This window comes from Candidatus Brocadiia bacterium (assembly GCA_041658285.1).
In the GTDB taxonomy this organism is placed as follows: Bacteria; Planctomycetota; MHYJ01; order JACQXL01; family JACQXL01; genus JBBAAP01.
In genome coordinates, this window is record JBBAAP010000007.1 from 1 (window position 1) to 57,671 (window position 57,671).

Sequence of the window (57,671 nt, forward strand, 5' to 3'; positions counted from 1 at the left end):
TATTCAAGCGGTTTCCAAGGCGCTCTTTTCGCAAACCGAGGCTTTCCCTGCAGAAATTATTAAATATAATATGCTTTTAGCCGGATTAGTCAATTTATTTGGGCGATGGCAAGCCTGGATTCCAATCCTAATGAGTGCGATTTAAGAAAAACTGCACCCTGGGAGGAGCTAAATTACTGCGTTACCGGGGATGGGATGTGTCCCTCCTGTCCCTAAATATTATTTAGGCGTTTGTTCCTTAGGCTTGTCCTTAGTATTCTCGACGGGTTTGTCCGGCTCCTTCGGCCAGGGATGCATCTTGCGGTATTCGTTAATCGGATCCGTGCTGTCATTTTTATTATTAGCTTTAATTATAATTAACAGCAACCTATTTTCTTTACTGATAGGGTCTGTGAATACTTTACTGAAAGCCTGTTCCTCGCCATTTTTCACAGTACCTTCCCACGAGAATTCTACAATAAAATTCTCTTTGGTGTAAGATAATGCTCCTTTTAGATTTAATGTGATTACGTCGTTAATTATTGATTTAACCTCAGATGTGATTGGGAAGCTAAAGTCTTTGGCCGGAAATTCGTCCTGAATTTCTACAAGGTTTTTTTCCCCAGATATAAAATATAACCGGCCTGTGTTTTTAGCGCTTATATCTGCTGGTTGTTTTTCAAGTTGATAATACAAGTCATACCATGTACATAGTATCCTGACTTGCCCATTTCCTAATGGGTAACTTTCAAGAAATCTATTGCCTAATTTTAACGATACCGGTTTATTTTTTGAACTATTGTTTACGTCTAATTTAGATGCGGAAGATAAATTACAACAAATTGAAATGCTACTAAATAATAAAACCAGACATATAAATATGCTTTTTATCATAAAATTATCCTCTCACATAATATTCTTACTTGTTTCTTCCAAACCGTTTATAATCACTAATTCTACTTGCTACCCTCAGAATTTTGAGGTCCCTCAAAATTCTCTTGAATATTATAAGACATGCTCCCATAAACAGGATATTTCACATCTTCAGGCTTTCCTTTTCTATGACAATTTACAATATAGTCCAAAATTACTTTGATAAGATATCTTCCACCGTAAGATAACGTAATAAAATTTTCATACCCCCCACTTAATAATAGCTTAGGTAAAGATGATGATTTCTCAGCAGGTCCCACCACCGTTCCAGGGATGAATGGCCGAATGGGGGGGCCAACAAAAATCGCTGTCCTCTTCCCTGAATCCTCAGGAAGAGGGGGATCTAATCGCTTATATTCCACTGTTACCTGCGCTTGAACTACTTCACAACCTGGATTACAGGTTACTCCACAGGAATAAGAAATGCTTCCTGGTTTTGTTGTTGCTACATAAATATCTAATTGGGCTGTCCAACATGGGTAAGTCACAAATTTTGATTTGAGATATCCTCCCTCATCTTGCCTTGTTATACTTAAGCGACCTTCCTCATCATCTCTATATCCAGTATAAGGACCTTCATTAATTTCCTCTCTGATTAATCCTAATGAATCCGTATATCTGATAGGATTGTTTGTTACGTAAGTATATAGATTTAATAACTCATCCGGTTTGAATGAATCCCTCTGCAGAAACCTCCCCATGGCCGGCGAGTAATACCTGGCCCGGTAGTAATACAACCCTGACTCCGCATCCCATTCCCGGCCGGTATACATAAAGCGATTTGAGATTGGTGATGTGGTATGCACGACGTCTAAAGCGTCTTTTATCGTTACTTTGCCATAAGCCGTGTAACTGTATTTCTCAACAATTATACCGGTGTTATCCGTAACCGCATAGATGCTCCCCAAGCTGTTCTCGTGGAAGTAATATGTTGCGCTGACTGCCCCATCAGTGTAATCCTTCCTTTGCAATATTTCATCTATCCCGTTGCCAAATACATATTGCCGCAGCAGGACATCCGACCCATCACGCTCCTCTATGCACCGGGCGCCGTCGTAATAGAACTTTGTAATAACCGTGACATTGACCACCGCGCCTTCGGTGCCGGTGCCTTCTGTTAAACCCTGGCCCGCGTCCTGGCTGCCGGTGCCGATGTTATCCACGGCCGTGCCGCTGCCGGTGCCGTCGGCCTGGTTGGTCAGGGCGCGCTGAATGCCCTGTTTCTGGGTGCTGGGCTGTTTGCCGGTCTGTTTGCCGGAGCCTTTGGCAGTGGTTGCGGCCGGGGTCACATTATCCAGGGCCGTCTGGGTGCCCTCGCCCTGGCCTGCTTCAGTCCCCGTGCCGATGCTCTCTGCGGCGTTGGACTGCCCGCCGGTGGCGTAAGTCCGTTTCTCTATCCGGCGTCCCAAGGCATCGTATTTGTATTCGCCCAGGGTGGTGGTCGTTGACTTGAGGGTTACCTTCAAGAGTCGGTTAGCATAATCATATGCATAGGTATTTACGCCGTCGTCAGTGAGATTGCCGTTAGCGTCGTATAAGTGGGTCACGCTGTTTATGGAGTCATACTGGTTCAGGCCGTTTGGCGCATAGCTTACAGTCGTGCCGTTGGTAACAGAGGTCCGGTTGCCCGCGCCGTCCAAGGCAAATGTCTCGGTCAGAGTCCCAGTATAATCTGTGTAATTTGTGGCTGGGGCAAGGTTCGTTACCCCGTATTTGACGCCGGTTAACCTGTATAACGCGTCATATTTATAGGCATCGCCTATGCCGGTCGTCGATTCGTGGGTGCGCTTTTCGTATTTCTTGTTGCCTTCCTTGTCATAGGCGTAGGCGAACCCGGCCTTGAGGACCGACGCCGTAACATTTGTGCCGTGCGAATAACCGGAAACCCGGCCGTTGGCGTCGTAACCGACGGTCAGCTTGATGTTATTACTGATGCCGTAAAGGCGCTCCTTGACCCGGTAGGCGCCGTCATAGTTGTAATCCACAAAGGTGGTACCGGTATCTGGTGAGCCCTCCTTAATCAGGTCTGTCCGGTTCAGGGCATCGGGCACAAAACTAATCTGCCGGGCAACGGTTGGACCCGGATAGGTCAGCGAATCCTTAAATCCGTTATCATCATAATGGCTGGTAACAGTTTTGCCGGTGGTTTCGCCGTTAAACAGCTGGGTCTGGCTCAGCAAATTGCCCATAGAGTCGTAGGCCATGCCAACCTCGCAGATAAGCGTGGAAACAGAAGAAACAGTGGTAAAGTTGCTAGCTGAGGTCATCCGGCCCAAATCGTCATAGGCGTAGGTTTCCTCGTTGGTGGCACCGTCTGGCATAGTGCCGCTGACATAGGTTATGGTCTTACGCTTGAGCCGCAGGTTGTTGTCGTACGAATCGGGCGAGGCCAGGTTCATATTGATGGTATTGCTGTTAAAGTCGGTGATGGAATCCAATACGCCGTAGGAATTATAGACATAGGTTTTGACCTGCCGTGTGGCATTGGTCGCGGCCGGCGGTAGAGTCTCGGTCTTGCGCCGGTTGACCGCATCATAGACGTAATCGGTTACCTTGCTGTTATCATCGGTCATGTTGGTCATCCGACCGTTGCCGTCGTAGCCGTATTGAACCGTGACATAAACGGGAGCATCCCCGCCGGTCTTTTGATACCGCGTCTGAATCAGGCGGTTCATCAGGTCGTAACCCTTAAAAGTGATATTATTCTCGCGGTCGGTAACCTTTTTGAGGTTGTTGCGTGAATCATAGGCGTAACCGGTGAAATTATGCGCCGGGTCTTCTGATTGGATGAGCCGGCCCAGGTTATCGCAGGTATTGAGAGTGACGTAAGAAGTAAAGAGCGCTCCGATATAATCCTTTTCGGTTATCTGGGTCGTATTAGTAGTAGCGTTTTGGGTATATACATATTCGGTAACGGTGCCGATAGTAACATTACTCGAATCCTTTGTGGTCACGCTTAGAACACGGCCCACGCCGTCGTAATCCGTGGCGGTATAGGTAAGGTTAGGCTCGGTCACCCTGATACGGCGTCCTTTTTTGTCGTACCTGTAAGTGGTTACGACATCGGTTTCCGTTCCGCCTATCGCATCAAACTTTTTCACCGTCATTTGCCACATGCGGTTGAGCTCGTCGAAGTCGTAATTGACCTGACTGAGTTTCTGGGTGATGGCATTATAGTGAATAACGCTGGTGACGTTACCGTTGGCGTCGTGGCCGGTAATGGAGTAGTTGTCTTCGCCGTCCGTAGTCTTGACCCGGCGGTCAAAACCGTCGTATCCGTAGGTGGTCCGGCCCTTGGCTCCGGTGATGTCGCTGGCCGGCCCTACCTTTGTCTTGATAAGATTGTTATTGCCGTCGTAGAAGTTGGTGGTAACCAAAGGAATAGTGACATCCGGGAGCTGAGGCAGGTATCCCTCGGTCACGCTATAGACGCGGTTGAGCGCATCGTATTCGGTGTGGTGTTTGTTGCCTACGGGCTGGGTAACGTCGGTGACGTTGTCGTTGTCGTCGCGGCCATATTGCGTGGTTGCACGGGTTACCACGCCGGCGGTATTCACCGACATATCCTCGTACTTGTATTCCATGTTATCCAGGATGTCATAAGCATAGGTCGTCTTTATCCATGCCGGGGCGCCGTCTGTGCCTGCTTCATCCTTGTTCTTGGTCCAGACTTCCCAGAGATTGTCGTTGGCATCGTAGAAGAACTTGGTCACATACCCGGTGCCGCCGGAGACCGGAGCAGGCGTGGTCGACTGGAAAACCTGGTTGAATGGGTTTACCAGGTATGCCGTGCTCTGATTGCGATGGTCGGTTATGCCGTTGATATTGCCGACCCGGTCATAGACATAGGTGGTGGTATAATTCAGATAGGTTGCCCCGGTCCCGACATCACGGGTAACGGTTTTGAGATATCCGTAACATTCCGGATGCAACGAGTCATTCGAAGCATAGTAATCGTATGCGGTAATGATGCCGGCCTGGTCCTGCGCCCAGGTAAGCTGGCCATTGGCATTATAGCGGAATAGCTGGTAAATATCCGTCTGGAGCACGGGCTGGGTTACATTGGGATATGCTATCTTAATCACATTACCGTTTTGTTGCTTGCTTTCACCGTAAAGCCCATCGCCATTCAAATCAGCCGCATCTTCTTCATAATCATAGATATAAGTAGTTACCCAAGCTGGGTTTCTGGCGTCGGTCGAGATCTTGACCTGGTTATAGCGCGGTTCGTAGGTAAAATAAGTATTAATTGGTGTAGACAGCAGGTTATAAAGTGTCTGGCGATCAGTATCCGGCGCTTGGACAGTTAAGAATATATTCCCCCGGTCCCTGGGGTCGATAGCCGTATCATCAATATTATATGATACGCTATTGCCTTCTTGTAAACTGGTGTAAGTGCGCTCGGTACCCTGGTTGTGGTTATATACAGTCGTTGATAATGTCGCGCCGGCAGCGTTCTTTTTTATCTCGCTGTTAACCGTGCCGTCGCCCCTCAAGACATATACGGTTTTATTGCCGTTTCTATCCGTTACGGTCACCTGTCCGGCAACGGTGGTATAATCAAACTCAAACGTCTGGGTGGAATCGCCGTATTGCTGGCTGGTTACCCGGCCCAAGGTATATACATTAGTTATATATTTAGTGGTAGTTAAATTACGCTTGGGGTCAATAACGCCGGTGATGTAGTGTTTACTATCTGAACTGTATTCATAAGTGGTAATTTTGCCGCTGGGATATCCAGTCTTGCCATAATCGGTCGGCGGAGTCCATACAGGCGACGTAACTGAAGTAAGTTCCCCGCTCGCATTATATGTAAAGTCTATCTTCCGGTTATTGGCCGGAGTCGCGCCACCGTAGAAATCGGTAAAATAATCTATCCGGTTATTGGCATCCCAAGTAAAAGCAATGGTTCTGAGCAGGGTATCCTGAATATTCAAAAGAACATTCGACGGCGTGCCAATCGGTTGGATATTAGAATTAGGCCCATAATTTAATGTCATCTGGTTATTGTTGCGGTCTTCGATAGAGGTCAGATTATATAGCTGATTGGTCTCGCTCCAGGTAAAAGTCATCACCTCGCCGGAACGATCTGTCAGGGTAAACTGCTGCGGGGTTGCGCCAGCCACAGGCAAAAGTTCCTTGTAAAGACCGGCCGGCGGCTCATACCGGGTACCGGTCCAGATGAACAACTCCCTGCGCCCGGCGCCGTCGTGGAACATCAGTCCAAACAACCCGGTGGCCGCTTCGGTATAGTTTTCCAGTCGGGCGTTGTAATTGAAATCCCATTTCCAGCCCAATGGGCCGTTGTAATCCGACTGGCTTCGATAAGTCCGGACAAAGCTGAAAGGAAATCCCCGGCCCGGGATGGTCAGGTCGGTTGACTGCTGGTAGAATTCGCCGGTGCTGATAAAAACGGGGTCGCCGTCTGTTATTATACCCTTAGCTGGCGGCTGTTTGTTGGCATCCGTTTTCACGGTAACCTCGGTCTGGGCCGTAGCATTTGTAGTAGTGCCGGTGCGTCGGACAGAAGCGGTTATGGCAACGTTTGTACCGGCGACCGGCGTAGCCCAGGCAGCTATCGTGCCATAGTTATTAATAATCAAATCAGCCCGCCACATGCCGCCGGTAAGCCTGGTCAGCACCACCCTTGGGTTTGTATTTATATCGGTTGTATACGTAACTCCATCGACCACAAAGGAAAATGTGTTTTCATCCAATCCCTCATCCGGGAATATAGCCGTAACATGAAGGGCGTGCTTTTCGCTCAGGACTTTAAGAGTAGTGCCCGGCGCCGGGTCGGTTATGGTAACCTGCGGTTCCGTATATTTGAAGGTCACCGGGATGGTGCCCCAGCCGTGGCCGCCATTACCGGTCAGCGCGCCGTTGTAATAAAGCGCCCGCTGGGAAATCGTAACGCTGGTATCATGCAAACCACCGGTAACGGTTATTATAAATGCCGGCTCCGTCGTGAACGGCGGCCTGGGCGGGTTAAATGCCCACATCGAATAGATGGCCTTGCCGGTGACCGGGTCATAGGGGGTGGTAAGCTTCATCGGAAACGTTTCGCGATCAACGGCAATGCTTATCTCGTCGGCCGACGTAACCGTCAGTTCCACTTCAAGTATCAGGAAACCACCCACGTATTGATTGGTGGTCGAATCCCAGTTAAAATGGGCGTTGATTGGATACGACTGACCGGCCTGGACGTTAAAGGTTTGGAGTGTATCCAGTGTCAGGTCGATATTAGTGCCCGGAAACTGGTCATAGGCGAATATGTTGGGAACGAATAATGCCTGCATAAGCAAGACCGAGAATACTAATGTAAGCAATTTTCCCGTAATTTTACCGCGGGTGTCCCTCAAATTACCCTTTCTTGTTTCCATAATAACCCCTTTCTCCGACTCCGACTGGAGCGGGACTTGATATATTATTTATAATTACGACACTGCCCTTATTATTAATGTAAGAACAAGTGCTATTAATCGATAGCTGCATATTTTAGGAGCAAGCATATCACCGAATAAGTTTATGTCAAGAATTTACATTATATTTGATGGGATTTATTTTGCTTTAACCAAGGCGGGGTGATGGATACAAACCAATGTATAAACTAACGCCTTATTAATTAGCCGCCGGTGGCGCAGGCGCGTCGGTTTTCTTGTCCGAATACTGCTTCATGGCGCGGGCGAACTTGCCGGCGGTCTCGGACAACCCCACGGCCAGGCGGCGCATCGGCGAATTGAGCAGGCCGGCTATCATTGTCAGGATTACTTCGCGCGACGGCATGGCAGCCAGAGCCTTGAGCTCACCGATAGAAACCGGACGGCCTTCGATGTAACCGCCCTTTATCTCCAGCATCTTATGCTTATCACGCCAGGTTATCAGCCGTTTGGCGAAGTTGACTACGTCGTAATGCGGGACTCCGGGATAAATGATGGCGGCCGGGCCTTCGACCATCGATTCGACCTTCTTAAGCGCGTTACTGCCTGCGGCCTCGCCGATATGCTTGACCATGGTGTTCTTGACCACGTTCATCAGAATGCCTGTTTCCCTGAGGTAGCTCCTCAGTTCCGAGGCCTGGTTGGATTTAATCCCCCGGTAATTGACGACTATGCAGTTATCCATTTCCCTGTAGCGGCTGGATAATTCCTTGACTACCAGTTGTTTAATTTTCTTTGACATATGGATTCCTTATGTCCCGCTTTAATGCGGGATAATGCGGCAGATAACGTCCTGCCGCGCCTTACGCCACGGCATTACTAACTGCCGCTAAGCGCCTTTGGCGGCCTTACCGGACGCTTCAGCGCGCACGAATAATTTCAATCCCGGCCCCATGGTCGATGTTAACGTAAGATTGCGGATAAACTCGCCCTTGGCCGATGACGGCTTCAGGCTCTTGAGGTGTTCCAGGAACGCCGTGATATTCTGCTGGATTGCCTCGGGCTTGAACGAAAGCTTGCCCACCACGCAATGGACATTGCCGTAGGCGTCATTGCGGTATTCTATCTTGCCGGCCTTGAATTCCTTGACGGCAAAACTTATCTCTTCGGTGACCGTCCCGGTCTTGGGCGAAGGCATCTTGCCCTGCGGACCGAGAACTTTACCCAGCTTGCCGACCACCCTCATCATTGACGGATGGGCGATGGCGATATCGAAATCAGACCAACCGCCCTCTATTTTCTTGACCAGTTCTTCCACGCCGACCTCATCCGCTCCGGCGTCACGCGCCTGCTTGGCTTCTTCGCCGGCGGCGAAGACTATCACTTTACGCGACTTGCCGATGCCGTGCGGCAGGGAAATCGAACCGCGCACCAGCTGGTCGCCCTTCTTGGTGTCGATTCCCAGACGGACCGCTAACTGGACGCTCTGGTCGAACTTGGTGGGTACCTGGCTCTTGAGGATGCCAATAGCTTCGGCCAGTTCAAATCCTTTGCCCTGGTTTTCCGGAGTCGTCTTGGTTTTGACCATCTCGGCTATCTTCTTCAGGCGTTTGCTTAGTTTCTTCATTCTATAACGATGCCCATATTGCGGGCCGTACCTTCTATCATTTTGACAGCTTTATCCATATTAGTTGTATTTAAATCTTTAAGCTTGATTTTGGCTATTTCCTTGACCTGGTCCTTGGTGACCTTGCCGACCTTGACCTTGTTGGGCTCGCCCGAAGCCTGGACGATACCGGCATATTTCTTAAGAAGCACCGAAGCCGGCGGGGTCTTAAGAATGAACTCAAAACTGCGGTCCTTGTAAACAGTGACGATAACCGGCGTAATCATGCCCTGTGCGCTCTTGGTCTGCGAGTTGAACCGGGATACGAATTCGCCGATATTAACGCCATGCTGGCCCAGAGCCGGACCGACCGGGGGCGCCGGGGTGGCTGAGCCGCCTGGTATCTGCAGCTTTATCTTCGCCATTATTTCTTTGGCCATATATCACCTTTTGTTCGAACAATGCCACTAACAATCGAACTATACACTGGCTTTTTTATGGCGCCCTTGGCGCCAGAATTATTGCCAGGTATAGTCGGTTGTAACGCTCCATCGTCGCTAACAACCGAACTATAAAATCAAAGACCGGCAGTATATTAAAAATGTAAACCCTGTCAAGTATTTCTTGACTATTAACGCAAAAATTATAATTACAGGGATTATGTCACCGTTAACCGAAGAAAATAAGCAGAAAATACTCGACCATCTTAAGTCGGCCGTGGACCAGGCGCACTTTGAGCGCTGGCTTAAAGGCATCGAGTTCATCGACGCCGGAAACAACGCCATCGATGTCCCCCTGCCCAACGTTTATTACCGCCAGCTCTACGAGAAGAACTACCAACCGCACATCGAGAAAGCCATCCGCGAAACTATGGGCAATGACTACAAACTGACCTTTTCGGTCAAGTCGGAATCCAAGATGCAGCTCGGCCAGGGCGTGCTGCCGCTCTGGGGGAATGACGCCCCGCCCGCCGGGAATGCCCCGTCTGAGCCGCCCAAGAAACCCGGGCTCCAGTTTACCGCAAGCAACAATAACAGCCTGACCTTGAATAATAAATATACATTTGATAAGTTCATCGTCGGCCCCTGCAACCGGATGGCCCACGTGGCATCGCTGGCTGTGGCCGAGAACCCGGGCAAATCATACAATCCGCTTTTTATCCACGGCTCGGTCGGCCTGGGCAAGACGCATTTATTGCAGGCCATCTGCCAGACCGTTATGGGCCGGTCGCCCAACACCACGATTATCTACCGTTCCTGCGAAGGATTCGTCAATGATTACATCGCCGGAATCAAGAGCGGCAAGCTCGAAGGCTTCCGCGACCGGTACCGTTCGGTGGATATCCTGGTCATCGACGACATCCATTTCCTGGGCATGGGCGAAAAGCACGCCAGCCAGGAGGAGTTCTTCCATACATTCAACGCCCTGCATAACGCCCAGAAGCAGATAATCCTGTCCAGCGACTCCCAGCCCAAGGACATCCCCACCCTGGAAGAACGGCTGGTATCGCGCTTCAAGTGGGGAATGGTGGTCCGGCTGGACCCGCCTACTTACGAAACCAAGGCCGCTATCCTTACCAGCAAAGCCGAAACAAACCAGGTGGCCATACCGGAAGATGTCATCTCGTTCCTGGCCACCAACATCAATACCAATATCCGCGACCTGGAAGGCGTCATTCATCATATCAAACTTCTGGCCGACACCAACAAGAGCAAAATAGATATGGACCTGGCCAAGAAGGCGTTCGCCGACGTAATCGGCATCGACGTCCATCAGGTGACCATATCCGATATCCAGAAAATCATCAGCACTCATTTTAACGTGACCGTCGTCGATCTCCAGAGCAAGAAGCGTACCCGGCCCATCGCCACGGCCCGGCAGGTGGGCGTCTACCTGGCCAAGACATTCAACCCACAGTATTCGCTCGAGGAAATAGGCGATGCCTTCGGCGGACGCGACCACTCGACTGTTCTCCACAGCATCGAAATAATAAAACAGCGCATCTATAAAGATAAACAGTTCAAGGCTACCATTGAACTTCTGATTGCCGACCTTAAACGGGCGCATTAGAATATGTATAAATCATCCAGACCCTACACCCGCTGGTGGTGGTTCTCCAACGAGATCAAGGAATCTGCCATAAAATACCAGCTGGACTGGCTCAAACGCAATCACTTCGGCGGCGTGGAAATAGCCTGGGTCTATCCCCTTAAGAACCAACCAACCGGACCAAAATGGCTCAGCCCGGAATGGTCCAAGCTGGTCGCCTTCACCAAACGATACGCCGACCGCATCGGGCTGGGCTGCGACTTCACCCTCGGCTCGCTCTGGCCATTCGGCGGCTCCATCGTCAAGAAGCGCGACGCCTCAATGGATTTCAAAGGGCTCTCACCCCAGCGGCTGGCCAACTCCTGGGAAAGCGCCCATATAAAAAAGCCGCTTTACGTCCTGAACCACCTTGACCGCAACGCCTTTGCCCGCTATGCCGACAAGATCGGCAAGGCGCTAAAACCGGCGCTCAAAGGCCAAACCTCCGCCCTGTTCTGCGATTCGCTGGAGATTACCACCGGCCAGCTCTGGACCAATGGATTCGGGGACAAGTTCCACCAGCGCTTCGGCTACCGGCTGGAGCCGTATATGCCCAAGATAGACCGGTTCCCGGATGTCCGTTACGACTACCGGCAGCTGCTGTCGGATTATATGCTCAACGAGTTCTATCGGCCGTTCACCGAAGCCTGCCACCGGCTGGGCGCCCTGTCCCGGGTGCAGTGCCACGGCGCGCCGACCGACCTGCTCAGGGCTTATGCGTCCGTGGATATCCCGGAATCAGAAGCCGTACTCTTTGACCCGGACTTCTCCATCATCCCGGCTTCGGCCGCGGCCCTGGCCGGCCGTCAGACCGTCACGGCCGAGACCTTCACCTGCATCTACGGCTGGAAACCACGGCCCAACCAGCCGCCATATATCAAGCGGGAACAAACAGCCGACCTAAAACTGCTGGCCGATGCCGTATTGGCCAACGGCGTCAACCATATCTTCTGGCACGGCATGCCCTTTAGTGCGGCTGTTGAGGATTGCCGATTACAGCCGACTATACCCGGCAGTCCATCGGCTGTTAACGACAAAGGAGTGTTACAGCCGAGGATACCCAGCAGTAATTCTGGCGCCGAAGGCGCCATCAAACTGCTGGAGTATAATTCGCTTCCGCTCAAACTGCCGGAGTGCAATCCCAGGGACAGGCATAACGAGTTTTACGCCACGGTGCACGTCGGCCCGGACGGCGCGCTGGCCCGTGAAACCCCGGCCTTCAACCGCTATATAGACAGAGTCAGCAATTATATGCAAAAAGGCCGGACATATTCTGATGTGGCCGCCTATATCCCTTATGAAAATATGCTCATGCTCAACCGCCTGCCCAAGAAGATGCTCAAGCCCAGCGGATTCTTCCACTGGGAGATGCACTATGTCAAGCCGCCCAAGGAACTCAAGGGCTACGCTCCGCTCTGGGTATCCGCCCCGTTCCTGAAAGACGCCTATTACGCCAAGGGCAAACTACACTGCGGTAATACCGTGTTCTCATCGCTATACATAGACTCCAAGTATATCGACCGGACGGCGCTGATAGACATCTTCCGGCTGGCCCGGGCCGAACTGCCGGTCTGCCTCAAGCAGAAACCACGGGAACCGGGCCGGACCAAGACCGTTACATATAAGCAAGTGCTCAAGGCGTTGACTGCCCTGCCCAACGTCTCTTCTGACTTCAAGAAGATAGCAATCAATCCACCGCTGGTGCAAGGCAAGGGCCTGCCTGACTATTGGTGCCGCGTGGCCGGACAGGATTATTATATATTCTTCGCCAATCCCAAGGCGCAGAACCTGACCTACCCGATGAAATACGGCCAGTCGCTCATCACCAAAACCGCAACTAAACCCGTGCGCATCTGCCATGGAGGCAAGTTTAAAAATATAACCCTGAAATTCGAGCCGTACCAATCCATATTACTAAAGGTCTCACCCGGGCCAAAAGTAAATCAAATAGACATCAGGTTTGTGCCAAAAACCCCGGTTCGGAAATAATAGCCACGGAGCCGCAGAGATCACAGAGGCCGTAACAAAATGATTAAATCTCTGCGCACTCTGCGCCTCTGTGGCAAAATGAAATATGAATTACCTCGCCTTTGACCTGGGCGCTGAGAGCGGCCGGCTCATCCTGGGTATCCTTAATAACAGCAAATTAACCATCAAAGAACTACACCGCTTCCCCAACCGGATGCGAAAGATGCAGGGACATCTGCGCTGGGATATCGATTACCTTTACCGGGAAATCATCAAAGGCCTGAAAATATATTCCAGAGCATATAAAACAAAACCCCAAAGCATCGGCATAGACACCTGGGGCGTGGATTTCGGACTGCTGGATAAAAAAGGACGGCTCATAGAAAACCCCTGTACCTACCGCGACGCCCGGACCGAAGGAATGATGGAACGATTCTTTAAATCATTTCCCAGTCAGCGGCTCTATCAACTCACCGGAATCCAGTTCCTGCCTTTCAATACCATATTCCAGTTGTACGCCATGTCCCGGCGCAACTCACCGACACTAAAGAAAGCGAAAGACCTGCTCTTCATCCCGGATATCCTGAATTATTACCTGACCGGCGCCAAGGCCACCGAGTTCACCTTCGCCACCACCTCGCAATTATACAATCCCGGTAAAGAAACCTGGGAGCCTCATATATTCAAGGCCATCAAAATACCCATAGGCCTGATGCAACCAATCACCCGTCCCGGCGCCGTCATCGGCCGCCTGAAAGATACAATATCAAAACAAGCCAAGCTGGGCAATATGCCGGTGGTGGCCGTGGGCAGCCACGACACTGCCTCGGCTGTGGCGGCCGTGCCGGCCCAGGGTAACGGCTGGGCCTATATCAGCTCCGGCACCTGGTCGCTCATGGGCATAGAGACCAAGTCTCCGGTCATCAACCGCAAATCGCTGGCCATGAACTTCACCAACGAGGGCGGCGTCGGCAACACCTACCGATTCCTGAAAAACATAACCGGCCTGTGGCTCCTGCAGCAGTGCCGCAGATGCTGGCCCAGCCAGAATGATTACGATAACCTGTTAAGGCTGGCCGGCAAAGCGCCGGCATTCCGGAGCGTAATAGACCCGGACGACCCCGAGTTCCTTAATCCGCCGAATATGGCCGCGGCCATTACTGCATATTGCCTCCGGACCGGACAACCGGCGCCCGGCTCCCCGGCCCAATTCACCCGGTGCATCCTGGAAAGCCTGGCCCTGAAATACCGTTATGTGCTGGAGCAATTGAATCAGTTCTCCAGACAGCCTATTCAAAGGATTCACATCATCGGCGGCGGCGCCCGGAACAAGATGCTCTGCCAATTCACGGCCGATGCCACCGGACTGCCCGTCATGGCCGGGCCGATCGAGGCCACCGCCATCGGCAATATCATGGTCCAATCCCTTGCGGATGGGACAGTCAAATCTCTATCTAATATCAGGCGGATTATCAGGCAGTCATTCAAGCTTAAACGGTACGAACCCAAAGATACAAAAAAGTGGCATAAACCTTATGAAAAATTAATATATCTTATAAATGAATAATATCAATCTCGCTTATAAACTGGCCAAGTCCAGATACGCTGAATACGGGGTCAATACCGAACAGGCGCTCAAGATGCTGTCCGCCATCCCGCTCTCCATCCACTGCTGGCAGGGAGACGATGTCACCGGGTTTGAACAGTCAGCAACCGCCCTGTCCGGCGGCATCCAGGTCACCGGTAATCACCCCGGCAAGGCGCGCAATGTTACAGAGCTTCGGGCTGACCTGCATAAGGTCTACGCACTGCTACCAGGTAAGCACCGCCTGAACCTGCACGCCATCTACGGCGAGTTCGGGAATAGCACCGTGGACCGCGACCAGATCACGCCGGCGCACTTCAAGGGCTGGGTGGACTGGGCCAGGGCCGAAGGCGTCAAGCTGGACTTCAACGCCACGCTGTTCTCGCATCCCAAGGCATCAACCGGTCTGACCCTGAGCAGTCCGGACAAATCCACCCGCGAGTTCTGGATAGCCCACGTCCGGCAATGCCGCCGGATTGCGGCCTATATGGGCCAGGCGCTAAAGAGTCCGTGCATCCATAACCTCTGGATACCGGACGGCGCCAAGGACAGCCCGGCTGACCGGCTGGCGCCGCGCCGACGGCTCAAGGAATCGCTTGATAAAATATACCGGGATAAGTATCCAGCCAGCCAGATTAAAGACGCGCTGGAAAGCAAACTCTTCGGCATCGGCTCGGAATCCTACGTGGTCGGCTCGCACGAGTTCTACCTGGGCTATTGCCTCAGGAACGATAAAATCCCCTGCCTGGACCTGGGACATTTCCATCCGACCGAATCCGTAGCCGACAAAATCCCGGCACTGCTGTTGTTCTCCAAGGAACTGCTCCTGCACATCAGCCGGAGCGTGCGCTGGGACTCGGACCACGTGCCGGTGCTGGATGACCAGCTCAGGGCCGTGGCCGAAGAAATAGTCCGGAGCAAACGGATAAAAGATATCCATATCGCGCTGGACTTCTTTGACGCATCCATCAACCGCATCGGCGCCTGGGCGCTCGGCGCCCGGACGGTTTTGAAAGGATTGCTGCTGGCTCTGCTCCAGCCAAAATTATCCGATGACGGCTTCAGCCGCCTGGCACTGTCGGAAGAATCACGGATGCTACCGGCCGGGCCGATCTGGGATTATTATTGCCTGAAGACGGGCGTGCCCACTGATGGCGAGCTTATCAAAGAGATAAAGGCCTACGAAAAGCGGGTCTTGGCGCAAAGAATATAAGCCACACCTGCCCGCTAATTGGCAGGCGGGAATAAACGTAAAATCTGTAACCACGAATAGACACTAATGAACACGAATAAATTAGTGTGTATTCGTGTTAATTCGTGGCTTATTTCTTGAACTCAAACTTATCCCTGTTGGCCGTCCACCACTCCTTCAACCCGGCCTTGTCCTGTTCGGTCAGTTCCTTGAGGATAGCGGTGATTTCCTCCACGATGCTCAGGTTCTGCATACCCATTAAATCTATCAAAGCATCTACGCCTGATTTATCCTTGAAGCCAAGCGCCAAAGCCCGAGCCGCGTAGTAGCGGGTGAAATCGCTTTCATACGCACCGTTCACCGGCTCAAGCGCTTTCTTTATGTAAGGTACGGCCTCAGGGAATCCCAGCCGGCCCATAACAGACACTATCTGAGCCCGGACAGGATGGGCCTTTTCGGTGTTAAAGAGGTTGATAAGGATATCCAGCGTTTTCCTGTCCTTGATATACCCCAGAGCCATCACGGCCCGGCGCCGGACCGTCCAGTCCTTGTCCTGCAGGCATTTATCTATTACCGGCAAAAGACTGACATCGCCGGTCTTCACTAAGACCAGGGCCGCTATGCCCCGCACCTCAGGCGATTCATCCTCGAGCGCCCGTTCGGTTAACGCATCTATTATCTCTTCGTCTGGCTTGGACTGGCTGTTAATGGTCCTGAAGAAATAGGTAACGCCTAACAGGCTGATATCTTTCTTACTGGATAAAAGTAGTCCGGATAATTCAGGGTTATCGCCTTTTTTAACCAACTTCTTCAGGCGCATTGTTTCTATAATATCAATCAAGTCTCTTTGCGTGAATGGATTCCATGAGCCGGAAAGTGACGCCACAATATCAACTGCTTTATCGCCGGCATTAACTATATCATCAAATACACCAAAGCGTTCAAAGGTGCTAAGTAATTCCGCATCATCCATTACTTTGTCATAACCTTCCACCATAACTCGTATATAATTCAATACGAGCAACCCCATAGGCGACCATCCAGCCTCATTCATCTTCACCGGCACGGCCGGCCAATCACGCGCCATCCCCCACTCGCCCTGTTGCCAAGATTTATTATCGCCCCAAGCTAACTCCCCACCTAACGGACGGTTGGCGTCGTATACGTCCCTGCCACCCATATCCAGGAAGAAGGCGCTGGACTGGGTGTTCTCGGAGTACGGATAGCGAGCCCGGCCGTAGACACCGACTTCGTACCTGTCGTCGCCCAGGCAGTCCACGAATACCCCGCAACCGCGCGGCTTGCCGGCATAGCCCACGCCCTCGGGGCTGTTGTACCTGTCATTGCCCCGGATATCCAGAAACACGCCGGCCGACCTGTCGAGCGAGCCGCCGGTACTGTGGTTGGTGGCGGTATAGACATCGTTGTCGGCCCGGTCTATCATGCAGGCCGCGCCCAGATGGCAGGCCGAGCCCTGGACATAATCCGTGCCGGAATAATAATCGTTGCCGTTGCTGTCCACGCACATGCCTAAGGAGAAGAGATAACTGCCGCCCTGGGCAAATGCCTGGGCGCTGTAGCGGTCATCGCCCGATGCATCGCTTAATAAGGCAATCCCGCCGTAGAGGGTGAACCTGCCCGGCGTGGGCCAGGGCCTCATTCCGATGGCTGCGCCCTGGACCACCGCGGCATCGGTCTGTCCATAGAACGGATACTTACCGCCGCCCTGATAGGTGTCGTTGCCTGATGCCTCGGCCAGAATGGCCACGCCCATGGTGGCCGCGCCGGCCTGGCCGAACATGCTGCAGGTGTAGGAATCGTTGCCGGCCCGCTCGCTCAGGATGCTGTAGCCGAATATAGCCGAGGACTGCCCGCCCAGGTCGGCCGTGTAGGTATCGTCTCCGACCCCGTCGTAGAGGAACCCGAACCCGCCCAAAGCCGAGGCCTGGCAGAAGTCGCGTCCGATGTAGGTATCGTTACCCTGCAGGTCCATCAGCGCGCCGACGCCCAGATAGCCGCAGCCCTGGCAAAAATCCTGCCCCCGGTAGATGTCGTTGCCGCTGACGTCTATGACAATGGCCGCATTGATTTTACCGGGCCTGGTGCCGCCGGCATTGTTAAGATATGTATCATCCCCGCCCAGGTCGATGATAATGGCCGCATCCTCGGTGTAGGTGTTATTACCGGTATTGCCGACGATGATGCGGCCGATGGATGTTTCCTTGTCAAGGAGAATGTCCGGTCGGCCTTTTAATGGCTCCAGTTTTATCACGCTCGATATCTCTTCCGGGTCATCCATTAATTCGGTGATAAGGTGCACAGCATGTAATAATTCCGACCAGTCTATATTGCGCATGAGATGTATCAATTCAACATTGCTGTCAGTGCTTTCGACCGTAAAGGCGCTGAATTCGGTCTTGCCGTCTTTCTCCGCCAGGAAATACTGCCGCAGCAATTTAGCCGCCCGGGCCTTTTCGTCATCAGTCAGCTTCTTAAAGGCACTGTCGCACATAGTTTTAGCGTTAAAGACAGCAACCATCGTCCCGCCCAATAAACCGCTTATGCCTGCAAGACCGCTGTCCTTGTTCATATCCTCATATATCTGGGCCGCTTCAGGCGGCAGACCGGCCTCTTTGATGTGGCAGTTATCGTATTCGCGTAGAGATTGATTAGCCATCTCGTCCGCGGTGTAGAACAATTCCTGAAAACCTTCCGAACCCTTACGGCACTGTCCGTCAAAATACATGGCTATCTCAGGCATCAGGAGAGGATTGGCCAGGGCGGTATCTATGAGCGGCATCCGGCCCAGGGTGCTGTATTCGGACTCGAACCATTTGGGCTGTTCGATATCGTTCTCGGTCCGGTTGGTGTCCTTGAGCATCCGGCCTATCTCGGCTTTGGCCGTGCCCCACCATTGCAGGTCAGAGGTGTGGCTAGATGTTAGTGGCAAGGTGTCAGTGTTAGTCTGCTGAATATTCGGCTTGGTATCTGAACAGGCAGACAGAAAAAGCGCAAGGACTGCGAATAACGTAAAAATATATTTCATATTACAAATTTCAGATTTCAGATTATTAATCTGCAATGTGTAATTTGAAATCTGTAATTATTTAATCAGGTTCACGAAGTTCTGATATATCTGCTCACCGTGTTCGGTGTCGTTGACCTCGGCGTGGAACTGGATGCCGTAATGCGGTTTGGTCTTGTGCTTGATTGCCTGTATCTTACAGTCCTTGGAACCGGCCAGGGTAATGAACTCCCCGGCCTCCTTGACCTCGTCGTTATGAGATTGCCAGACCTGGAATTCGGACGGCAGTCCCTTGAACAGGTCGTCCGGCTCTATGACCTTTATATTGCACAGCCCGAATTCCGGTATCTCGGACGGCCCGGCCTTACCGCCGTAGTAGACGGCCATAAGCTGGTGCCCGACGCAGACGCCCAGTATCGGGCCGGAGAACTGAGCCAGGTAATCGGTGCAGCTGCCTAATTTCAGGTTTTCCCAGGCGATCCTGGGCGCGCCGCCGCTCAAGACCAGGCCCGATGCGTCTATCTGGTCCAGCGGCGTAGTATTGGGGATAATCTTGGACTCGCAGTCCAGCTCCCGGAGCACACGCCAGATGCGGTGCGTCCACTGCCCGCCGTTGTCAATCACGTAAACGCGTTTCATAAAATTAATTACAAATTCCAAATTACATATTTCAAATTAATCTGAAATCTGTAATCTAAAATCTGAAATATCTTTATTCGTATTCAATCGTCCCGGGCGGTTTGTTGGTAATGTCATAGACCACCCGGCTGACGCTGTCCTTGAGGGTATTGGTAATCCGTACCGATATCTTTTCCAGCACGCTGTGCGGTATCTTGGAATACGAGGCGCTCATGCCGTCCTTGCTCTCGACCGAGCGGACGACCACGACGTTGCCGTAGGCCCGAACGTCGCCGTGCACGCCGACCGCCTTGACCGGTAGCAACACCGCGAAATACTGCCAGGGTTTGACCATCTCTTTATTCTTCGAAGCAAGTTCTATCTCCTCTTCGACGATGGCGCAGGCCTCGCGAACGATATCGGCGTTCTGTTTGGTCGGCTCGCCGATGATGCGCACGGCCAGTCCCGGACCGGGGAACGGCTGGCGCTGGTAGACGTCTTCGGGCAGGCCGAGCTTGTGCCCGACCATGCGGACCTCGTCCTTGTACAGGTCGCGCAGCGGTTCGACTATCTCGAACTTTATATCCTTGGGAAGGCCACCCACGTTGTGGTGCGATTTGATGACATCCCTCAGCCCGCCGCCGCTCTCTATCCAGTCCGGCGCGATGGTGCCCTGGATGAAGTATTTGGCATTCTCTTTCTCCGCAATCTCCTCGAACACCCGGATGAACTGCTCGCCGATGATCTTGCGCTTGTGTTCCGGCTCGGTCACGCCCTTGAGCTTGGAGAAAAACCGCTGGCTGGCATCGACGGCCAGTGTGTTTATGCCCAGGCCCTTGAGCATCTTCTCGTTAAAGGCAATCTCGTTCTTGCGCATATAGCCGGTATCGACCAGGATGCCCCTGAGGTTCGGGCCGATGGCCTTATGCACGATGATAGCCGCGGTGGTCGAGTCCACCCCGCCGGAGATGCCGATGACGGCCGTGCCCTTGATCTTGTCCTTGAGCTCTTTGATCTTTTCGTCTATGAACTTTTCCGGTTTGAACATATGTGAATACTAATTACAAATTACAGATTTCAAATTACATTTACATTGCGAAGATAACTATTATTACCCGAATAGCAAGCAAATGGATATAAAAATCTCTGCGTTCTCTGTGACTCCGTGGCAAATTACTTATATCTCCCGAAGCGATAGGCCAGGAACATCTCCAGCGCGGCCGCAATCAGGACGGCGTATATCAGGTATTTCCATAGATGGCTCAAAGGCGGCGCGGCAGACTTCTTGGCAGTCGAGCCGGTGATATCGCCGCCGGCGCCGGTGACCTGAACTGAATCGCCGACAATTCGCTTGAGCTCGTCCGGCCCGATGCGCCTGAGGTCGCCCTCGGCCGGCAGAAGATTCACCCCGAAACAGCTGACCTTTTGCTTGGTGGATGAGCCGGAAACCATCTGCTCCAGCGTGTATAATCCGGAATTGACCGTATCGCCGAAAGTGACTGACCGTCCGGCCTGCCCCGCCGAACCAGCCGGAGCACTGACCTGCAACAGCACCATGCCTCGCTTGGGCGTGGACATCAGAAAATTACCGGCCTCGCCCGCCACCGGGAAACTTATGACCCCACCCACCTGCAGGTTGCGCGACACCAGTTGCTCCCGGGCCCGGACCAGGTTCATGGACAACTGGTCAACCAGAACCACATAGGACTGCCGGGCGGCCATAACGTTCCATTCGCCGTCCGCCGAGGTGGTCAGCATAATCACCCGGCCCTGGCCGAACGATTTCTCCAGTATCAGCGGCGTGGTGTCCGGGTCGTTCAGCCGGGCCAGAATCCGGGCCGAGGCCGACGAGCCGCTGTCCGTGCCGACGGTGGCGTAATATTCGTAGATAAGCATCGACTTGAGCCGGTCGCGGATGTTGCTGAAAAATACCAGGGCCGGATTATTGAAATCTATGTTATCCATCCGGACGGCCTGCTGCCGCGATTTGTCGCCTTTTATCTCGCCCAACTGGGCCGGCAGAAGCCCGGCCCCGTTCTTGTAGACCTGCTCGTTGTAGCTGGCCCGGTCTATCTTATCGCCCAGGAAAACCATCAACCCGCCGCCGGAACCGACCCACTGTTCCAGCGCCTTTATCTTGTCCTGGGGCAGGAACTCCTGGTTGGCCAGCACCACTAAATCGTACTTATCAAAAGCCACCTGCTCCGAGGTGATGAACACCGAACCGCTTATGACCTCAACCAGGTACGGCGTGATGCGGTTGTAATCCAGAACGGGCCGGTCGTCATCGGAGCGCCGGGACGGATAATAGGCGGAACGCAAGTAGCCGACCTCGTCTTCAAACGGCTCGATGGCCGGTTCGCCGTCCACCAGCAACACCCGGATGAACTCCTTGACCTCGCAGGCGTAGATGGCGCTGTCGTCCACCGGCAGGTTATCAGACTCGATCTCGGCCCTGACCCAGTTCGGTCCGGCCGCGCTGAAAGTATAATTAAAACCGGTCTGAGCCGATTTATACGCCTCGATGTTTATTGCGGCGCTGGATTGCTTCAGCCCGTTGACCAGGAAATTTACCCGGAGCTGGGATACGGCGCTCTGCGAATTATTAACCACCTCGACTATGAAACTCACGGGCATATTGGCCGTAATAATACCGCCTTCGCCGGCCGGCGTCAGCGCCGACGGATAAACCTTGCTGACCAATCGGTTGGGCTGGTTCTGTTCGCCGGTCTCTATGACGCGCAATTCGGCCGACTTGGTTATCTGCTTAAACAAATCCGCGGTCCGGGCGCCGCTCAGCCCTTCCCATCCGCCGCGCTGGTTGTCGGTAATCAGGTAAACCGTTTTGCGCGAGCAGGTAGACTTGGCGATGATATCCTGGACCAGCGGGATGGATTTGGAAATATCGGTGCCGTAATCGGACAGCGACAGGTCGGTCAGCTTCTTGCGGGCCTGGGCCAGGCTGACAGACGCCTCGGGCACCGCCACTTCCGGCCGGTCCGAGATAGTCACCAGCGACAGCTTATCGCCCCGGTCGGGTTTGAGTGCATCGATAATCTTGTTGGCCGCCTCCTTGGCCTGGTCGAAGTTGCTCCGGGTTCCGGACCGGTAACCCATACTGTATGAATTATCGATGCAGATGATGGCGTGCGTGTCCGACTGGGCCAGGCTGCCGGCCAGCTTGCCGGTCAGAAAGGGGCGGCTGAGCGCCAGCACCAGTCCGATGACCACCAGCACCCGCAGAAGGAGCAGCAGCAGGTTCTCCAGCTGGATGCGCTTGCGGGTCTTCTTTATGGCGGACAGCAGGAACTCCATGGCCGCCCAGCGCACCTTCTGGTAGCGCTGTTTGTTAAGCAGGTGGATGATTACCGGCACCGCGCCGGCCACTGCCAGCCAGAGTAATGAAGGATTGATGAAGTCCATACCTTATTAATTACAAATTTCAGATTACAAATTACAAATTAATTACAGATTTAAAATTATCATCATTTCTTAAACTTATCACCTTTGTAGTCAGAGTCTTTGAGATATTTTATAAAACTTGCTATTTGTTTTGATATATCAACACATTTGTTAACTCCATCTTTCAGCTTGTCCTGCGAAATATATCCTGTATCGTAAGCATTATACAACTGCGACCTTAGCTCACCGGCTGACCCTCTGGCAACATATAAAAACTGGATGAATTCCTGTTTAGTCCCCCGCTCAAACCCTTCGGCAATATTACTTGGAACGGAAACAGCAGACCTCTGTACTTGTTCTTTCAATCCAAAATCATTCTTGAATAGTGTCTGTTTAGTCAAAGAATAAACATATTTAACTAATTCCCTGCCCGCCTGCCAGACCGGCAAATCCTCAAACCGCTTTATCATCATTTTAAATTTAATCTGTAATTTGAAATATGCAATTTGTAATCATTCTACATCTGCGCCCTTTTGGCCAAATAAATACTCAGGGCCACGTCGAGCGTCTGGTTCGTGGCTATCCTGACGTAATCTATCCGCTCCTGCTGGCAGGTATGCCTGATTTTGGTCGTAAAATCATCCATGACCTTGAGGTATTCCGCCCGCAACGCCCGCGGGTCGGTGGTCAGCTGCGGATAGCCCTCCAGCCCGTCGAAGCGGGTCATCTTGGTGAACGGGAAATCTATCTCGTAGTCATCGAGTATGTTGAATACGATTATCTCCTGCCCCTTGTGCCGGATTTTCTGGAGCCCTTTGATAAGGTTATCGGGATTATCGAACAGGTCGGAAATGACTATTATCAGCCCCTTCTTCTCCAGCCGCTCGGTCATATCCGTCGAAAGCGCCTTGAAGTCCGTCCGCCGCACTGCTTTAGCTTCATCCAGTTCCTTAAGAATCAGGTTCAGGTGCGCCGGACTGCTCCGGGACGGTATCGACTTGGCCACCTTCTGGTCAAAGAGCACCAGGCCGACTCCGTCCTGCTGTTGTATCATCAGGTATGACAGCGCCGCGGCCAGGTACTTGGCGTATTCCAGCTTGCTTATCAGGCCGGAGGCATACGACATCGATTCGGAGATGTCCAGCAGGATGTAGGCGAAGAGGTTGGTTTCCTGTTCGTATTGCTTGACGTAAAGCCGGTCCGAGCGGCCGAAGACCTTCCAGTCCAGGTGGCGCAGGTCGTCGCCCGGGACATATTCGCGGTGCGAGCGGAACTCGATGCTGACGCCGTGGTAAGGGCTCTTATGCAACCCGCTGAGATACCCTTCGACCACCAGGCGCGCCTTAAGCGACAAGCCGCTGATTTTATTCAGGACCTTAGGATCCAAGTACTTTCGGTAATTTTCCATTCTTGCTTAATTCGTCCTCGGTGGCCGGCGTGATTTCTATAAGTTTGGCAATAATCTTATCGGTGGTGATGCCTTCGGCCTCGGCGGTAAAGTTACGGATGATGCGGTGGCGCAGGACCGGGTAAGCCACGGCCTTGATATCCTCGGTGGTGGCGTAATACCTGCCCTGGAGCACGGCCCTGGCCCGGGCGGTGGTGATGAGGTACTGCGAGGCGCGCGGACCGGCGCCCCAGGCCACCCACTGCCTGATGAACTCCGGCACCGGCTCCTGGGCGTGCACCCGGGTCTGGCGCACCAGGTTCATGGCGTATTGCATCACGTACTCGGCCACCGGCACGCGCTGGACTATCTCCTGCAGGCTGATTATTTCCTGGGCGCTGAGCACCTTATTGAGCTTGACGTCGAAGGCCGAGGCGTTCAGCTTCATTATCTCCAGCTCCTCGCTCTCCTTTGGATATTCGATGACGATGTTAAACATAAAACGGTCCAGCTGGGCTTCGGGCAGCGGATAAGTGCCCTCCTGCTCGATGGGGTTTTGGGTGGCCAGCACGAAGAACGGCTGGTCCAGCACGTACTTGCGCCCGCCGGCCGTGACCTGCAATTCCTGCATGGCCTCGAGTAATGCCGCCTGGGTCTTGGGCGGCGTGCGGTTGATTTCGTCGGCCAGGATGACGTTGGCGAAGACCGGCCCCTTGATGAACTGCAGACAGCGCTGGCCTGTTGCCCGGTCGTCCTGAATGACATCGGTGCCGGTGATATCGGACGGCATCAGGTCCGGTGTGAACTGGATGCGGTTGAAGGAGAGCGACAGCGCCTGGGCCAGGGTCCGGACCATCAGCGTCTTGGCCAGCCCGGGCACGCCGATAATCAGGCAATGGCCTTTGGAGAAAACGCAGGTGAGCAATTCCTCCAGCACCTTCTCCTGCCCGATGATGGCCTTCGCGATTTCCGTACGCATCTTGTCATAGGCGTCGCGCAACTTCTTGATTGATTCCATGTCACTGTTCTGATTCATATAGTTTCCTTTCAGGAATTACAGATTTCAAATCTCAAATTTCAGATTAATTTGCAATATGCAATCTGGAATTTGCAATGCTATTTCGCTTCCTTCTCCTCTTTTGTTATCTTCAAATAAATATCGTTATATCCGTGATAATTATGGCCGCCGGTCAGCTCGACCGGATGTTTGGACGGGGTCAGGAAACTGCTGGCGCACGGCTCTATCTGGGTGTCCTCGGCCCATTCGTTGAACGAGGTTATCATCATCATATTCAGCGCCGGGTCGAGGTATTTCCTGGCCAGCCTTAAATAGAGCCGGTAAGTGGTGCCTTCGTTCTCCTTGTCCATGGTCGCCTCGCGGGCCAGTATCGCGTGCGACACATCTATCTGGATACCCCGGTCGTTGTAGCCGGGCATCGCGGACGGGATAAATCGGACGTTGCCCTTAGCCGCCTCGGCTTTGTATAATTCAAACTGCTTCTCAAGGTCGGTAAAATACCCGTTCAGGAGCGGCATGCCGTCGTATTGCAGCGAGCCCGGCATGCTCGAAGCCGTTATGGCGTCGAAAGATTTCACACGCTGTGTCGTGATGCCCTTCCACCAGACCTCGTCGCCCACCAGGAAGATATCAAAATCCTTCTGGTGCTTGATGATGGTCTTGACCCGGGCCAGCGCCTTTTCGTAGTCGCCCATCAACAGCCGGCTCTGCTTGACGAACACCACCGGCCGGCCGTTTATCTTGAGGTAGTTGGGATGGTTGAAATACTCCGCAGCCAGGTAGGTGAACTGGTCCAGCATCAGCTTGGACGCCTCGCGTGTCATCGGGATGGCCCCGCCCACACTGTCCAGTATGAAAAGGGTCTGGTAAGCGATGCAGAACTTAAACTGGCTATTGGTCTTTACCAGGTACGGCGCCCAGTTATCCTTGACGGTCCCATCGGTCCAGGTATTGGGTCCGTACCAGTTCATGGCGAAGAAGTCGATGCCAGCCTGGTCGGCCCATTCCAAATGCTTCTTGATGACGGCAATATCGCGGCAGTTATACTCGCCCAGGGTCGGCGTCTGCTGGATGGTCAGTTTCTTCCTGAGGCTCCCCGACCACTGCTTGGTATCAGCACCGAACCAGGGGTTATAATAAGCCCCCAGCAACAGCGGTTTTTGGGATTGAGCGTTCTTGGACTTGGTATCCTCTCCGCAGGATGCGGCCAAGACCACCCACACCGCAACAAGCAGGCCGATAAAATAACGATGCAGCCTCATAATTATCGGTATTTTACATTCTGATTACTTTATGTCTACTAAATCTTTACTTTATGCATAAATAATATAATTTCATATTTTATATTACAAATTCCATATTAATCTGTAATCTGCAATTTGAAATAATTATGCGTATCGCACTGGGCATAAACATCGGCGGCACCAACATCTCGGTCGGGCTGGTGAACGAACTAGGCCGAATCCTTCTCCGGAAAACCATTCCGGCCCAGGCCAGCCAAGGCGGCCCGGCCCTGCTCCGGCGCGTGGTCAGGCTGGCCAAAGATACCATAAGGAATCGGGCTATTCTCGGCATCGGAGCCTGTATGCCCGGGCAGATAGACCCGAACAAAGGCATGCCCCTGGCCCCTACCCCGAACATACCCGGCTGGGCCAGACTGCCCATAAAGAAGGCACTATCAGGATTAGGACTGCCGGTCCATATCGAGAACGACGCCAACGTAGCCGCCCTGGGCGAACAATACTGCGGAGCTGGCCGGGGCGTTAAGAACCTGATACTCCTGACTCTTGGTACCGGAGTCGGCGGAGGCATCATCATCGACGGTAAAATATACCGAGGCAGTTTCTGTTACGCCGGTGAGGTCGGGCACGTGCCCGTCCCAATACCGCCCTGGCACAAGGTCAGGTGCGGTTGCGGCAATTACGGCTGTTTGGAAACCGTGGCATCGGCTACCGGAGTGGTCAGGCGGATGAGAGACAGGATGCACGAGACAGGAGAGAGCAAAGCCTCCTGTAAGGACAGGAGGAAATCAAATAAAATCACGGCCAAAAAGATATTCGATTTGGCTAGGCGCGGGCGCAAACTCGAACTCGAAGTGGTCAAGGAGACCGGCTGGTATCTGGGCGTGGCCATTGCCGGGCTCATTAACGTGCTCGACCCTGAGTTAGTAATCATCGGAGGCAAGATGTCCGAGGCCGGCGATATACTGATGAACCAAATCCGGCTGAACGTCCGGGGCCGGACCATGCCCTCGAAGTCCAAATGCCCCCGCATCGTCCGTGCCAAGCTGGGCGGCGACGCCGGCTTGATCGGCGCCGCGGCGCTGGTGTTTAGTCACGAATGAACGCAAATTAACTCAAAGAAGAGACACAAATTATTTATCCCGAGTATTCCCGAAGAACACGAATTGACAAAAGAAATAAATCAAGTATTTTATCTTGATATTAAAATATGTCTTATTTAATGCATATCGGTTTTGATAACACTTCTCGACTTTGCAGAAATGTATATTACTTTGAATACAAAGGAATTCGATATAAATTAATCCAAAATAATACAAGAAAATGGCAAGATGTTCTTTTAACAATAATATCTGGGGGCAATAATAAAAAACTTCAGGATAAAGCATATATAACCGCATCAGAATTCTTAAGTGCCCTAAGTTGGGAAAATGGGTCAAGAACAAAATTAGAAAACATAGGTGGATTTGGAGTTTATGGTAATTGCACACTAAAAAAAGCAAAGTGCAGGTGCTTTAGTTTCCCCGAAGTACCTTTTGGGGGAAATATACAAGGATATAACATATCCAAAATCCCAAAAATTGAAACTAATGAGCAAAGAAATGCCCTTATACTTTTTAGAGAAGCTTCTAGTTCTAATAATCAGTTTTTATCCTTCTTATTTTATTGGCAAGTATTGGAAATAGGGAAGAAAGACGCCGTTGGATGGATAAATAAAACTTATAGGAAAAATAGGAATGGGATAAGATTATCCACTGATGAGATATCAAAATTACCATTAAATAATAAAAAACTTGGTAATTATTTTCTTGATGACTGTCGTAATGTAATTGCCCATATTGTAAAACGTAAACCTGGGCTGACTACAATACAACTTGATAACCCAGATGATAACCTTAGAATTAAAATGAGCACCTATGTAATCGAGGAATTTGCTAGATTTTACATTAAAAGCGAATTAAATCTCACCAAAAATATGTATTTAGTGCGAAAAAATGGAAAGGGATTCCCAGTTTATATGGATGAAGATGACACGAAAAAATGTTCTTGTCCTCTAGCGTATAAAGATCGCCCTCAAAAAATCAGATATTAACTATTACAATTAAAGCTTTGTGTCCCTTTGTGCCTCTGTGGCTAAAATTATATGGATAAAAAGTCAGAAAATAAGCAGGTCCAGGAGATAAAGCTGTCGACCATCATCCCGAACCGGTTCCAGCCGCGCAAGACATTTGACCAGGCCGGACTGCAGGAGCTGATGGACTCCATCAAGACGGCCGGCGTGCTGGAGCCCATCATCGTCAGACGAGACCCTAAAAACCCTGATTGTTGCGAAATCATTATGGGCGAGCGGCGATTCCGGTCCTGCCAGGCGCTCAAGATGGACACCATCCCGGCCGTGGTCAAGGAGGCCGACGACCGCCAGATGCTGGAATGGGCCATCATCGAAAATACCCACCGCAAAGACCTCAACCCCATCGAGCGGGCCAAGGGCTACAAGCAGTTGGCCGATACATTTAACCTGACTCATCAAGAGGTAGCCGAGCGGGTCGGCGTCGGCCGGACCACGGTCACCGATTTAATCCGGCTATTATCCTTGCCAAAGGAGATACAGGATGATGTCGGACGTCAGACAATCCGGGTCGGACACGCCATGGCGCTTTTGGCCATTCCCGACCCCGAACGGCGCCTGAAAATATGGCAGAGAGTCAAGAACGAGGACCTCTCGGTCAGAAACCTGAGAATCATCGTTGATTCGTTGATCCACCCCAGAGGCGTCGGCATGGGCGGCACCTTCAGCCGGCAACCGCAATATAAGGAATTCCATTGCGGCAATGACTCAACCCTTCGCGAGTATGCGGAACGAATCAGGCAAAAACTGTGCAACAAATCTGATGTGCGCATCACTTCCGGCAAAATGGGCGATAAATTAATCTTCGGCTCTATTTTCATAAGCTATTCCAGCGAGGATGAACTCCAGCGTATCCTTAAGATATTAGGGTAAACGGGTAGCCAGGGGGAGGTGGAGGGTATATAGCATATAGATAGCCCCCACCTCTAATGGATATAGCCTCCTCCCCTAATGGATATAGCCTCCTCCCCTAATGGATATAGCCTTCACCCCTAACGGATATAGCCTTCACCCCTAATGGATATAGCCTCCTCCCCTAATGGATATAGCCTTCACCCCCAATGGATATAGCCTACCCCTCTAATGGATATGACCTTCACCCCTAACGGATATAGCCTACCCCTCTAATGGATATAGCCTTCACCCCTAACGGATATAGCCTTCACCCCTAACGGATATAGCCTACCCCTCTAATGGATATGACCTTCACCCCTAACGGATATAGCCTTCACCCCTAACGGATATAGCCTTCACCCCTAATGGATATAGCCTACCCCTCTAATGGATATGACCTTCACCCCTAATGGATATGGGATTCACCTATCTATCCATACACTATCAGCTTAAAATAAGGGTAAATGTCGGACGTCCGACAATTACCCCCTCCAAAATAGCGCTATAGCACCAAATGTCTGACGTCCGACAATTTGACGGCGGGAAGTGTCGCGCCAAAGGCGCCGCGCCTGCCAATTAGCGGGCAGGGATCTGCCTCTGGCATGAAGTTATATTGAGGATTTAGGCGGTTGTGGCGAACGTTAGTATTACTTTAAATCCGCTTTAGCAGTGTCATAACAACCACAGTAACAAAAGTTATACTTATTAAAATCAGATATCCTAAGCTTGTAAAATAGATTACCTTATGGAATCTTGAAAGGTCCCGCTTTAAATAAAGGTTAATAGTCATAATACCGGTAACGATGGGAGATAAAAGGAGCAAATAAAAAGCCCCTAATGATGCCATACCAGACCAGCGCAAAAATAAGGATGTCAGAATTACTTGCAAATATCCTCCGTAATGTATGAACAGAATGAATAAAGATATGACTGGTGGCTTCGGTATCTTATCCCTCAGCATCCGCTTGTATATTTTTAAATAGATTAAAAATCCGACTAACGGCAAAACGAAGTAAATCAATACTGGTATTAGGACTGCTATTTTCATTACTTTATTATTCAGCGATAATCCTTCAGCTCCTGGCTGAGGATGCCGTAGAGTTCCGGGAGCCAGGGGATATTCAGGTCCAGGCTGGCCGGCATCTTGCGCATATCGTTTGGCGCGATGATGACCCTGACCTGGTTAACACCGACATCGTTGAGCAAGGTAAATAACTCCTCTATGGCCTCGTCACCCATAGCCAGGCATCCGATGGATACGTTTTTACCATGCACAAAAATATCACCGCCTAAATCAGTGCGCCTATCCTGAGCGGCCTTCTGCTGGTCGAAGTTATTGGGATAGTTTATCTTGATGGAAAGGTGGTAAGCGCTGTTGGGGTTTAACCCAAGCACCCGGTAGATGCCTTCGGGTACCTGCCGGTCGCCCTCGCGTAGTTTCGGCCCGGCTTTGCCACTGGCGGCCAAGACAGGATAGGTCCGGATATAAATCCAGCGCGGTCCCGCCCGTCCTGATGTCACATCGGGGCGTTCGGGCAAGCCTTTTTCGGCCCAGAGCTCAAGTGTCTTTTCCTGCTTGAATGCCAGAAAGCTTACCCTGCCCGGAGCGTAAGGGACTCGGGCCTTATCAAAGTGCGGACGCAGCCGCGCCCGGGCTGAATCACCGACCTGAGCAATGCCATCGCTGACCTGTCTCCGCCCGGATTCCGGCAGGCTGGTCTTACTCAAGGCAGAACGCTTGTATCTATATCCCATCCGCACCAGAGGCAGGAGCACTAAAAGCGCAATGATGATAATCAGGTATTTTCTATATCGAAGCATAATGTTTTATCGGCAAGATGTGATGTTCCCATAATCTGATAAGATTTATAATGAGACCAGGAACCCAGGATTATAGTTAGGCTGTTATCAACTAAATATAATTCCTGTTCTCCTGGATTCCTTATAATAATATCAATCTGCGGAGGCGAAGCCTCTGCGCTTATCTGCGTCCTAACGAATGCCCGCCGGCTTAGCGCTTGGAATACCCCTGGCGGACCAGCGGACGGCCTTCGGTCTTGCGGGTAATCTCCTTGAGGACCTCAATAGCCTTTTCCGGATACTGGACCTTAAGTATTACCGTGGTCTGACCGCCCATAGCGCCGGTGGTGGCGTAGGCGTAATTGATGTTAATGTGCGCCTGTCCGAGTTTTTCGGCCACGTCGGCCAGCGTCCCCGGCCGGTTGGGCATATCGACCAGCAGCACATCGGTCTCGGTAACATCGGAGAATAACCGGGTCAGGACCGGGCGGGCAACGTCGACCTTGTCCACCACTATCCGGAGCACGCCCAGCTCCACCGCATCGGAAATAATCATGGCGATGATATTGACCTTTTTCTCGGCCAGCGACTTGGCGATATTGGCCAGGACCCCGGGCTTGTTAATCGACATTATCGCAAACTGTTTCGTAATTCTCATCTGCATTCTCTCCTTTCATCAATTCATCAATCAATAATACAACTTGTATAAAATCAATTCCTACTTGTCAACAGCAACAGCCATTTTTCCCAGCGACCAGGTATTGCCGTCACCGACCGCCAGGCCGGGCGCCGGTTTATTCGTCTTATAGGTATCATCCCCGGCCAGGTCAAGGAATATGCCGACGGCGCATTTACTATTCTCTTCCGCACCGCCGTAGGCATTAATGTCGCCGCGGCCGGGATAATGGCTATACATATTATAGGTATCATTACCGGCACCGTCGATGAACAGCCCGACCCCACCGCCCATTATCATACCCATGGAATCTTCCAGGGCGTCGTAAGAATCATCGCCGCTGGTATCGATATGGACGCCGATGGAATAATCCTTGCCGGTGCCCAGGGTAAGGGAAGCCGTATTGCGGTAGGCATCATTGCCGGCGAAATCGAACTGGCCGGCCGCGGCCACGTGAACGCACCCGCCCTGGGCGTATTCGGTGGCCCGGTAGCTGTCGTCGCCGGACACGTCTATGAGCAGTCCCAGCGCGTCCCAGTAAGCCGTGCCCTGGGCAAAGCCGCCGGCGCTGTATGAATCGTTGCCGGCGAAGTCCATCAGCACGCCGATGCCACCGGCCATGCCGATGCCGATTTCCTTACTGCGGTGCACGGCAGTGCGGTTGCCATGCCCGGCGCCCTGGCAGAAGTTGGAGTAATCCATCTTGCCCCGGATATCGTCCGGGTAAAGGTCGCCGCCGACATAGCGGTCATTGCCGGACTTGTCCAGCAATATGCCCAACCCCAGGCTGCTGCCGAAACCCTGACTCGAGTCCAGCGCGTAGTAATAATCGCTGCCGCCGTTCTTGACCAGCATACCGACGCCGATATGGGCCGCGCCCTGGCTGTTGGAGTCGGCATAGAACGAGTCGTTGCCGCCGTCGTCCCAAAGCAAACCTATGCCGGCCAGCGCCGAGCCCTGGACGAAAGACACCCGCGACTTCTCGTCGTTATAGCGGTCGTCGCCGGCGCAGTCGACCAGCATGCCGACGCCGAAGACACCGGCGCCCTGGGCGTACTTTTCGCGGCTGATATATAAATCGTCGCCGGATAGGTCCATCACCAGCGAGATGCCCGATGCCACCCGGGCCGAACTGCCCGCGCCGGAAGCATAGACATCGTTGCCGCCCAGGTCTATAATCAACACGGCCTCTTTGAGGTACGCGTTGCCGGTCATCCCGCCGATGGCCACCAGCCCGGACGGCGTATCCAGTTCGAACTCCAGCGCCTGTCCGTTCATTTTAGCGACACCGGCCACCAGCAACGGCCGGGCCGAGTCAACGCCGGATGCGACGCTCACGGCAGCTTCAAGAAGCTTGGGGAAATCTACCTTGTCCAGAAGCAGGTCGGTGTAAACCGGCTGTCTTGACCATAAATCGTCTTTGACTTTATTAAGAACCTGCCAATCAGCCGGAGTAAGCTTGGCAAACGCCTCACGGCGGAGCCGGGCGGCCTGAGCCGTGGCATCCAGCAAAATCCCGATGCCCTGTTTGACCTCATCGGGCAGGCCAGCCAGTTGTTCCTTAATCCGGAGTCCGGCATCTTCAGGCAGTTTCTTGTTATCAAGTTCGTAGAGCCGCTGGAATTTATTCTCCAGTGATAATTTGGCGGCTGATGAGAAATCAGGTTGGGAGAATTTTTTATACCACATACCTTGCTGGTGGAATGCAGTCAGGAGCGTCATCCCCAGCGAATTGCCGCAACCGTCATAACCGAGGCACATATCACGAGCGTATTTTTCCATCCCGAACGGATTATTGAAGGTCCGCTCGATATCCGGCAGGCGATACTTGGCGCCCCTGAACTGTTTTTCCACGCTCATAGACAGGTTCGCCCGGCTGGCGCCGGCGGCGGAAATGGCCTGGTTTATAATCACATCGGGTATCAGGCCGGCTTTCAGGATATTCTGCGCATCCGACCCGGCACCGCCGGCCTGTGACCGGGGCGTAAATGGCAGTTCCGGCTCCTGAACGACAGTCACTTGGCACAGTTGTTTATCCAGCTCCAGGACCTGCAGTCCGCGGTATTTGCGCGGCGCATAGTAGGTGGACATATAGGCATAATTGCCGTGCAACTCAACGCCGAAAGACCGGGCATAGTCGCTGCCCACCGGACCAGTGGTATTTGAGCGCCCGGCCAATTTAAGCTTGGCCGGCTCGGAGATATCAACTATCTCCAGTCCGCCGTAGAGACAGGCGCCGAAAAGGTAATTACCCCGGATCTCGCCGTCCACCCAGGGATTGATGAGCATATCCATAGTTATCCGGCTGGTTTCTTTGGGTTTGAGCGGGTCGGTGACATCAATTGCCAGCAGTCCGGCGGAAGGGTCGCTCAGGAATACGTAATTACCGGATGCCGACACGTCAAGCGCGGCCCGGTCGCTTTTATACTTGGTGATGAGTTTCGGCTCGGACGGATTGTTGATATCATAGATATGCAGGCCGTCCGACCCGCAGGCCAGGTAGGCGTATTTGCCGTTCAGCGCGATATCGTATGCCTTATCAGCGCAGGGGCGCTGGGCCAGTTGGACCGGCGCATCCGGATTCGACACGTCGATAATCACCAGCCCGTTATCGCCGTCAGCCAGGAAGGCAATATTACCCTGAAGCGCAAAGTCAAACACCCTTCCGGGTGTATCCAGTTTGCCCCGCTGGATGAAAGCCGTCGGCGCGGGCATTTCGTAGACCAGGAACCCGCCGTCGTGCGCCGCCACGAAGGCGAACCGGCCGTATATCTTTATCTTCCAGACAAACCCGTCAACCGCCTGCTGGGCCACCTGTTTGGGCTTGACCGGGTCGCTTACATCCAGGACGACGATACCGCCCAAACCGCCGGCCACGTAGCAGTAATTCCCGCGGACACAGCAATCCCGCGGCTGGCAAGGCGGGTCTATGAAACCGACCATCTTGGCCAGTATCGGGATTTCCGGCTTCTTGTCTTCGCTGTTCGCCGGCTGGAGACATATCAGGATAAATAACAATACAAACATTGAATTTAATATTCTTATCATCGCTTATCCCTTCTGGCCCCGTTAGAGGCAGGTCACCAAAGGTGGCCGTATCTTTTTATATACTAATTGTGCAATCAAACACTAAACAATCATAAATATTTCGCCTATGGCTAAATCATACGCCTCTAACGAGGCTGGCACTTTGGGCAAAAATAGGCGCTGCGTGAGCCTATCTTAATGCGGATTATTTTACGGCCGCATTTGAGGCAGGGCTTGCCTTCGCGGTCGTAGGCCTTTATATACCTGACATAGTTGCCGGGCCGGCCGTCGGCGTCGACATAGAGCTCCACCGAACTGCCCCGCTCCTTGATGGCCTTACGGAGTATCTTCTGCATACCAACATACATATCCTTGACTTCAACGGGCTTGAGCCGGCCGGCCGGCTTTAAGGGATGCACCCGGGCGTAGAAGAGTATCTCGTCGGCGTAGAGGTTGCCGATGCCGGCGATGAAGGTCTGGTCCAGCAACAAGGGCTTTATTTTGCTGTGCGGCCGTGATTTGAGCAATTCCCTGAAGTCGGACAGGCTGAAACCGTCCAACGGCTCGGGCCCGAAGCTGTGTTCGGCCAGGAATGATTCGAACCCGGCCCGGTCGTAGAACCGGACGTAGCCGAACTGGCGCTGGTCGCGGAAACGCAGATGCCGGCCATTGCTTAATGTAATTATTATATGGGTATGTTTCTGGACCGAATCAGCCGGACGCAGATACATCAATTGCCCGGACATCTTGAGGTGGATGACTAAGTATTCAGTAAGCTGATCAAGCCGATTTATCTGATTTAAATTATTCCGTTTAATCCGCTCAATCCGCTTACTACGTGATAATTCAATGATGATGACCTTGGCCCGGCGCCGGACGGCGGTTATCCGACGGCCTAAAAGAGACTTCCGGAATAGCGCCGGTTTAAGGTTGATAAGCTTGGGCAGGTTGACCCGGACATCGGTTATTTTGAGCCCAACGATATGCTTGGCCAGCCCGGACGCGACGGTTTCGACTTCGGGTAGTTCGGGCATAACTTTTAATTTCAAATTCCATATTCCAAATTACACAATTTGGAATCTGTAATCTGCAATTTGGAATCCTACTTGGCAGTCTTGGCCGCTTCCTTGATTAGTTCCAGAGCGATGACCTCGCGCTGTATCTGGTTGGTGCCTTCGTAAATCTGGGTAATCTTGGCGTCGCGCATCATCTTTTCAATCGGGTACTCTTTCATATAGCCGTATCCGCCGAATATCTGGACCGCGTCGGTAGTGACCTTCATAGCCGTATCCGAGGCGTAGAGCTTGGCCATAGCCGAGATGGCGCCGACGTTGGGGTGTTTGTTGTCGGCGGCCCGGGCGGCTTCGTAGGTCAGGTACCTAGCCGCGGCCACCTGGGTAGCCATATCGGCCAGCATGAACTGCAGACCCTGGAACGAAGCGATGGATTTGCCGAACTGCCTCCGGGTCCGGGCGTAGTTTACAGCCAGGTCCAGGGCGCCCTGGGCGATGCCCAACGCCTGCGAGGCGACGCCGGGACGCGATGCGTCAAAGGTCTTCATAGCCACGAAGAAACCCAGCCCTTCTTTGCCCAGAATCTGGTCCTTATGGACGCGGCAGTTCTCGAATACCAGCTCACGTGTGGCCGAGGCGCGGATGCCCATCTTGTTTTCCTTCTTGCCGAAGCTGAAACCGGGCGTATCCTTTTCAATGATGAAAGCCGTGGCGCCGCGCGCGCCGCGTGATTTGTCGCTCATAGTCACGACCGAATATATCTCGGCCTCGCCGGCGTTGGTAATCCACTGCTTGGTGCCGTTGATAATGTAATAATCTCCATCCTTGGTGGCCGTGGTCTGGATGCCGCTGGCGTCACTGCCGGCGTTGGCTTCGGTCAGTCCGAACGCGGCCAGCCGCTTGCCCGAGGCTATTTGCGGCAGGTATTTCTTCTTCTGGGCCTCGTTGCCGTAAAGGATTATCGGAAAGGTGCCCAGAGCCGTGGCGGCCAGGCAGAGCGAGATGCCGCCGCAGGCCCGGCTGAGCTCTTCGGTAACGATGCACAGGTCGAGCACACCGCTGGTGGTGGCGATACCGCCGTATTTCTCGTCGATAAAGACGCCGAAAAGGCCGGCATCGCCCAGGATTTTGGCTATCTCCCAGGGGAACTCGTTGGCTTCGTCGTATTTGGCGGCCACCGGACGAATCTTCTCGTCGGCTATTTCCTTGGCCAGTTTGCGCAGTTCCTTCTGTTCATCGGTCATGTTATAATCGGTTGTAAACATATAATCCTTTCAATGTAATATGCTAATATGAAATTCGCAATATGTAATTTGCTATTTGTAGTCTGGCAGTTTGATGGCGCACGCAAAGCGTGGTTGCCAGAATTACTGCCAACTATACTAGGCTGTAACTCACTACGTTCTAACAGCCTAAGTATGGTATTTACCAACGGCGATGGTCGCGTTATGGCCGCCGAATCCGAACGAATTGGAGATTACATTTTCGACCGTCATCTTGCGCGACTTGTTGGGCACATAATCCAGATTACACTCCGGGTCCGGAGTCTCGTAATTTATGGTCGGATGAACAATATCATCCCGGACTGACAAGACAGCCGCAATCATCTCCACCCCGCCCGACGCGCCCAGCAGGTGCCCAACCATGGATTTGGTCGATGAAACAGCCAGCTTTTTGGCATGTTCACCAAACAGTTTGTTTATGGCCTTGGTCTCGGTCATATCGTTATAAAGCGTGGATGTGCCGTGGGCATTAATGTATGAAACATCTTCCGGTTTAAGATTGGCGTCAGCCAAAGCCAGTCTCATAGTCATAGCCATGCCTTCACCGTTCGGGTCGGGTGCGGTGATATGATAGCCGTCGTCATTCATGCCGAATCCGAGCACTTCGCAATATATCTTAGCCCCGCGCGCAATGGCATGGGACAGTTCTTCCATAATAACTATACCGCTGCCTTCGCCCATGACGAAACCGTCGCGGTTCTTGTCAAACGGGCGGCTGGCTTTTTCGGGTTCGTTAATACGTTTTGAAAGCGCCTTTAGCGAAGTGAATCCGGATATGCCCAGCGGCGTAATGGCCGCCTCAGCGCCGCCGGTCACAATGATATCGGCTTCGCCATGCTGAATAGTCCGCAGAGCCATGCCCATAGCGTGGTTGGCCGATGCGCAGGCTGAGGCCACACCGAAGTTGGGGCCTTTAAGCTTATAATGTATGGCGATCTGTCCGGGCGCGGCGTTCATCATCAGTTTCGGTATGGTGAACGGAGAGACCCGGTCCGGCCCTTTATTTAGGAGCCGGGAATGCTGTTCTTCAAACTCGCTGAAACCGCCGATACCGGAGCCGATGATGGCGCCGATGCGGTGAAGATTTTCCTTGGCTAAGTCCAGTCCGGAATCTCTGACCGCCTGGATGGCGCAGACCACCGAGAACTGGGCGTAGCGGTCCAGCCTCTTAGCGGCTTGCGGCTCGATGTATGAGTCTGTGCTGAAACCTTTAACCTCACCGGCAATGTTTATTTCGTATTTTGTAACATCAAAGTTCTCTATTTTAGAGACACCGCTTTTGCCGGCTAAAAGGTTGGCCCAAAGTTCCTCCGGGTTCTTGCCCAGGGAACAAACACTGCCTAACCCGGTAATAACGACTCTTTTTCTTTCCATAGTATAAAATCACCCCCCCGATACAAAATCAGGGGGAAACTACCAGATATGAGCTATTTTTTCGCGGCAGCCAAAGCTTTTTCCACGTAATTAATAGCGTCGCCGACGGTCTGTATCTTTTCTGCTTCATCGTCCGGAATCGACATACCAAAAGACTCTTCCATCTCCATAACCAATTCCACGGTATCAAGCGAATCCGCCCCGAGGTCATTGACAAATGAGGTTTCCGGAAGAACCTTTTCGCGGGCGACTCCTAATTGCTTGCAAACTATCTCTGTCATTTTGTCCTGTATTTCCTGTTTAGTCATAAACAACTCCTTTCTTAATTGTAACCTGTATATGGGATTAACTTATAAATGTCAAGAAAAAATAACAGTTTCGCCAATAAGAATAGCTCAACATTAATCAATCTTTATCGGATTAAACCCCGGTATTCTTTATTATTTTACCTTCGGCTATGGTTATAAATCAAAGCCATTGCCTCAGCCCGGGTTGAAGGATTCTTGCGGAATACCCCGCGGACAACCGAAGTGGTGATAGCCGAACCTGGTTTCCTTACCCCGCGCATGGTCATGCACAGATGCTCGGCCTCGATAATGACCATAACGCCCCTTGGTTTAAGCGCCTTCATAATCGTTTCGGCGATGGTCACGGTCAGGCGTTCCTGGACCTGCGGCTGCTTGGAAATGATATCGACCACCCGGGCCAGTTTACTTATGCCGCTTATTCGCCCGCTGGCCGGCAGATAAGCCACGTGCGCTTTGCCGATGAAAGGAAGTAAATGGTGTTCGCATATCGAGTAAAAAGGAATATCCTTGACCAAAACAATCTCGTCATGCTCCTGGCTGATTAACGTTTTTATGACGCGGGCCGGATTGACCCCGATGCCCGAATAGATTTCCTCGCACATCTCCGCGATGCGCTGGGGCGTTTCCTTCAGCCCTGCCCTATCAGGCGATTCGCCGATGCCTTCCAAGAACAATCTTATGGCCTTGACTATTTTAGCTTTATTTATCATAAAAGCCCGTATCTCCTTCATTATTTATGCCGCTTAAGTTTCTTTATCAACGCCTGCTCTACTTCTCGGGGAAGGAACATACCCACATTAGCGCCCAGGGAAACGGCCTCCTTCATCAACCGCGAGCTTATGAATGAATATTTTTCACAGGTCATGACAAAGATAGTTTCGATGTCCGGAGCAATGGCCCGGTTGGTAAGCGCCATCTGAAACTCGGCCTCAAAATCGGATATGGTCCGGATGCCACGCAGTATGATATTGGTTTTCTGCATTCTGACATAATCTATGAGCAGGCCGTTAAAACTGTCAACCTTAACATTGGGATATTTGCTTATGCATTTCCTAATCAGGTTTACTCGTTCACTCTTTTTGAAGAGCAGAGGCTTTGCCTGATTATCGGCCACGGCCACAATCAATTCGTCGAACATCCGCGAGCCGCGCTCTATGACATCCAGATGCCCCTTGGTAACCGGGTCGAATGAACCGGCATATACAGCTTTGCTCATTAAAATGCTCCTCTTCTATTTAAATCCAATGCCAAGATAGTTAAATCCCTGCTTCTCCATCATTTGGGGGTCAAACATATTACGGCCATCAACCACCAAAGGAGTTTTCATTATGCGCTTTATCCGCTTGAGGTCCAGATTCTTGAATTCATCCCATTCCGTAATAATGGCCAGGCAATCCGCACCGCTAGCGGCTTGGTAGGAATTACCGACATAATGAACCTTACCCGCTGGCAGGATTTTTTTCATATTATTAATGGCCTTGGGGTCGTAGGCCGCGACTATGGCGCCCTTCCGGATTAAGCCCCTGATAATATCAAACGCCGGAGACTCCCTGATATCATCGGTATCCGGCTTGAACGATAACCCCAGAACAGCTATCTTTTTATGTTTAACCGAACCGCAGGCTTTTTCTATTTTTCTGATGAAGTGTTGGCGCTGGTCGCGATTAATGCTTTGAACGGCCTTAAGCAAATCGAACTTGCAGCCTAATTTCTCGGCGATATGGACAAAGGCGCTGACATCCTTGGGCAGGCAAAAACCGCCGTACCCGATACCGGCCCGAAGGAACTCACGGCCGATACGTTTATCAAGACCAATACCATACGCCACTTTCCGGACATCAGCCCCGCTTTTCTCGCAAATCTGGGCAATCGCGTTGATATAAGATATCTTCATGGCCAGAAATGAATTTGCCGCGTGCTTTATCAACTCGGCGCTTTCGAGGTCGGTAATCAATATCGGCGCTTTAAAGGATGCGTATAATTTACGCATGACGCCTTCGGCCCGCTTGGTTTCCAGCCCGACGACAATGCGATCAGGATACAGAGTGGTTTTTATGGCCCGGCCCTCTTGGAGGAACTCCGGATTAGAAATAACGTCGAACTCGGCCCTGGCCGGTGCGTATTTCCTTATGGTCGTTTTTAGCTGTTCGGCCGTCCCAACCGGAACGGTGCTTTTCTCGGCAATTATCTTGTATCTGGAGCTAAGATTCTTGGCTACTTCACGGGCGACTCTTTTTACCTGAGAAAGGTCTGCCCCGCCATTGTCACCCAAAGGCGTCCCCACGGCGATAAAGATTACATCAGCAAAGCGAACCGCTTGGCCTATATCCGTCGAGAATACCAGCCTTTTCCGAGACTGGTTCCTCTTAACCAATTCGGCCAAACCCGGTTCATAAATCGGAAGATGACCTGACAGGAGTGTTTTTATTTTTCCGGCATCACTGTCTACGCCTAAAACCTTATAACCGCGCTCGGCGAAACACGCAGCGGTTACCAGGCCGACGTATCCGCAACCAATTATGCCAATATTAATTTTCACTGAAACTACCTCTTAAAAACGCCCTTAGGAGTAAGCGTAACCGCAAAAAAGGTCTCGTCCTTGCCCTTATCAACCGTTATTGAAAAATTAAGGAAGAATTCATGCAAATCCCGTTGTAATGAATAATTTCTGTTAGTAAATGTATCCTGCTTAAAATCATATTGTTCAGCAATTGACACCTGCCATTTTTCCACTGGCGTACACGACAAGCCCAAACTCAAAGCATTTGAACTATCGATGATATATCGCTCGGTTATAGCTATATTCCAACCGGTATAAGGCACGAAGCTTATTCCCGCCGTGTTAACCTCCGGTTTGTGTTTCTCGGTATTATATTCTGTCTTACCGAAGAAAGAAAATGGCAGATTAGGCGTAAAAAGAACATCCATATCAAGATTCGATGTCCGCCGTTCCTCAAAACTGCCATTTTTATCCGGCGCCAGGGTTATCCAACTCATTGGATACAAATAATTCGAACTGTTAAACGATATCGTATCCCGGTTGGAAACCGGATATCGCTCTATGGCAAGACCGATATTAAGAAATTCATTATAATTAGTATCATCAGGAGGAGCCTGCGAACTTCTGGTCTTAAAACGGTTTCTTACTTCAAAATACCATTCACTAAATTCGGTCAACTGGTCAATTTGATCGGTATTTATCAATTCAGAAGGCAACCTGGTAACTTGGTAGTTATTGTTATATCGCGCCTCCAGCGAGACTGTATGCATAACATTATTAATGCCAAGATATTTATTCTTGGTGTCAAAGACACGATTAAATTGCGAGAATAATCTTACCCCCCCGGAAGAGATAAAACGGTCAAGATAATTATCCTGCTGAATCCCTTTATCGTATCCGGTAAGGCGTGTCGATACAAATGGCGTTACCTTAATAAATGAAATTTGCTGTGGGCTTGAGAGCTCGCCCATCAAATCAAAGCGGGAAAGCGATTCCGAAGCCAGACCTGTCTTTTCATCATATTTCAGGTTAAGCTTACTCACTTCGGCATTTAATGTACCGTAAACCGGGACATATTTCAAGGGCTGATTTATCAAGTAGTAATTCAAAGCCGGAAGATATTCTGTCTGGCTCTGGAATTCATTCAAGCGCTTTCGCCCCAGTAGTGTTTGCCCGCTATTATCATCCAAACGGCGTAAATATACATAAGACTCCGGAGCTTTCTCCTCTTTGGTCTCGCGCTCGAAAAACTCTATCTGGAATAACCTATCGCTCAAAGAATAAACCTCCGCATCCGCCCTGATTTTATCACTCAACTGCTGCCGGTGAAAAGCATGAATACGATATCGTGATGTTTGCTCGGTCGGTAAAGGTTCCCCGAATAGTCCATAGAGGCCCCTGTCATAACTGGTCGGGACCGGGCCTTTATCGTCGATATAATACCCTTTGATATAACCGTTATAATTCAACCATTTATATTTCAATCCCGGCTCAAAGCCATTTCCCCGCCTCTGGAAATAAGCATGTTCCAGCGAAAGATCACCCCACCGTTTGGTTTTATATCGTCCATCGCCATCTTTTAATATTTCACCGTTTTCATCACGCTTAAACTTATCAAGATTAATACCCCAGTTGCTTTGCACCGTGGCCCCAAACCGATAAGTCCGCTCGTAATGAACAGACCTGAGCAAACTGTCTTGCCCAAGGGTTTTGCTATAATACGGGAAATAGAAAAACGGTATGCCCCAAAAATGCGGTATAATATTGGTAAAGCTTATAATTTTCCCTTTCTCATCGTTAGTAAATTTAATGGTGCTGGCCCAAAAATAATAATGCGGTACCCCGTGAGTGCATGTGGTAATCGTTGCCTGATGAGCCGTTGACGTTTTCTTATCAGACTGATATACCATCTTCGCACGGATAATAACCGGTTCGCTTTTCTCGCCCTCCAGACGTGACGAGGTTCTTATTTCCACGTTAATACTCACGCCCGTATCATTTGCAAAATTATAATAAAACCGGTCGGCTAGCAAGGTATCATCTTCACTGATAACTTTGATATTACCCTCAGCATAGACCTCATTAAAAACAGTCCCGTCCGCATTCCCATTTGTTTGACCGGGAGCATCGGCCTTATTCCAAGCAATCAAAGTATCAGCCTTAATAACCTTGCCGGCATGGTAGAGCTCTACATTTTCGGTAAATGCGGTAATCTGAAGATTGTCTTCCTTCCAGCGTTCCAAATGGCCGTAATGTATGTATGCGGAAGGCTCTGTTTTGGCATTATTCTGGGCGGTCCCCTCCTGAGCATTACTCACGCTCCCGATAAGGACCAAACAGAGTATTAGCGGCATCAATCTATTTAACATTTTATCATTTATAATGAAAAATCCCGTATGCGTCAAATAAAACTTGACAATAACCAATAATAAGTAAAATTAAATCCATGCCCATATCTCAACGGATAGAGTGACGGCCTCCGAAGCCGTATATGAGGGTTCGATTCCCTCTGGGCATATTCTAAATCCAGATCTGATAAAAACAGGATAGTTAACGCCTCAACCAGTTTTAAATACGGAATATTCGGCTTAATTCACCTCAAATTAATCCTTATTTGTTCTTATCCCACCATTCCTTGGCCTTAGTAATAACATCATCTTTTACGTTTTGAGGAATGGTCACCGGCGTAAATTTTTGGTTCGCAGCAAGAGCTTGCACAGTATTCAATATAGCATGAAAAGAATTGTAGTCTGTTTCCTGCGAAAGAATCTCAATCAGCAATGGTATCGAATCCTTATCCCCAACTGATTGGATGGCAGCTAGTATATTGGGCTGAACGGCTGTGTGCGCCGTTTTATACATATTTATTAAAACTGGAGCTATTGTTTTCTCATTACGATACCTCCCCAAGGATCCAAGAACCGTTTGCTGAACATACGGATCCTTATCATTCTTGAGGATGGCTAAAAACTCCGGGATTAATTTAGGGTCGGCATAATTAGCCAGCATACCCATAGCCTGAGTTCTTATATTTATTGAAGAATCCTCCTTCATAACCCGGACTAACTCCTTTGTCACTGATTCATCCCTGAATCTATTAAGCGCATAAAGCACCGTGCTTTTTATATTACTATCCGCCCCCTTTAGCATTTTAAGGATTTCCGGCAGAATCGTATTGTCACCTATTTCCGCCAGAGTATATAAAGCGGCCTGCTTTATCTGATGGCTCGGCTCATTCAAAGCGGATAATAACACCGGCATAACCTTCTCGTCTTTGCCACCTTTACTCATCAGCCATATTAAGGCAGCCCTCATATTCTCGTCTTTATCTTTGCCATATAGCTGTATAATATCGTTATTAATGGACTTAAAGTTCACATTGGCTACATTCCTCAGAGCTGTTGCCACTGAGTAGCGCACATCAGGAGGCTGGGAATTATCCTTAAGGATATCTATCAGAATAGGCGACGATTCATCACGGCTTAAGAAATACACCATATCATTAACAAGCGCTTTATCGCTGAAATTCTTGTTCTTCAACTGTCCGATAAATTTATCCATCCGCTTAGTAAAAGGTTCACGCCATTTATTAAGTGCAATAAGCTGAGCGGCCCGCTCCCGTATTTCGGCATCTCCATTCGACAGGGCCTTCTCCAACCCGGGCCGGGCCAGCATCCCGAGTCTCGACAACTCTTCACTGGCTTTCTCACGTATTTCCCACTGCTCATCGCCTAATTGGCTTATTAAACCATCTATGCCTTTATTCAAATACTCTGTAAAATCCTGTGAAGCAGCCCCAAATACGGTCAATCCGATTAAAAACAATATGATGAATATCGGGAATTTACCCATAAGAACCTCCTTTGTATTAATAGCAGAAATGAATTTAACCTTATTGTTATTCCGTCTTAACTACTCTTGCTTCAAAAGTCCTTATTATATTTTGCACTGTCTCATCCTGAAGCGCCTCATTCGACGCTTTAACAGCGGTTCTTGATACATCATCTTCCGAATAACCAGGCATGCCGGAATCACCGCTCTCGCTCAACTGAGTAAAAGAAAGCGGCAATCTTGCGCCAGTCACCTTCTCCAAACAACCTTCCACTATCTTTTTATTTGCCATCTCCTCAAGCTTAGAACGATGAAAGTTATGCAACTTCAAAAAACCAATCACTACTTCGTGCTGGTTCATTTCCGTTAACTGTCCTTCCTTAAGAAACGGGAAAACCTTGGTCGGGCTGACTGATTTAACCTCAGCCAGTATCTGCGCCCATAATGACTGCTTATCCTGGTCAGAAAGCAATTCCATGTTACATCCGGAATTACCCGGTTTTTCAAAATTAGCCTCATCCTTAATAGCCATCGGCTTTCTCTCTTCCGGCTCCCGAGGCGCTGATTTCTCGGCGTTCACTTTAGCAACAGGCATCGGCTCAGAATGCCCAGGTGCGAGCTGCGCTAATCTCAAAAGTGTTACTTCCACCCATAAACGTATTGCACTCGTCTCTTTTATGTTCTTTTTAGCTTCACTCAGGATTTTAATATATTCCAGCAAAGTATCCACGCTAAAATACCCAGCCTGCTTTTGATAGGCGCCTTTATCTTCAATGATTTCGGCCTTCTCCTTAGGGTTGGTCGCCATCAGAATCAGGTACCAAAAATGCTCTATCAACTGCTCAATGAACGTATTTATATCTTTACCCTCGGCGATAACCTTATCGGTTATGTCAATTATATTCTCCATCTGCCGATGGTATATGGCATCAACAAGCTTAAATATTACAGCCGAATCAATTGCTCCGCTCAAATTCTCCAAATCTTTAATGGAGACTTTAGACCCGGCATACGATATCAGCTGGTCCAGTATGCTCTGGGCATCGCGCATGGAGCCGTGAGCCAAACGCGCCACCGTCTTCATTACGGAATCTTCAATATTGAATTTCTCTTTCTTGGTTATTTCGCTGATTTGCTGATATATCAAGTTTGTCGGAATGCGCCTGAAGTTAAACCTCTGGCACCTGGAAATTATCGTGTCCGGAAGCTTGCTGATCTCAGTCGTTGCAAATATAAATTTAACGTGAGGCGGCGGCTCCTCCAGGGTTTTTAATAAGGCATTAAAAGCATCCGAAGTCACCTGGTGCGCTTCGTCTATGATATAAACCTTAAATCTACTTCTTAATGGAGTATAAGCCACATTCGAAATAATATTCCGTATGTCGTCTATCTTGCGATTAGAGGCCGCATCCATCTCTATGACATCGGTATCCGTTCCTTCGCTTATCCTCTTACACTGCTCGCATTCATTGCATGGGCTTACCGTCGGTTTTTTACCACAATTAAGAGCCTTGGCAAATATCCGCGCCATAGATGTCTTGCCCACCCCGCGCGGACCGGAAAAAATATAGGCGTGAGAAACCTTATTCTCAAGTATGGCGTTCTTTAATGTCGTCCCGATGTATTCCTGGCCTACCACATCATCAAACGATTTGGGACGATATCGACGGGCAATGACTATGTAGGACATAAATAAAATGGAGCGGGCGACCGGGTTCGGACCGGCGACAACAACGTTGGCAACGTTGTACTCTACCAACTGAGTTACGCCCGCTTGAACTGCGATGAATTTATAGCACCCGTTAAGAGAATGTCAAGTATTTTTACTCGAGCACCCCTTTTCGTACTGACTAATCTTATCCAACCGCCGCGTATGCCGTTCTTTCTCAAAAGGCGTGGCTAACCACACCTTGACAATTCCCTCTATATCACTCGGCTGCAAAATCCTTGCGCCCAAGCATAATACATTCGCGTCATTGTGACGCCGAGACATCTCCGCCGTCAATTCATTATGGACCGTTACCGCCCTGATACCCTTAACCTTATTGGCGGCAATCGCCATCCCCAGTCCGCTGCCGCAAACAAGGATTCCGCGCTCATAGGCGCCTGACGCTACAGCTTCGGCAACCTTAAAGGCATAATCAGGATAATCCACCGAATCCTCACTGTTGGTCCCGAAATCCTGACAGCTATGACTGAACTTCTTCACCAATGATTTCACAACCTCTTTAACCTTAAAACCGGCATGATCTGAAGCAATGGCTATTTTCATAATTGCAACCTTTCAATTGCCTGCTTAATCCTAAAAGCGCAGCTTCTGTAAACACTTATATCCTGACCAATCGGGTCGGCAATATCCTCTCCCGAAATATCAAGAAGGCTGATATTGTCCGCAGCCGGCATCCATTCGCGTAAAGTTTCCAAATGCCCCTTGGTCATAACATAAACCTTATCTGCCTCCTCAACCAAAGTTAAGGTAACCGGCTGAGAAAGATGGGATTTTATATCCACGCCCATCTCATTCATAACTTTGACAGCCAGCCCCGAAGCCGGACTGTTATACACTGCCGAAGTACCGGCCGAACCTACCTTGTATCCACGAGCCTCAAGCTGTGTTACCGGAGACCCAATCTTCTGGGCCAGCATCTTGCGGAACAAACCAGCCGCCATCGGGCTGCGGCAGGTATTACCGGTGCATACAAACAGAATCAATTTATAATCAAGCTTACGTATATCATCAGCTTTTATAGACCCTTCTCGTAGAATCTCACACTTGTTATCCGAGCCTATCTTAATTACACTCGAAGAAACGCCTAATTTAGCTGTTCCCCCATCAACTATATAATCTATCGCGTTTCTAATCACACCGGATATTTTATCAACCGAGCTGGGCGCTGTTTCACTAGCCGTATTAGCGCTGGTGGCAATAACTTTAACGCCTGACAGTCTTATCAAATCACGAGCCACTTTGTTATCGGGCACCCTGAACCCCATCCAATTATCCTTTCCGTCGGGCAAAACTATAGTCACCGGACCGGGCATGTAATTTCTTATTATACGCTTTGCCAATCGCCCTATTGAGGATGTCATCCGATAAATATCATCAACATCAGCCAGATGATAAGTGAACGGCCGATCTGCCGGACTGTTTTTGAGCTGGCGCAGACGCCTTACCGCATCAGGATTATCCACATTAACAGCCAAGCCGTAAACTGTCTCCGTAGGAAATGCGACTATTCCGCCATCGGCTATGATGCGCGCCGGCTCCTCCAGAAGCTCAGGCTTGTAGTCGGTGCTGTTGATTTTAATTATTTTTGCTGGCAAAGTATTAATCCGCAATAATTATCTGGTGCGCGATACAGGATTCGAACCTGTGACCCCTTGGGTGTGATCCAAGTGCTCTAACCGGGCTGAGCTAATCGCGCGTCACAAATGCGAAATGCAGAGTTCGGAACACGTAATAACTCCACAAGCCGCAATCATCATTGATATCTTGTGGACCAGATGGGATTCGAACCCACAACCTTCTCATTGCGAACGAGATGCTCTCCCAGCTGAGCTACTGGCCCGTTTAATGGTGCGCGGTACAGGATTCGAACCTGTGACCCCTTGCGTGTCGAGCAAGTGCTCTAACCGGACTGAGCTAACCGCGCGCGCCTGCTAAATATATGAAAATCCAAGAACTAGTCAATTAAATCGGCCTTAATAATTCCACTTCATCACCCTGCCACCACTTGATTGTGCCGTCCGACTGTTCCACGGCAATACCCTTGCAAGGATCCAAGTCAACCGCCTTGCCCTGATAGGCGCAATCCTTGGAGCGTAATGAAACCATCTTATTCAGAACCGCCGAATAATTCCGCCAGGCATCGTTGATTAAATCATCCTTCTTATCCCGGAGCGCCTGATACCAGTAATCCAACCGGATAATCAATTCCTCGGTCAGTGGCTGGATGGCTATCTCATAACCATTTTCTATCAGAGCGGAAGTCGCAATATCCTTAATATCATCAGGCAGTTCTTTCTGCCCAACATTAACATTCATCCCGATGCCCAGCACCGCCGCTTCAGGCGCCTTGGATACGAATTTTGTTTCAATAATGATTCCGGCTATCTTCTTGCCTTTGATAACAACATCATTAGGCCAGCGTATCATCGCCTCAAACTTATGGGCCTTAAGGACGTCAGCCACGGCCAACGCGCCGATGGCCATCAGCGAAAACATCTTGTCCACCGGCAACTGGGGCTTCAAAACTACCGACAGCCAGATACCCTTTTGGGTGGGCGAAACCCAATTCCGCCCGAATCTGCCCCTGCCCCTCATCTGTTCGCCGGCCAATACCACCACGCCGTCTTCGGTGCCATTCGCAATCTCCATCCAGGCTAAGTCGTTGGTTGAGGTTACCTTTTTGTAGTAAACAATCCGCTTGCCGATGGTCTTGGTATTAAGATTAGGAAAATTCGGCTCGTCCATAAAGTTATTCAATCTCCAGAGAAATGTCCAGCGCCGGAGCCGAATGAGTAATCGCTCCGACTGATATGAAATCCACGTCTGTCTTGGCGATATTACGCACGTTACGCAGGTTCACCCCGCCCGAGACCTCCAGCAACGGACGCTGGCCGGCCGGCATACCCTCGACTATCTTGACCGCCTGGGTTATCGTCTTTAAATCCATATTGTCCAGCATAATCACCGTCGGTCTGACCCTAAGCACCTGAACCAATTCGTCAATCGTCTCGACCTCAACCTCTATCACCTTTTTGTATTTCTTTAACCCTGTCATCATCTTGGTAATGTTCTCCAGCGAAATCAGTTTCTTGTGATTATCCTTAATCAGGAATGACTCGGCCATATTCATCCGGTGGTTCGTCCCGCCGCCCAGCTTGACCGCGTATTTATCCAGGGAACGCCAACCAGGCACGGTCTTACGAGTATCAAGCAGCTTTGTCCTAAATCCCCTGATTTGCTGGATAAATTTATTTGTATAAGTGGCTATGCCGCAGACGCGCTGAAGAAAATTTATCACAGTTCGTTCGCCGGCCAGTATCGCCCTGGCATCGCCGCTCATGGTTGCCAGGACCCGTCCTTCTTTGACCGACTCGCCTTCCTTGGCCTTGATGGCGATATGAACGTTTTTGCTTATGAATTTATATATTCTCGGCACCAAAAACAAACCGCCGATAATCCCCGGCTCCTTGGCGATAATATATCCGCGAGCCTTACGTCCCTGTCCGATAAGCGCCTTAGAGGTAATATCATTTCTAGCGCAATCCTCTTCCAAAGCAAGCTTGATTATCTGATCTAAAGATTTAAAAGAATCCATAGGATTACTTCTTATTTAAAATATTATATATAGCTGTTCCGACAACCGCCGGGCTGTCCACCACGGTCACGCCGCATTCGATGAGTTTGGCCGTCTTTTCCTGGGCTGTGCCCTTGCCGCCGGAAATAATCGCGCCGGCGTGGCCCATCCGTTTTCCTTTGGGCGCGGTCCGGCCGGCGATGAAACTAACTACCGGTTTGGTGACATTCTTCTTGATGTATTCGGCCGCCTCTTCTTCCATAGTGCCGCCAATTTCGCCTATCATAATTATGGCTTTGGTTTCATTATCCCGCTGGAACAACTCCAACGCGTCCACGAACGAGGTTCCGATAATCGGGTCTCCGCCGATGCCCAAGCAGGTGGACTGGCCCAGCCCGACCTTTGTGGTCTGCCAGACCGCTTCATAAGTAAGAGTGCCACTGCGCGAAACGATCCCGATATTGCCCTTCTTGTGGATATAGCCGGGCATAATACCGAGCTTGCTCTCTTCCGGTGTAATCACGCCCGGGCAGTTCGGTCCGACCATACGTACGCCCTTATCGCGGTAGACCTTATACACCTTAACCATATCCAGGGTCGGGATACCCTCGGTGATGCAAACAACCAATTTAAGCCCGCAGTCAGCCGCCTCCAGCAAGGCATCAGCCGCAAAAGCCGGCGGCACAAAAACCACGCTGGTATCTGCTCCGGTAGCGCTGACCGCCTGGCGCAGGGTATCATAAATAGGAACCCGGTCATCGAACTTGGTGTTACCCTTGCCCGGGGTCACTCCAGCCACGATTTTAGTGCCGTATTCCAGCATCTGCTTGGTGTGGAAACTGCCGGCCGAGCCGGTTATGCCCTGAACAACGACCTTGGTATTTTTATTAACTAAGATGCTCATATTTTATAGCTTAAGACTCTCAACGACTTTCTTAGCCGCTTCGTCCATACTATCAGCCGAGACGATATTCAGACCGGATGCTTTTAATATCTTCTTGCCGATGTCTACGTTGGTGCCTTCCAGCCGGACCACCAGCGGAAAACCAAGACCCACTTCCTTCACCGCCGTGACGATACCCTGGGCGATGATGTCGCACTTCATTATCCCGCCGAAGATATTGACCAGGATGGCCTTAACGTTCTTGTTGGCAATAAGAAGTTTAAAAGCCTGGGTGACCTGCTCAGCCGAAGCTCCGCCACCCACGTCCAGGAAGTTAGCCGGTTCGCCGCCGTGCAGTTTTATCAGGTCCATCGTAGCCATAGCCAGCCCGGCGCCGTTGACCATACAGCCGATATTGCCGTCCAGCCCGATATAGCTCAGGTCATACTTCGAGGCCTCGTATTCAATCGGGTGCTCCTCGTTGATGTCCCGGCATTCAGCTAGGTCCTTGTGCCGGAACAGCGCCCGGTCGTCCAAGTTAATTTTGGCGTCAAGCGCCATTACTTTCTTCTCATTTGTAATCACCAGCGGATTAATCTCGGCCAGCGAGCAGTCGTTTTCTATGAATAATTTGCTTAACTTAATGAATATGTCGGCGTAGGCGGCGCTGCCCAGGCCCAGCGCAAAGACCAGCTCGCGCGCCTGGAACCCGGCCAAGCCCAGATGCGGGTGGAACGGCATCTTGATAATCTTCTCAGGCGACTTGCGGGCCAGTTCTTCTATTTCCATGCCACCCTCGGCCGAGGCCATCATCACCGGCGCCGAGGTCTTGCGGTCTATGACGATGCCCAGATATAATTCGCGGGCAACCGGAATGGATTCCTCTATTAAAACCTTGCGCACTGTTCGTCCGGCCGGACCGGTCTGGGCAGTGACCAGCGTCTTGCCGATGAGCTCGCGGACAGCGGCTTCGGATTCAGCGGCGGACTTGACCACCTTGATACCGCCGGCCTTGCCGCGGCCGCCTGAATGGATTTGCGACTTGACTGCGGCTATTGGCGCGCCAAGACGAGAGAATATTTCGCCCGCTTTAGCCGGGGAATCGGTCATCTCCCCCTTAGGCGTGGGGATACCGTATTTATTGAGCAATGCCTTGGCCTGATATTCGTGTAAATTCATAATACTACCACGAAAACGCGAAAGTCCGAAATAACTATTAAAACTTTTCGTGTCTTTACAATTTCGTGACTTCGTGGTAGATTATTTATCAAACTATTTTCCCAAGGTCAAGGATTTTCTGATTAGTGGCAGTTAGTCCCGATGCCGCCGCAGGCGGTTCGGGGCGTTATCTGCCACATTATCCTGACGAAGTTCATGGATTAGGCGGTCAGGAGCTATACATATTAACTGTACAAATAGGGGGATACCCTAACCCTCGTAGTATGTACTATGGTTTCCCCCCTATAGATAACCATATCCTCGCAGTAGGATAACCATACCCTTGCCGTAGGATAACCATACCCTCGCCGTAGGATAACCATACCCTCGCCGTAGGATAACCATACCCCCGCAGTAGGATAACCATACCCTCGCCGTAGGATAACCATACCCTTGCCGTAGGATAACCATACCCCCGCAGTAGGATAACCATACCCCCGCAGTGAGATAACCATATCCCCACAGGGAGATGCCCATACTCTCCCTTAGGGGGTAAGGTACCCACCCCCCTAAACGGACTAAAAACGAATATAACGCAGAATTGGGGTGAAATCCTGCAGGATTTTTACAGGGAACAAGCCGGTCGTTCCTTGGAACAACTCAGTCGTTCCTTGGTACAGACCGTTCGTTCCTCAGTACAAACCGTTCGCACCTCAGTACAAGCCGTTCGTACCTCAGTACAAACCATTCGTTCCTTGGTACAGACCGTTCGTTCCTCAGTACAAACCGTTAGTACCTCAGTACAAGCCGGTCGTTCTTGAGTACAAGCCGTCTGTCGCCCTCTACATCCCGTCTGTTGCCCCTGCCTGCCGGCAGGCAGAACTCTTTTTAGAGCCAGTTTGAGCGTAGCGAATTACTGGGTCTTATCCCGCTTATTCCAGCGGGAGTGGTAGATATGTCTCAAGATTTGTGGGGAATTACGGGAACGCCTTGGTTATCTATTCGTTATGCTGCCCCCTAATTACCAAAATAAAGTATTAATATTGCCCCTAAACCAAATAATAGTGGCAATACAGTAAATCCAGCGAAATAAAGTGCATCCCAGCTATTTAATATTAGTTTAACGATAGGGGTATCAATCTTTTGATGAGTCTTTTCTTCTAATAAAAGGTCACGAAGCATACGGAATTCGTTTAATCTTTTATGCGCATAAATTTCAGCTATAAATAATACGAGTATAAAGAATCCCATCGCACATGCTAAAAATACTGGTTCAATAAACTTGCTGGTTTCGGCACTTTTGGCAAACAGGAGAATCCCTGACGATATCACCATTGAATAGGATGCAAGTCGCCATTCCATATCCCGATACCTAAAAATCTCATTATTATACCACTCAAGAAAATCACTATCTTTAAGACTCATAATCAACACACTCTCTATTACTCAATAAGTTTGCTAACTCGTTCATTCATTATTTTCATTTCTTCTACCATTTCTTTGTACTGTTTTTCATCAGGAATAAAAAGATCTAAAAGCGAAATATTAGCCGCAATATTCTCCTTTATTTCTCCAGCTGTAACTGCATGTTTCGATACGGCAGACATATTAGAAAAATCCTCATATTTTAATATTTTTACTAACGCTAAACTGATAATATCTTTAGGATAAGGCAAGACACTTTCGTACTCCATATATACTGGTTTTCTATTAGATAGATATTCTCCAAACTCTCCAGCAATATCCCAAGCTTCCTTTAAGCTCATATTTTTAATCTGCTCTGACGAAAGATGTTTCATTAATCATTCTCCTTTCTATAATTCAGCAATATGCCTTATTGAACAATTTAGGGAACACCTTATGTCAACCATATGCTTAACCACACATTACTAAAACTCTTCTTTCCGTCCACAGTTTATACTAAAAATATTGCATCGGATATTTTATTTGTTACATTGTGCACCATTAATATTAACCACGAAGGCTCGAAAGTAAGAAATTTTAGTGTTTAGTACTCTGGCAGTTTGAGTGTAACGAATTACTGCCAGGTATACTGGGCTAATAACGACTAAAGTCTAACAGCCCAAGTATGTTTTCGTGGTAAACTAAGGAGAACTTTTGAAGTGAAAAAGTCATCTGACGGGCACAAGGCCAAGTGGCAAAATAACATCAAACGGCTGGTTGCCAAGCACGGCTCGCCGCTGTTCATCATCAACCGGTCTAAGCTGGCCGAGAACCTCCAGCGTTTCCGGCAAATGCTCCCCCGGGTAGAGCCGTTCTACGCGGTCAAGTCCAACCCGCACATAGAAATACTCAAGGTCTTTGCCCGGATGGGCTCGAACTTCGACGTCGCCTCGCGCGGCGAGATGGAAGCCCTACTAAAACTGGGCGTCAAGCCTAACCGGATGCTCTTTGCCAATACGGTCAAGAAGCCGGAGGTCATCAAATTCGCCATGTCCAAAGGCATCCGGATGATGACCTTTGATTCGGAATACGAACTGAACAAAATGGCCGAGACGGCGCCGGGGGCCGAGGTGCTGGCCCGCATCAAGGTGCCCAATGTCGGCTCCATCGTGGAGCTGTCCGTCAAGTTCGGGCTGGAACCGCCCGACGCCATACCGCTCCTGGCCAAGGCGCATAAACTGGGACTCAAGCCGATGGGCTTATCGTTCCACGTCGGCTCGCAATGCACCAACGTGGAAAACTACATCGAGGCGCTGGAGCTGGCATCCATCATCATGCGCGACGCCAAGCTCAAGCAGTTGTCGCTGGAGGTGCTGGACATCGGCGGCGGATTCCCGATTATGCATTTTGACAATGAATCGGATTATTTCATCAATACGGCCAAGACCATCAACAGCGAAATAAACCGCCTGTTCGAGAGTAACATCCGCATCATCTCCGAACCGGGCCGGGTGCTGTGCGGACCGGCCTGCACGCTGGTGATGACCGTCATCGGCAAATCCATCCGGGGCAACAAGCATTGGTATTATCTGGATGACGGCGTTTACGGCGCGTTGTCCGGCATCGTCTTTGACCATTGCAAATACCAGTATCAGGTAATGAAGAAAGGCCCAACCCAGATTTCTACTCTGGCCGGCCCGACCTGCGACGGATTTGACGTCATTTCCAATACCGAGGAACTGCCGGAACTGGAAATCGGCGACCTCGTTTACATAGATAATATCGGAGCTTACAGCACGGCCACGGCCACGGATTTCAATAATATCCCCCGTGCCGGCGCGGTAACTATTTGAGCCGCTAATAAAACACAGGCCTTTGTGCCCTCTGTGTCTTTGTGGTGAATAAAGGAGTGTATCATGAAAAGAGACCATCGGATGAAAAAAGACTTATCAGATATGCCTGATTGGTTAACGAGCAAGAAATGCCCGCATAAAGGCAAATACCTGTCTGGCAAACGCATCATGCCTAAGGGCATCACCGGTAAGGAATCCACGACAGAATTAATCAATAATTCGTTCCTGGCATATAACGCGGCCCGGCTAAAGGAAGGCTGTATCCTTTTTAGCGAGCGTATGCTGGCCAATGACGTGACGGTGGGCATGAGCCTGGCCGGAGCCCTGACGCCGGCCGGAATAGGCGCTTCAGCCGTGGTTCCTTTAATCAAGGCCGGATTCGTGGACTGGATAATCGCCACCGGAGCCAATATGTATCACGATATCCACTTTGCTATGAACCTACCCCTGCATGTAGGCTCTCACCTGGTGGATGACGCAGACCTCAGGCGCAACGATGTGGTCCGGATATACGATGTCTTCCTGGGTTATACCGACTGTCTGATGGAAACCGACAAGAACCTGCAGGCAATCCTGAAACAGCCGGAATTCCAGAAAGAAATGGGCACGGCCGAGTTCTATTACAACCTCGGGCGCTACCTGGCCGAGTGGGAACGGAAGAACAAACTCCACGACGTTTCGGTGTTGGCCGCGGCTTACCGGGCCGGCGTGCCGGTGTTCACCAGCTCGCCGGGCGACTCGACCATCGGAATGAACATCGCCGGGCTGGACATCGCCGGATACCGGATAAAGATTAACCCCACCATAGACGTCAACGAAACCACCGCTATAGTTCTGCAGGCCAAGCGGAGCGGCGGCAAGTCAGCCGCGTTCCTGGTGGGCGGCGGCAGTCCCAAGAACTTCCTCTTGCAAACCGAGCCGCAGATACAGGAAATCCTGCGCATCAAAGAGGTCGGCCACGACTACTTCTTCCAGATAACCGATGCCCGTCCGGATACGGGCGGACTTTCCGGCGCCACGCCGCACGAGGCGGTCAGCTGGGGCAAGATCGACCCGAACAGACTGCCCGACGCCATCGTCTGCTATTTGGATGCCACGGTCGCCCTGCCGGTGATAACCCATTACGCCCTGGCCAACCACAAGAAACGGCCGCTCAAAAAGTTATATTTCAAACGCGGCGAATACGTGGAAAAGCTGGTGCGCGAATACTTCGCCCATAACCCGCAGGTCCGACCGCCGAAGAGGTGATTCACCGTAAAAAACAAAGTGAAATAATCTTTGTGGGTTTTGTGGTTTCAGGGCTTATATAATCCTGCCGTCCACCATCCTGATGATTCGGTGTGCCTTCTGGGCTATCTTTTCTTCGTGGGTGACAATGATGAATGTCTTGCCTTCTTTGCGGTTAAGCTCCAGTATCAGGTCCTGAACCTCGGCGCTGGTGGCGCTGTCCAGATTGCCGGTCGGCTCGTCGCAGAAAATTATCTCAGGGTTGCTTACCAACGCACGGGCGATAGCCACGCGCTGCTGTTCGCCTCCGGAAAGCTGGCCCGGACGATGATGAATCCTCTGGCTCAGGCCCAACTTGTCAAGTATCTCCCTGCCCCGCTCCTTGAGCCCGGAATTATTGGCCATAAAGCCCATAATCGAATGCGATATATAAAAAGGCAGTATGGTATTTTCCAGGACGTCGAGCTCGGATATCAGGTGATAGAATTGAAAGACAAATGCGAACGAGGCGTTCCTTATCCGGGCCTGGGCGCCGGATGACTGGGCGTAGATATCCTGCCCGTTAAAATAGACCTGCCCGGCGGTCG

Annotated in this window: 44 protein-coding genes and 5 tRNA genes (1 of these 49 running past the window's edge); 10 read left to right on the forward strand and 39 right to left on the reverse strand. The window is 50.8% G+C overall.

The window, feature by feature from the left end; translation table 11 throughout:
* Nucleotides 1-219: 219 nt before the first annotated feature.
* From WC980_07340 to rplK, 5 genes are all read right to left on the reverse strand, one after another.
* Nucleotides 220-873, reverse strand: a complete 654-nt coding sequence (locus tag WC980_07340; protein ID MFA5794863.1) for a hypothetical protein — start codon at nucleotides 871-873, stop codon at nucleotides 220-222.
* Between the two features lie 62 nt (nucleotides 874-935).
* Complete coding sequence (locus WC980_07345) at nucleotides 936-7,295, reverse strand: RHS repeat-associated core domain-containing protein (GenBank protein ID MFA5794864.1); 6,360 nt, start codon at nucleotides 7,293-7,295, stop codon at nucleotides 936-938.
* Nucleotides 7,296-7,533: 238 nt separating this feature from the next.
* Nucleotides 7,534-8,094, reverse strand: coding sequence for a 50S ribosomal protein L10 (gene rplJ, locus WC980_07350; GenBank protein MFA5794865.1), 561 nt, complete (start codon nucleotides 8,092-8,094; stop codon nucleotides 7,534-7,536).
* Between the two features lie 87 nt (nucleotides 8,095-8,181).
* On the reverse strand, nucleotides 8,182-8,919 hold the full coding sequence (rplA, locus tag WC980_07355; GenBank protein ID MFA5794866.1) for a 50S ribosomal protein L1: 738 nt from the start codon (nucleotides 8,917-8,919) through the stop codon (nucleotides 8,182-8,184).
* Nucleotides 8,916-9,338, reverse strand: coding sequence for a 50S ribosomal protein L11 (gene rplK, locus WC980_07360; protein ID MFA5794867.1), 423 nt, complete (start codon nucleotides 9,336-9,338; stop codon nucleotides 8,916-8,918). Before rplK ends, rplA begins: the two co-directional genes overlap by 4 nt.
* A 220-nt stretch (nucleotides 9,339-9,558) precedes the next feature.
* Between rplK and dnaA the strand changes: the two genes are divergently transcribed.
* The 4 genes from dnaA to WC980_07380 all read left to right on the forward strand — a co-directional run bounded on the left by dnaA (nucleotide 9,559) and on the right by WC980_07380 (nucleotide 15,752).
* Nucleotides 9,559-10,968: a chromosomal replication initiator protein DnaA gene (dnaA, locus tag WC980_07365; protein MFA5794868.1), complete on the forward strand. Its 1,410-nt coding sequence runs from the start codon at nucleotides 9,559-9,561 to the stop codon at nucleotides 10,966-10,968.
* Between the two features lie 3 nt (nucleotides 10,969-10,971).
* Nucleotides 10,972-12,975: a glycosyl hydrolase gene (locus WC980_07370; protein ID MFA5794869.1), complete on the forward strand. Its 2,004-nt coding sequence runs from the start codon at nucleotides 10,972-10,974 to the stop codon at nucleotides 12,973-12,975.
* 85 nt (nucleotides 12,976-13,060) lie between these two features.
* On the forward strand, nucleotides 13,061-14,521 hold the full coding sequence (rhaB, locus tag WC980_07375; GenBank protein MFA5794870.1) for a rhamnulokinase: 1,461 nt from the start codon (nucleotides 13,061-13,063) through the stop codon (nucleotides 14,519-14,521).
* Nucleotides 14,514-15,752 carry an L-rhamnose isomerase gene (locus WC980_07380; protein ID MFA5794871.1) on the forward strand — a complete coding sequence of 413 codons (1,239 nt, stop codon included), beginning with the start codon at nucleotides 14,514-14,516 and terminating at the stop codon, nucleotides 15,750-15,752. The genes rhaB and WC980_07380 overlap by 8 nt, the downstream gene beginning before the upstream one ends.
* Nucleotides 15,753-15,861: 109 nt before the next feature.
* Here WC980_07380 and WC980_07385 read toward each other — a convergent pair whose 3' ends face one another.
* The 8 genes from WC980_07385 to WC980_07420 all read right to left on the reverse strand — a co-directional run bounded on the left by WC980_07385 (nucleotide 15,862) and on the right by WC980_07420 (nucleotide 26,443).
* On the reverse strand, nucleotides 15,862-18,777 hold the full coding sequence (locus WC980_07385) for a HEAT repeat domain-containing protein (GenBank protein MFA5794872.1): 2,916 nt from the start codon (nucleotides 18,775-18,777) through the stop codon (nucleotides 15,862-15,864).
* A gap of 57 nt (nucleotides 18,778-18,834) precedes the next feature.
* Nucleotides 18,835-19,395, reverse strand: coding sequence for a GMP synthase subunit A (locus WC980_07390; GenBank protein ID MFA5794873.1), 561 nt, complete (start codon nucleotides 19,393-19,395; stop codon nucleotides 18,835-18,837).
* 73 nt (nucleotides 19,396-19,468) lie between these two features.
* Nucleotides 19,469-20,422 carry a glutamine-hydrolyzing GMP synthase gene (guaA, locus tag WC980_07395; protein MFA5794874.1) on the reverse strand — a complete coding sequence of 318 codons (954 nt, stop codon included), beginning with the start codon at nucleotides 20,420-20,422 and terminating at the stop codon, nucleotides 19,469-19,471.
* 125 nt (nucleotides 20,423-20,547) lie between these two features.
* Nucleotides 20,548-22,797 (reverse strand): BatA domain-containing protein, encoded by a 2,250-nt coding sequence (locus WC980_07400; protein MFA5794875.1) that lies wholly within the window; start codon nucleotides 22,795-22,797, stop codon nucleotides 20,548-20,550.
* Between the two features lie 62 nt (nucleotides 22,798-22,859).
* On the reverse strand, nucleotides 22,860-23,249 hold the full coding sequence (locus WC980_07405) for a four helix bundle protein (GenBank protein ID MFA5794876.1): 390 nt from the start codon (nucleotides 23,247-23,249) through the stop codon (nucleotides 22,860-22,862).
* A 44-nt stretch (nucleotides 23,250-23,293) separates the two neighbouring features.
* Nucleotides 23,294-24,184 (reverse strand): DUF58 domain-containing protein, encoded by an 891-nt coding sequence (locus tag WC980_07410; GenBank protein ID MFA5794877.1) that lies wholly within the window; start codon nucleotides 24,182-24,184, stop codon nucleotides 23,294-23,296.
* Nucleotides 24,153-25,199, reverse strand: coding sequence for a MoxR family ATPase (locus WC980_07415; protein MFA5794878.1), 1,047 nt, complete (start codon nucleotides 25,197-25,199; stop codon nucleotides 24,153-24,155). Before WC980_07415 ends, WC980_07410 begins: the two co-directional genes overlap by 32 nt.
* A gap of 80 nt (nucleotides 25,200-25,279) precedes the next feature.
* Nucleotides 25,280-26,443 (reverse strand): glycoside hydrolase family 99-like domain-containing protein, encoded by a 1,164-nt coding sequence (locus WC980_07420; GenBank protein ID MFA5794879.1) that lies wholly within the window; start codon nucleotides 26,441-26,443, stop codon nucleotides 25,280-25,282.
* Between the two features lie 128 nt (nucleotides 26,444-26,571).
* Here WC980_07420 and WC980_07425 point away from each other — a divergent pair, with 128 nt between their 5' ends.
* The 3 genes from WC980_07425 (at nucleotide 26,572) to WC980_07435 (ending at nucleotide 29,423) form a co-directional block, all read left to right on the forward strand.
* Entirely contained in the window at nucleotides 26,572-27,525 is a 954-nt protein-coding gene (locus tag WC980_07425) for an ROK family protein (protein MFA5794880.1), read from the forward strand.
* Nucleotides 27,526-27,632: 107 nt separating this feature from the next.
* Complete coding sequence (mauJ, locus tag WC980_07430; protein ID MFA5794881.1) at nucleotides 27,633-28,514, forward strand: methylamine utilization protein MauJ; 882 nt, start codon at nucleotides 27,633-27,635, stop codon at nucleotides 28,512-28,514.
* Between the two features lie 51 nt (nucleotides 28,515-28,565).
* Nucleotides 28,566-29,423 carry a ParB/RepB/Spo0J family partition protein gene (locus WC980_07435; GenBank protein ID MFA5794882.1) on the forward strand — a complete coding sequence of 286 codons (858 nt, stop codon included), beginning with the start codon at nucleotides 28,566-28,568 and terminating at the stop codon, nucleotides 29,421-29,423.
* Nucleotides 29,424-30,503: 1,080 nt separating this feature from the next.
* Here WC980_07435 and WC980_07440 read toward each other — a convergent pair.
* The 11 genes from WC980_07440 to WC980_07490 all read right to left on the reverse strand — a co-directional run bounded on the left by WC980_07440 (nucleotide 30,504) and on the right by WC980_07490 (nucleotide 43,794).
* Entirely contained in the window at nucleotides 30,504-31,265 is a 762-nt protein-coding gene (locus tag WC980_07440; GenBank protein ID MFA5794883.1) for a L,D-transpeptidase family protein, read from the reverse strand.
* A gap of 190 nt (nucleotides 31,266-31,455) precedes the next feature.
* Nucleotides 31,456-31,902, reverse strand: a complete 447-nt coding sequence (locus WC980_07445; protein MFA5794884.1) for an ACT domain-containing protein — start codon at nucleotides 31,900-31,902, stop codon at nucleotides 31,456-31,458.
* 60 nt (nucleotides 31,903-31,962) lie between these two features.
* Entirely contained in the window at nucleotides 31,963-34,968 is a 3,006-nt protein-coding gene (locus WC980_07450; GenBank protein ID MFA5794885.1) for a hypothetical protein, read from the reverse strand.
* 125 nt (nucleotides 34,969-35,093) lie between these two features.
* Nucleotides 35,094-35,996, reverse strand: coding sequence for a bifunctional DNA-formamidopyrimidine glycosylase/DNA-(apurinic or apyrimidinic site) lyase (gene mutM / locus WC980_07455; GenBank protein MFA5794886.1), 903 nt, complete (start codon nucleotides 35,994-35,996; stop codon nucleotides 35,094-35,096).
* A 53-nt stretch (nucleotides 35,997-36,049) separates the two neighbouring features.
* Complete coding sequence (locus tag WC980_07460) at nucleotides 36,050-37,225, reverse strand: acyl-CoA dehydrogenase family protein (GenBank protein ID MFA5794887.1); 1,176 nt, start codon at nucleotides 37,223-37,225, stop codon at nucleotides 36,050-36,052.
* Nucleotides 37,226-37,372: 147 nt separating this feature from the next.
* The gene (fabF, locus tag WC980_07465) at nucleotides 37,373-38,617 is read right to left on the reverse strand and encodes a beta-ketoacyl-ACP synthase II (GenBank protein ID MFA5794888.1); all 1,245 of its coding nucleotides are present in this window, start codon (nucleotides 38,615-38,617) and stop codon (nucleotides 37,373-37,375) included.
* A 53-nt stretch (nucleotides 38,618-38,670) separates the two neighbouring features.
* Nucleotides 38,671-38,925: an acyl carrier protein gene (locus WC980_07470; GenBank protein MFA5794889.1), complete on the reverse strand. Its 255-nt coding sequence runs from the start codon at nucleotides 38,923-38,925 to the stop codon at nucleotides 38,671-38,673.
* Between the two features lie 137 nt (nucleotides 38,926-39,062).
* A complete protein-coding gene (folE, locus tag WC980_07475; protein ID MFA5794890.1) occupies nucleotides 39,063-39,635 on the reverse strand; it encodes a GTP cyclohydrolase I FolE in 573 nt (190 codons plus the stop codon).
* Nucleotides 39,636-39,655: 20 nt separating this feature from the next.
* Nucleotides 39,656-40,141 carry a pantetheine-phosphate adenylyltransferase gene (gene coaD, locus WC980_07480; GenBank protein MFA5794891.1) on the reverse strand — a complete coding sequence of 162 codons (486 nt, stop codon included), beginning with the start codon at nucleotides 40,139-40,141 and terminating at the stop codon, nucleotides 39,656-39,658.
* Between the two features lie 15 nt (nucleotides 40,142-40,156).
* Nucleotides 40,157-41,464 carry a UDP-glucose/GDP-mannose dehydrogenase family protein gene (locus tag WC980_07485; protein MFA5794892.1) on the reverse strand — a complete coding sequence of 436 codons (1,308 nt, stop codon included), beginning with the start codon at nucleotides 41,462-41,464 and terminating at the stop codon, nucleotides 40,157-40,159.
* A gap of 5 nt (nucleotides 41,465-41,469) precedes the next feature.
* The gene (locus WC980_07490) at nucleotides 41,470-43,794 is read right to left on the reverse strand and encodes a hypothetical protein (protein ID MFA5794893.1); all 2,325 of its coding nucleotides are present in this window, start codon (nucleotides 43,792-43,794) and stop codon (nucleotides 41,470-41,472) included.
* A 77-nt stretch (nucleotides 43,795-43,871) separates the two neighbouring features.
* Here WC980_07490 and WC980_07495 point away from each other — a divergent pair.
* Nucleotides 43,872-43,943: transfer RNA gene (locus WC980_07495), tRNA-Arg, on the forward strand.
* Nucleotides 43,944-44,035: 92 nt separating this feature from the next.
* Here WC980_07495 and WC980_07500 read toward each other — a convergent pair.
* The 14 genes from WC980_07500 to WC980_07565 form a co-directional block, all read right to left on the reverse strand.
* On the reverse strand, nucleotides 44,036-45,277 hold the full coding sequence (locus tag WC980_07500) for a HEAT repeat domain-containing protein (GenBank protein ID MFA5794894.1): 1,242 nt from the start codon (nucleotides 45,275-45,277) through the stop codon (nucleotides 44,036-44,038).
* A 46-nt stretch (nucleotides 45,278-45,323) separates the two neighbouring features.
* Nucleotides 45,324-46,946, reverse strand: a complete 1,623-nt coding sequence (gene dnaX / locus WC980_07505; protein MFA5794895.1) for a DNA polymerase III subunit gamma/tau — start codon at nucleotides 46,944-46,946, stop codon at nucleotides 45,324-45,326.
* 8 nt (nucleotides 46,947-46,954) lie between these two features.
* Nucleotides 46,955-47,030: transfer RNA gene (locus tag WC980_07510), tRNA-Gly, on the reverse strand.
* Between the two features lie 39 nt (nucleotides 47,031-47,069).
* Nucleotides 47,070-47,528 (reverse strand): ribose 5-phosphate isomerase B, encoded by a 459-nt coding sequence (gene rpiB, locus WC980_07515; GenBank protein MFA5794896.1) that lies wholly within the window; start codon nucleotides 47,526-47,528, stop codon nucleotides 47,070-47,072.
* On the reverse strand, nucleotides 47,525-48,580 hold the full coding sequence (locus tag WC980_07520; protein MFA5794897.1) for an L-threonylcarbamoyladenylate synthase: 1,056 nt from the start codon (nucleotides 48,578-48,580) through the stop codon (nucleotides 47,525-47,527). Before WC980_07520 ends, rpiB begins: the two co-directional genes overlap by 4 nt.
* A 23-nt stretch (nucleotides 48,581-48,603) precedes the next feature.
* Nucleotides 48,604-48,681, reverse strand: a tRNA-Val gene (locus WC980_07525).
* A 71-nt stretch (nucleotides 48,682-48,752) separates the two neighbouring features.
* Nucleotides 48,753-48,825: transfer RNA gene (locus WC980_07530), tRNA-Ala, on the reverse strand.
* 6 nt (nucleotides 48,826-48,831) lie between these two features.
* Nucleotides 48,832-48,909 (reverse strand) — tRNA-Val (locus WC980_07535).
* A 38-nt stretch (nucleotides 48,910-48,947) separates the two neighbouring features.
* The gene (locus tag WC980_07540) at nucleotides 48,948-49,730 is read right to left on the reverse strand and encodes a biotin--[acetyl-CoA-carboxylase] ligase (protein MFA5794898.1); all 783 of its coding nucleotides are present in this window, start codon (nucleotides 49,728-49,730) and stop codon (nucleotides 48,948-48,950) included.
* Nucleotides 49,731-49,734: 4 nt separating this feature from the next.
* Nucleotides 49,735-50,580 (reverse strand): carboxylating nicotinate-nucleotide diphosphorylase, encoded by an 846-nt coding sequence (gene nadC, locus WC980_07545; protein MFA5794899.1) that lies wholly within the window; start codon nucleotides 50,578-50,580, stop codon nucleotides 49,735-49,737.
* Between the two features lie 4 nt (nucleotides 50,581-50,584).
* Entirely contained in the window at nucleotides 50,585-51,463 is an 879-nt protein-coding gene (sucD, locus tag WC980_07550; GenBank protein ID MFA5794900.1) for a succinate--CoA ligase subunit alpha, read from the reverse strand.
* Between the two features lie 3 nt (nucleotides 51,464-51,466).
* Nucleotides 51,467-52,621, reverse strand: coding sequence for an ADP-forming succinate--CoA ligase subunit beta (sucC, locus tag WC980_07555; protein MFA5794901.1), 1,155 nt, complete (start codon nucleotides 52,619-52,621; stop codon nucleotides 51,467-51,469).
* 996 nt (nucleotides 52,622-53,617) lie between these two features.
* On the reverse strand, nucleotides 53,618-54,025 hold the full coding sequence (locus WC980_07560) for a hypothetical protein (GenBank protein MFA5794902.1): 408 nt from the start codon (nucleotides 54,023-54,025) through the stop codon (nucleotides 53,618-53,620).
* A gap of 17 nt (nucleotides 54,026-54,042) precedes the next feature.
* Nucleotides 54,043-54,399, reverse strand: a complete 357-nt coding sequence (locus WC980_07565; protein MFA5794903.1) for a hypothetical protein — start codon at nucleotides 54,397-54,399, stop codon at nucleotides 54,043-54,045.
* Between the two features lie 324 nt (nucleotides 54,400-54,723).
* Here WC980_07565 and WC980_07570 point away from each other — a divergent pair, with 324 nt between their 5' ends.
* Together WC980_07570 and speY are read left to right on the forward strand one after the other, a co-directional pair.
* Nucleotides 54,724-55,857: a type III PLP-dependent enzyme gene (locus WC980_07570; GenBank protein ID MFA5794904.1), complete on the forward strand. Its 1,134-nt coding sequence runs from the start codon at nucleotides 54,724-54,726 to the stop codon at nucleotides 55,855-55,857.
* 63 nt (nucleotides 55,858-55,920) lie between these two features.
* Nucleotides 55,921-57,105 carry a deoxyhypusine synthase gene (speY, locus tag WC980_07575; GenBank protein ID MFA5794905.1) on the forward strand — a complete coding sequence of 395 codons (1,185 nt, stop codon included), beginning with the start codon at nucleotides 55,921-55,923 and terminating at the stop codon, nucleotides 57,103-57,105.
* A gap of 54 nt (nucleotides 57,106-57,159) precedes the next feature.
* Here the strand turns inward: speY and WC980_07580 are convergent, their stop codons facing one another.
* Nucleotides 57,160-57,671, reverse strand: the 3' portion of a protein-coding gene (locus WC980_07580) for an ABC transporter ATP-binding protein (protein MFA5794906.1). Its footprint extends 184 nt past the window's final position; 512 of the gene's 696 nt are visible here — the last part of the coding sequence; the start codon falls outside the window, past its right edge; the stop codon is at nucleotides 57,160-57,162.

What these genes read in the sequence shown, in the direction of transcription:
- rhaB (MFA5794870.1), top strand. Translation starts at nt 13,061, where the DNA reads ATGAATTACCTCGCCTTTGACCTGGGCGCTGAGAGCGGCCGGCTCATC.
- WC980_07415 (MFA5794878.1), bottom strand. Translation starts at nt 25,199, where the DNA reads ATGAATCAGAACAGTGACATGGAATCAATCAAGAAGTTGCGCGACGCC.
- speY (MFA5794905.1), top strand. Translation starts at nt 55,921, where the DNA reads ATGAAAAGAGACCATCGGATGAAAAAAGACTTATCAGATATGCCTGAT.
- WC980_07425 (MFA5794880.1), top strand. Translation starts at nt 26,572, where the DNA reads ATGCGTATCGCACTGGGCATAAACATCGGCGGCACCAACATCTCGGTC.
- sucC (MFA5794901.1), bottom strand. Translation starts at nt 52,621, where the DNA reads ATGAATTTACACGAATATCAGGCCAAGGCATTGCTCAATAAATACGGT.
- mauJ (MFA5794881.1), top strand. Translation starts at nt 27,633, where the DNA reads ATGTCTTATTTAATGCATATCGGTTTTGATAACACTTCTCGACTTTGC.
- WC980_07435 (MFA5794882.1), top strand. Translation starts at nt 28,566, where the DNA reads ATGGATAAAAAGTCAGAAAATAAGCAGGTCCAGGAGATAAAGCTGTCG.
- rplJ (MFA5794865.1), bottom strand. Translation starts at nt 8,094, where the DNA reads ATGTCAAAGAAAATTAAACAACTGGTAGTCAAGGAATTATCCAGCCGC.
- WC980_07470 (MFA5794889.1), bottom strand. Translation starts at nt 38,925, where the DNA reads ATGACTAAACAGGAAATACAGGACAAAATGACAGAGATAGTTTGCAAG.
- WC980_07400 (MFA5794875.1), bottom strand. Translation starts at nt 22,797, where the DNA reads ATGGACTTCATCAATCCTTCATTACTCTGGCTGGCAGTGGCCGGCGCG.
- WC980_07380 (MFA5794871.1), top strand. Translation starts at nt 14,514, where the DNA reads ATGAATAATATCAATCTCGCTTATAAACTGGCCAAGTCCAGATACGCT.
- WC980_07420 (MFA5794879.1), bottom strand. Translation starts at nt 26,443, where the DNA reads ATGAGGCTGCATCGTTATTTTATCGGCCTGCTTGTTGCGGTGTGGGTG.
- WC980_07450 (MFA5794885.1), bottom strand. Translation starts at nt 34,968, where the DNA reads ATGATAAGAATATTAAATTCAATGTTTGTATTGTTATTTATCCTGATA.
- coaD (MFA5794891.1), bottom strand. Translation starts at nt 40,141, where the DNA reads ATGAGCAAAGCTGTATATGCCGGTTCATTCGACCCGGTTACCAAGGGG.
- guaA (MFA5794874.1), bottom strand. Translation starts at nt 20,422, where the DNA reads ATGTTCAAACCGGAAAAGTTCATAGACGAAAAGATCAAAGAGCTCAAG.
- rplA (MFA5794866.1), bottom strand. Translation starts at nt 8,919, where the DNA reads ATGAAGAAACTAAGCAAACGCCTGAAGAAGATAGCCGAGATGGTCAAA.
- WC980_07385 (MFA5794872.1), bottom strand. Translation starts at nt 18,777, where the DNA reads ATGAAATATATTTTTACGTTATTCGCAGTCCTTGCGCTTTTTCTGTCT.
- rpiB (MFA5794896.1), bottom strand. Translation starts at nt 47,528, where the DNA reads ATGAAAATAGCCATTGCTTCAGATCATGCCGGTTTTAAGGTTAAAGAG.
- WC980_07405 (MFA5794876.1), bottom strand. Translation starts at nt 23,249, where the DNA reads ATGATGATAAAGCGGTTTGAGGATTTGCCGGTCTGGCAGGCGGGCAGG.
- WC980_07410 (MFA5794877.1), bottom strand. Translation starts at nt 24,184, where the DNA reads ATGGAAAATTACCGAAAGTACTTGGATCCTAAGGTCCTGAATAAAATC.
- WC980_07340 (MFA5794863.1), bottom strand. Translation starts at nt 873, where the DNA reads ATGATAAAAAGCATATTTATATGTCTGGTTTTATTATTTAGTAGCATT.
- WC980_07460 (MFA5794887.1), bottom strand. Translation starts at nt 37,225, where the DNA reads ATGTTTACAACCGATTATAACATGACCGATGAACAGAAGGAACTGCGC.
- dnaA (MFA5794868.1), top strand. Translation starts at nt 9,559, where the DNA reads ATGTCACCGTTAACCGAAGAAAATAAGCAGAAAATACTCGACCATCTT.
- WC980_07540 (MFA5794898.1), bottom strand. Translation starts at nt 49,730, where the DNA reads ATGGACGAGCCGAATTTTCCTAATCTTAATACCAAGACCATCGGCAAG.
- WC980_07370 (MFA5794869.1), top strand. Translation starts at nt 10,972, where the DNA reads ATGTATAAATCATCCAGACCCTACACCCGCTGGTGGTGGTTCTCCAAC.
- sucD (MFA5794900.1), bottom strand. Translation starts at nt 51,463, where the DNA reads ATGAGCATCTTAGTTAATAAAAATACCAAGGTCGTTGTTCAGGGCATA.
- WC980_07345 (MFA5794864.1), bottom strand. Translation starts at nt 7,295, where the DNA reads ATGGAAACAAGAAAGGGTAATTTGAGGGACACCCGCGGTAAAATTACG.
- WC980_07500 (MFA5794894.1), bottom strand. Translation starts at nt 45,277, where the DNA reads ATGGGTAAATTCCCGATATTCATCATATTGTTTTTAATCGGATTGACC.
- WC980_07560 (MFA5794902.1), bottom strand. Translation starts at nt 54,025, where the DNA reads ATGAGTCTTAAAGATAGTGATTTTCTTGAGTGGTATAATAATGAGATT.
- dnaX (MFA5794895.1), bottom strand. Translation starts at nt 46,946, where the DNA reads ATGTCCTACATAGTCATTGCCCGTCGATATCGTCCCAAATCGTTTGAT.
- nadC (MFA5794899.1), bottom strand. Translation starts at nt 50,580, where the DNA reads ATGGATTCTTTTAAATCTTTAGATCAGATAATCAAGCTTGCTTTGGAA.
- WC980_07490 (MFA5794893.1), bottom strand. Translation starts at nt 43,794, where the DNA reads ATGTTAAATAGATTGATGCCGCTAATACTCTGTTTGGTCCTTATCGGG.
- WC980_07440 (MFA5794883.1), bottom strand. Translation starts at nt 31,265, where the DNA reads ATGCTTCGATATAGAAAATACCTGATTATCATCATTGCGCTTTTAGTG.
- WC980_07445 (MFA5794884.1), bottom strand. Translation starts at nt 31,902, where the DNA reads ATGAGAATTACGAAACAGTTTGCGATAATGTCGATTAACAAGCCCGGG.
- fabF (MFA5794888.1), bottom strand. Translation starts at nt 38,617, where the DNA reads ATGGAAAGAAAAAGAGTCGTTATTACCGGGTTAGGCAGTGTTTGTTCC.
- WC980_07390 (MFA5794873.1), bottom strand. Translation starts at nt 19,395, where the DNA reads ATGAAACGCGTTTACGTGATTGACAACGGCGGGCAGTGGACGCACCGC.
- rplK (MFA5794867.1), bottom strand. Translation starts at nt 9,338, where the DNA reads ATGGCCAAAGAAATAATGGCGAAGATAAAGCTGCAGATACCAGGCGGC.
- WC980_07565 (MFA5794903.1), bottom strand. Translation starts at nt 54,399, where the DNA reads ATGAAACATCTTTCGTCAGAGCAGATTAAAAATATGAGCTTAAAGGAA.
- folE (MFA5794890.1), bottom strand. Translation starts at nt 39,635, where the DNA reads ATGATAAATAAAGCTAAAATAGTCAAGGCCATAAGATTGTTCTTGGAA.